This window comes from Enterobacter sp. FUJ80071 (assembly GCF_038739915.1).
Taxonomy (GTDB): domain Bacteria; phylum Pseudomonadota; class Gammaproteobacteria; order Enterobacterales; family Enterobacteriaceae; genus Enterobacter; species Enterobacter kobei.
On sequence record NZ_JBBXKH010000001.1, the window covers coordinates 2,746,332 to 2,804,002 of the forward strand.

54 protein-coding genes and 1 pseudogene (2 of these 55 cut by a window edge) are annotated in these 57,671 nt (G+C 55.7%); 15 read left to right on the forward strand and 40 right to left on the reverse strand.

Features of this window, described 5'->3' with window-relative positions:
* From tssF to AAER43_RS13495, 22 genes and pseudogenes are all read right to left on the reverse strand, one after another.
* Positions 1 to 319, reverse strand: partial view of a type VI secretion system baseplate subunit TssF gene (gene tssF / locus AAER43_RS13390; RefSeq protein ID WP_014884222.1) — the beginning only. The gene continues 1,553 nt to the left of window position 1, outside the view; 319 of the gene's 1,872 nt are visible here — the first part of the coding sequence; the start codon lies at positions 317 to 319; its stop codon lies off the left edge, out of view.
* A gap of 2 nt (positions 320 to 321) precedes the next feature.
* Positions 322 to 885, reverse strand: a complete 564-nt coding sequence (tssE, locus tag AAER43_RS13395; protein ID WP_342701962.1) for a type VI secretion system baseplate subunit TssE — start codon at positions 883 to 885, stop codon at positions 322 to 324.
* Complete coding sequence (locus AAER43_RS13400) at positions 878 to 1,642, reverse strand: type VI secretion system accessory protein TagJ (RefSeq protein WP_342702031.1); 765 nt, start codon at positions 1,640 to 1,642, stop codon at positions 878 to 880. The genes tssE and AAER43_RS13400 overlap by 8 nt, the downstream gene beginning before the upstream one ends.
* Before the next feature lie 5 nt (positions 1,643 to 1,647).
* Positions 1,648 to 1,878 (reverse strand): annotated as a pseudogene (locus AAER43_RS13405) (hypothetical protein); the annotation flags it as partial.
* Between the two features lie 16 nt (positions 1,879 to 1,894).
* The gene (locus AAER43_RS13410) at positions 1,895 to 2,692 is read right to left on the reverse strand and encodes a protein phosphatase 2C domain-containing protein (RefSeq protein WP_014884226.1); all 798 of its coding nucleotides are present in this window, start codon (positions 2,690 to 2,692) and stop codon (positions 1,895 to 1,897) included.
* The gene (gene tagH / locus AAER43_RS13415) at positions 2,689 to 4,443 is read right to left on the reverse strand and encodes a type VI secretion system-associated FHA domain protein TagH (protein ID WP_057057963.1); all 1,755 of its coding nucleotides are present in this window, start codon (positions 4,441 to 4,443) and stop codon (positions 2,689 to 2,691) included. Before tagH ends, AAER43_RS13410 begins: the two co-directional genes overlap by 4 nt.
* Positions 4,444 to 4,552: 109 nt before the next feature.
* Positions 4,553 to 4,906, reverse strand: a complete 354-nt coding sequence (locus AAER43_RS13420; protein WP_069683647.1) for a hypothetical protein — start codon at positions 4,904 to 4,906, stop codon at positions 4,553 to 4,555.
* Positions 4,907 to 5,028: 122 nt separating this feature from the next.
* Positions 5,029 to 5,436: a hypothetical protein gene (locus AAER43_RS13425; protein WP_081343548.1), complete on the reverse strand. Its 408-nt coding sequence runs from the start codon at positions 5,434 to 5,436 to the stop codon at positions 5,029 to 5,031.
* 86 nt (positions 5,437 to 5,522) lie between these two features.
* Complete coding sequence (locus AAER43_RS13430; protein WP_057057605.1) at positions 5,523 to 5,732, reverse strand: hypothetical protein; 210 nt, start codon at positions 5,730 to 5,732, stop codon at positions 5,523 to 5,525.
* Positions 5,733 to 6,135: 403 nt separating this feature from the next.
* On the reverse strand, positions 6,136 to 6,618 hold the full coding sequence (locus AAER43_RS13435) for a type VI secretion system tube protein Hcp (protein WP_014884229.1): 483 nt from the start codon (positions 6,616 to 6,618) through the stop codon (positions 6,136 to 6,138).
* Between the two features lie 179 nt (positions 6,619 to 6,797).
* Positions 6,798 to 7,247 carry a T6SS amidase immunity protein Tai4 family protein gene (locus AAER43_RS13440; RefSeq protein ID WP_080335823.1) on the reverse strand — a complete coding sequence of 150 codons (450 nt, stop codon included), beginning with the start codon at positions 7,245 to 7,247 and terminating at the stop codon, positions 6,798 to 6,800.
* Positions 7,232 to 7,726: a T6SS effector amidase Tae4 family protein gene (locus tag AAER43_RS13445; RefSeq protein ID WP_045134166.1), complete on the reverse strand. Its 495-nt coding sequence runs from the start codon at positions 7,724 to 7,726 to the stop codon at positions 7,232 to 7,234. The genes AAER43_RS13440 and AAER43_RS13445 overlap by 16 nt, the downstream gene beginning before the upstream one ends.
* A 3-nt stretch (positions 7,727 to 7,729) precedes the next feature.
* Entirely contained in the window at positions 7,730 to 8,155 is a 426-nt protein-coding gene (locus AAER43_RS13450; protein WP_045134167.1) for a Rap1a/Tai family immunity protein, read from the reverse strand.
* Between the two features lie 80 nt (positions 8,156 to 8,235).
* A complete protein-coding gene (gene tssC / locus AAER43_RS13455; RefSeq protein ID WP_014884232.1) occupies positions 8,236 to 9,735 on the reverse strand; it encodes a type VI secretion system contractile sheath large subunit in 1,500 nt (499 codons plus the stop codon).
* Positions 9,736 to 9,738: 3 nt separating this feature from the next.
* A complete protein-coding gene (gene tssB, locus AAER43_RS13460; RefSeq protein WP_014884233.1) occupies positions 9,739 to 10,263 on the reverse strand; it encodes a type VI secretion system contractile sheath small subunit in 525 nt (174 codons plus the stop codon).
* A gap of 75 nt (positions 10,264 to 10,338) precedes the next feature.
* Entirely contained in the window at positions 10,339 to 11,355 is a 1,017-nt protein-coding gene (gene tssA, locus AAER43_RS13465; RefSeq protein ID WP_023330612.1) for a type VI secretion system protein TssA, read from the reverse strand.
* Between the two features lie 11 nt (positions 11,356 to 11,366).
* A complete protein-coding gene (tagF, locus tag AAER43_RS13470; protein WP_014884235.1) occupies positions 11,367 to 12,083 on the reverse strand; it encodes a type VI secretion system-associated protein TagF in 717 nt (238 codons plus the stop codon).
* A 16-nt stretch (positions 12,084 to 12,099) separates the two neighbouring features.
* Positions 12,100 to 15,720, reverse strand: coding sequence for a type VI secretion system membrane subunit TssM (gene tssM, locus AAER43_RS13475; RefSeq protein ID WP_057057607.1), 3,621 nt, complete (start codon positions 15,718 to 15,720; stop codon positions 12,100 to 12,102).
* A 2-nt stretch (positions 15,721 to 15,722) separates the two neighbouring features.
* Positions 15,723 to 16,961: a DotU family type VI secretion system protein gene (locus AAER43_RS13480; RefSeq protein WP_045134169.1), complete on the reverse strand. Its 1,239-nt coding sequence runs from the start codon at positions 16,959 to 16,961 to the stop codon at positions 15,723 to 15,725.
* Between the two features lie 17 nt (positions 16,962 to 16,978).
* Entirely contained in the window at positions 16,979 to 18,322 is a 1,344-nt protein-coding gene (gene tssK / locus AAER43_RS13485; RefSeq protein ID WP_057057608.1) for a type VI secretion system baseplate subunit TssK, read from the reverse strand.
* A 28-nt stretch (positions 18,323 to 18,350) separates the two neighbouring features.
* Positions 18,351 to 18,854 carry a type VI secretion system lipoprotein TssJ gene (gene tssJ, locus AAER43_RS13490; RefSeq protein ID WP_032636238.1) on the reverse strand — a complete coding sequence of 168 codons (504 nt, stop codon included), beginning with the start codon at positions 18,852 to 18,854 and terminating at the stop codon, positions 18,351 to 18,353.
* Between the two features lie 23 nt (positions 18,855 to 18,877).
* Positions 18,878 to 19,372, reverse strand: a complete 495-nt coding sequence (locus AAER43_RS13495) for a hypothetical protein (RefSeq protein WP_014884240.1) — start codon at positions 19,370 to 19,372, stop codon at positions 18,878 to 18,880.
* Positions 19,373 to 20,371: 999 nt separating this feature from the next.
* Between AAER43_RS13495 and AAER43_RS13500 the strand changes: the two genes are divergently transcribed.
* Positions 20,372 to 22,660 (forward strand): FdhF/YdeP family oxidoreductase, encoded by a 2,289-nt coding sequence (locus AAER43_RS13500; RefSeq protein WP_045134171.1) that lies wholly within the window; start codon positions 20,372 to 20,374, stop codon positions 22,658 to 22,660.
* A gap of 22 nt (positions 22,661 to 22,682) precedes the next feature.
* Entirely contained in the window at positions 22,683 to 23,579 is an 897-nt protein-coding gene (locus AAER43_RS13505; RefSeq protein WP_045269557.1) for a LysR family transcriptional regulator, read from the forward strand.
* Here AAER43_RS13505 and AAER43_RS13510 read toward each other — a convergent pair.
* Positions 23,558 to 24,316 (reverse strand): PhnD/SsuA/transferrin family substrate-binding protein, encoded by a 759-nt coding sequence (locus tag AAER43_RS13510; RefSeq protein ID WP_057057609.1) that lies wholly within the window; start codon positions 24,314 to 24,316, stop codon positions 23,558 to 23,560. The genes AAER43_RS13505 and AAER43_RS13510 overlap by 22 nt on opposite strands.
* On the reverse strand, positions 24,309 to 25,277 hold the full coding sequence (locus AAER43_RS13515) for a fatty acid desaturase (RefSeq protein WP_047344663.1): 969 nt from the start codon (positions 25,275 to 25,277) through the stop codon (positions 24,309 to 24,311). Before AAER43_RS13515 ends, AAER43_RS13510 begins: the two co-directional genes overlap by 8 nt.
* 148 nt (positions 25,278 to 25,425) lie before the next feature.
* Here AAER43_RS13515 and AAER43_RS13520 point away from each other — a divergent pair, with 148 nt between their 5' ends.
* Complete coding sequence (locus tag AAER43_RS13520; RefSeq protein WP_057057610.1) at positions 25,426 to 26,406, forward strand: helix-turn-helix domain-containing protein; 981 nt, start codon at positions 25,426 to 25,428, stop codon at positions 26,404 to 26,406.
* Positions 26,407 to 26,484: 78 nt separating this feature from the next.
* A complete protein-coding gene (gap, locus tag AAER43_RS13525; RefSeq protein ID WP_023330621.1) occupies positions 26,485 to 27,495 on the forward strand; it encodes a type I glyceraldehyde-3-phosphate dehydrogenase in 1,011 nt (336 codons plus the stop codon).
* Positions 27,496 to 27,535: 40 nt separating this feature from the next.
* On the opposite strand, the gene AAER43_RS13530 is transcribed toward gap, so the two are convergent.
* Positions 27,536 to 28,723, reverse strand: coding sequence for an MFS transporter (locus AAER43_RS13530; protein WP_014884246.1), 1,188 nt, complete (start codon positions 28,721 to 28,723; stop codon positions 27,536 to 27,538).
* 115 nt (positions 28,724 to 28,838) lie between these two features.
* On the opposite strand from AAER43_RS13530, the gene AAER43_RS13535 reads away from it, so the two are divergent.
* Positions 28,839 to 29,795, forward strand: coding sequence for an AraC family transcriptional regulator (locus AAER43_RS13535; RefSeq protein WP_023330622.1), 957 nt, complete (start codon positions 28,839 to 28,841; stop codon positions 29,793 to 29,795).
* Positions 29,796 to 29,810: 15 nt separating this feature from the next.
* Here the strand turns inward: AAER43_RS13535 and AAER43_RS13540 are convergent, their stop codons facing one another.
* Entirely contained in the window at positions 29,811 to 31,151 is a 1,341-nt protein-coding gene (locus AAER43_RS13540) for a carbohydrate porin (RefSeq protein WP_057057611.1), read from the reverse strand.
* Positions 31,152 to 31,571: 420 nt separating this feature from the next.
* Between AAER43_RS13540 and AAER43_RS13545 the strand changes: the two genes are divergently transcribed.
* Entirely contained in the window at positions 31,572 to 33,257 is a 1,686-nt protein-coding gene (locus AAER43_RS13545) for an alpha,alpha-trehalase (protein WP_014884249.1), read from the forward strand.
* Between the two features lie 82 nt (positions 33,258 to 33,339).
* Here the strand turns inward: AAER43_RS13545 and AAER43_RS13550 are convergent, their stop codons facing one another.
* Together AAER43_RS13550 and AAER43_RS13555 are read right to left on the reverse strand one after the other, a co-directional pair.
* Positions 33,340 to 35,442: a TonB-dependent siderophore receptor gene (locus AAER43_RS13550; RefSeq protein WP_057057612.1), complete on the reverse strand. Its 2,103-nt coding sequence runs from the start codon at positions 35,440 to 35,442 to the stop codon at positions 33,340 to 33,342.
* Between the two features lie 112 nt (positions 35,443 to 35,554).
* Complete coding sequence (locus AAER43_RS13555) at positions 35,555 to 35,809, reverse strand: GlsB/YeaQ/YmgE family stress response membrane protein (protein WP_014884251.1); 255 nt, start codon at positions 35,807 to 35,809, stop codon at positions 35,555 to 35,557.
* A 207-nt stretch (positions 35,810 to 36,016) separates the two neighbouring features.
* On the opposite strand from AAER43_RS13555, the gene AAER43_RS13560 reads away from it, so the two are divergent.
* On the forward strand, positions 36,017 to 36,748 hold the full coding sequence (locus AAER43_RS13560; RefSeq protein WP_014884252.1) for a flagellar brake protein: 732 nt from the start codon (positions 36,017 to 36,019) through the stop codon (positions 36,746 to 36,748).
* Between the two features lie 37 nt (positions 36,749 to 36,785).
* Here the strand turns inward: AAER43_RS13560 and emtA are convergent, their stop codons facing one another.
* Positions 36,786 to 37,397, reverse strand: coding sequence for a membrane-bound lytic murein transglycosylase EmtA (gene emtA / locus AAER43_RS13565; RefSeq protein ID WP_014884253.1), 612 nt, complete (start codon positions 37,395 to 37,397; stop codon positions 36,786 to 36,788).
* Between the two features lie 106 nt (positions 37,398 to 37,503).
* Here emtA and ldcA point away from each other — a divergent pair, with 106 nt between their 5' ends.
* Both ldcA and AAER43_RS13575 read left to right on the forward strand, forming a co-directional pair.
* Entirely contained in the window at positions 37,504 to 38,418 is a 915-nt protein-coding gene (ldcA, locus tag AAER43_RS13570; protein WP_050861735.1) for a muramoyltetrapeptide carboxypeptidase, read from the forward strand.
* 97 nt (positions 38,419 to 38,515) lie between these two features.
* Positions 38,516 to 40,249, forward strand: coding sequence for a potassium/proton antiporter (locus tag AAER43_RS13575; protein WP_014884255.1), 1,734 nt, complete (start codon positions 38,516 to 38,518; stop codon positions 40,247 to 40,249).
* Between the two features lie 48 nt (positions 40,250 to 40,297).
* Here AAER43_RS13575 and dadX read toward each other — a convergent pair whose 3' ends face one another.
* Both dadX and AAER43_RS13585 read right to left on the reverse strand, forming a co-directional pair.
* Positions 40,298 to 41,368 carry a catabolic alanine racemase DadX gene (gene dadX, locus AAER43_RS13580; protein WP_014884256.1) on the reverse strand — a complete coding sequence of 357 codons (1,071 nt, stop codon included), beginning with the start codon at positions 41,366 to 41,368 and terminating at the stop codon, positions 40,298 to 40,300.
* 9 nt (positions 41,369 to 41,377) lie between these two features.
* Positions 41,378 to 42,676 (reverse strand): D-amino acid dehydrogenase, encoded by a 1,299-nt coding sequence (locus AAER43_RS13585; RefSeq protein ID WP_050861734.1) that lies wholly within the window; start codon positions 42,674 to 42,676, stop codon positions 41,378 to 41,380.
* Between the two features lie 321 nt (positions 42,677 to 42,997).
* On the opposite strand from AAER43_RS13585, the gene AAER43_RS13590 reads away from it, so the two are divergent.
* Positions 42,998 to 44,530 (forward strand): SpoVR family protein, encoded by a 1,533-nt coding sequence (locus tag AAER43_RS13590; RefSeq protein WP_014884258.1) that lies wholly within the window; start codon positions 42,998 to 43,000, stop codon positions 44,528 to 44,530.
* A gap of 69 nt (positions 44,531 to 44,599) precedes the next feature.
* Here the strand turns inward: AAER43_RS13590 and fadR are convergent, their stop codons facing one another.
* Positions 44,600 to 45,319: a fatty acid metabolism transcriptional regulator FadR gene (gene fadR, locus AAER43_RS13595; protein ID WP_014884259.1), complete on the reverse strand. Its 720-nt coding sequence runs from the start codon at positions 45,317 to 45,319 to the stop codon at positions 44,600 to 44,602.
* 200 nt (positions 45,320 to 45,519) lie between these two features.
* Between fadR and nhaB the strand changes: the two genes are divergently transcribed.
* Both nhaB and dsbB read left to right on the forward strand, forming a co-directional pair.
* A complete protein-coding gene (nhaB, locus tag AAER43_RS13600) occupies positions 45,520 to 47,058 on the forward strand; it encodes a Na(+)/H(+) antiporter NhaB (RefSeq protein ID WP_023330627.1) in 1,539 nt (512 codons plus the stop codon).
* A 143-nt stretch (positions 47,059 to 47,201) separates the two neighbouring features.
* A complete protein-coding gene (gene dsbB, locus AAER43_RS13605; RefSeq protein ID WP_014884261.1) occupies positions 47,202 to 47,732 on the forward strand; it encodes a disulfide bond formation protein DsbB in 531 nt (176 codons plus the stop codon).
* A 99-nt stretch (positions 47,733 to 47,831) separates the two neighbouring features.
* Here the strand turns inward: dsbB and AAER43_RS13610 are convergent, their stop codons facing one another.
* The 3 genes from AAER43_RS13610 to AAER43_RS13620 form a co-directional block, all read right to left on the reverse strand.
* A complete protein-coding gene (locus tag AAER43_RS13610; RefSeq protein ID WP_014884262.1) occupies positions 47,832 to 48,272 on the reverse strand; it encodes a YcgN family cysteine cluster protein in 441 nt (146 codons plus the stop codon).
* 93 nt (positions 48,273 to 48,365) lie between these two features.
* Complete coding sequence (locus tag AAER43_RS13615; RefSeq protein ID WP_045134178.1) at positions 48,366 to 49,025, reverse strand: fumarylacetoacetate hydrolase family protein; 660 nt, start codon at positions 49,023 to 49,025, stop codon at positions 48,366 to 48,368.
* A gap of 46 nt (positions 49,026 to 49,071) precedes the next feature.
* Positions 49,072 to 49,347, reverse strand: a complete 276-nt coding sequence (locus tag AAER43_RS13620) for a YcgL domain-containing protein (protein ID WP_014884264.1) — start codon at positions 49,345 to 49,347, stop codon at positions 49,072 to 49,074.
* A gap of 123 nt (positions 49,348 to 49,470) precedes the next feature.
* Here AAER43_RS13620 and minC point away from each other — a divergent pair, with 123 nt between their 5' ends.
* From minC to minE, 3 genes are read left to right on the forward strand one after another with little or no spacing between them, the layout of a single operon-like run.
* Positions 49,471 to 50,178 (forward strand): septum site-determining protein MinC, encoded by a 708-nt coding sequence (minC, locus tag AAER43_RS13625; protein ID WP_023330629.1) that lies wholly within the window; start codon positions 49,471 to 49,473, stop codon positions 50,176 to 50,178.
* Between the two features lie 23 nt (positions 50,179 to 50,201).
* Positions 50,202 to 51,014 (forward strand): septum site-determining protein MinD, encoded by an 813-nt coding sequence (gene minD, locus AAER43_RS13630; RefSeq protein WP_014884266.1) that lies wholly within the window; start codon positions 50,202 to 50,204, stop codon positions 51,012 to 51,014.
* A 3-nt stretch (positions 51,015 to 51,017) separates the two neighbouring features.
* Entirely contained in the window at positions 51,018 to 51,287 is a 270-nt protein-coding gene (minE, locus tag AAER43_RS13635) for a cell division topological specificity factor MinE (protein ID WP_008500504.1), read from the forward strand.
* 74 nt (positions 51,288 to 51,361) lie between these two features.
* Here minE and rnd read toward each other — a convergent pair whose 3' ends face one another.
* From rnd to AAER43_RS13660, 5 genes are all read right to left on the reverse strand, one after another.
* Positions 51,362 to 52,477, reverse strand: a complete 1,116-nt coding sequence (rnd, locus tag AAER43_RS13640; RefSeq protein WP_162184518.1) for a ribonuclease D — start codon at positions 52,475 to 52,477, stop codon at positions 51,362 to 51,364.
* An 83-nt stretch (positions 52,478 to 52,560) separates the two neighbouring features.
* Positions 52,561 to 54,246, reverse strand: a complete 1,686-nt coding sequence (fadD, locus tag AAER43_RS13645; RefSeq protein WP_014884268.1) for a long-chain-fatty-acid--CoA ligase FadD — start codon at positions 54,244 to 54,246, stop codon at positions 52,561 to 52,563.
* Between the two features lie 203 nt (positions 54,247 to 54,449).
* The gene (locus AAER43_RS13650) at positions 54,450 to 55,031 is read right to left on the reverse strand and encodes a Slp family lipoprotein (RefSeq protein ID WP_014884269.1); all 582 of its coding nucleotides are present in this window, start codon (positions 55,029 to 55,031) and stop codon (positions 54,450 to 54,452) included.
* Positions 55,032 to 55,068: 37 nt separating this feature from the next.
* A complete protein-coding gene (gene tsaB / locus AAER43_RS13655; RefSeq protein ID WP_014884270.1) occupies positions 55,069 to 55,764 on the reverse strand; it encodes a tRNA (adenosine(37)-N6)-threonylcarbamoyltransferase complex dimerization subunit type 1 TsaB in 696 nt (231 codons plus the stop codon).
* A 66-nt stretch (positions 55,765 to 55,830) separates the two neighbouring features.
* A protein-coding gene (locus AAER43_RS13660; protein WP_050861733.1) for an ATP-dependent DNA helicase crosses the window boundary here: on the reverse strand, positions 55,831 to 57,671 show its 3' portion. It continues 70 nt past the right edge of the window; 1,841 of the gene's 1,911 nt are visible here — the last part of the coding sequence; the start codon falls outside the window, past its right edge; its stop codon occupies positions 55,831 to 55,833.

Below are 57,671 nucleotides of genomic sequence, written 5' to 3' on the forward strand. Positions count from 1 at the left end.
CATTGCTCAGGTCGCCCCGGCTGCTGTCGGGCTCGATTTGCGCAATCGCCATTGATGGGGTTGGCGCGAGGTAATTCGGGGCGATCATCTCCAGCAGACGCTGGGAGAAACGCGGAAACTCGGCATCCATTTTCATCTGCACGCGGGAGGTCAGAAAAGCGAAACCTTCCATCAGGCGTTCCGTGTACGGGTCCGCCACTTCAATGCCGCGCATGCCCAGTCGTCCGGCGACTTTTGGGTAGCGCTCGGCAAACTCGGCCCCCATTTCACGCAGGTAGGCCAGCTCACGGTTGTAGTATTCGAGCAGTTTACTTTCCATGATTACCCCGCATCTTTCAGTTCAAAATGGCCGTTTTCCAGATCGACATCGGTGCGAAACAGAAACTCCAGCGGGTACGGCACACACCATAAACGCCCTTTTATCTCAATGGAGAGCACGTTGTGCAGATCCAGCGAGGAGGTATCCGACACGCAGCGCACCTGCAATCCCTGCGGCAAAATGCGCGGTTCAAAATTGATGATGGCCTCGGTGAGCATGCGCTGAATATCGTGCCATTCGATATCTGACATTCGCTTACCTGCGAGCGGCGCGACGCCGAAGTTGATCACCGAGCGGCTCACCTGCGGCAAGGCGCTCAGATCGCCGGAGGCATCATGGTTGATGGTATTAAACAGCCACTGCAGATCCCGCAGGACATTGCGACGCAGCGCAGCGTGGGTGATCAGATTACTGTTGGCTGGCTCGCGCTTTTTTTCCGGGTCGTTATCCGTAAGGCGATCCAGCAGCGAGGGCTGCATTTTGTCGCGCGCCCCCACCTTATCCTGCTTGCTGCGGGCCTGCCAGCCGCTGCGCAGCAGATCGCCTTCGCCAGCGGGATTACTCATCGGCTCCGTCCGTCGCAAACGTCACGAGGCTTAACGACAGCAGCGGGCTTTCGCTTTGCTCGCTCAGCCAGGCTTTTTGACCCAGCCCTTCATACAGCGTGCCGCTCTCATCAAGCGGATGCCACTCGGTAGTGCGCCCCAGTTTGACCGCATCCGGGGCATCAGCCGCAAAAGGATAGCGCGCCGGGATCTGGCACACCTGCTCGGTACCGTCGGTAAGACGGACCAGCGCATGACGCCAGACCAGATCGGTCACGCTGGCGGGCGCCTGGAAACGGATCTCCGCAATAGCGTTAAACGGCAGCCAGAAATAGCGTCCGTTAACAAGGGTTTCGCACACCGGACCAAGACGGGCATCACCGTCCATCAGCCAGTCAAACGCCTGCGTCTCCTCGTTTTCAAGGATGATGTGTCCCGCCGTTGCCTGCGCCTGTTCAAGGGCTTCCAGGCGCAACGCCTGGGCGCGCTCGCCCTCTTCGTTAAGCGCGGCGGCAAGCGTGGTCAGCCACGGCCACTGAGATTCAGGCATGGCCGGACGCGCCTGGCCCGCCATCACCTGCGCACGCTGCAGCTCACCCTGAATGGCCTGCTCCAGCAGTGTGACAGTCGGCTTCGCCTGAGGCTTCAGCGCCAGCCAGCTTTTCAGCTGGGTCAGCGCCCGGGTCCAGTTGCCGCTGAGGGTTAAAAACTGCACGAACGCGGCGCGAAGGTCGGCATCTGCCGGACGGGCTTTGATCCCGGCTTCCAGACGCGCCAGCGCGTCATTGAGCCAAGACGTGGCACGAAGTTTTCCAGCACAGAGACATCCTTCTTGCCGTTCGCCACGATGCGCAGTGCCACCTCCGGCTTACACCAGCTTTGCGGGGTGTTGTCTTTGATGTTGTCGATCCAGATATCCAGCTTCTGCGCAGGAGACTGCACGATGCGGAAATTCTCAGCCTGCGCGGTGGAGGTCACCGCCAGAAGTGCCAAACCCGATAGCCAAAGTTTCATATCGTTCCTTGTGTGTCTAATCAGTTCCGCAGGGAAGAAATTGTGCTGCATCAGAGAGGGTATGCAGCAAAGTGGTGTCCTGAGGGTTGCCCATCCATACCGCCAGGGCGGTGTAGTTATCCTGCGCATTCCCCTCCTGCTCGCCATTCTTTTGAATGATTTGGTTCATTAAGGTCAGCCATTCCTGAGGCGTATTAACCATATGCAGCGATTGCTTCATTTGCTCTTCGCTGACGCCGTGCCAGAACCCGTCGGTGCAGAGCAGGAATGCATCGCCGTCTTCGACCTGCACGACATCGCTGTAGCTCGCTTCCGGCCCACCGTTTTCAATCCCCAGCGCCAGATAGAGCAGATTACTGTTCAGGTTGTCGGTCTGGTGCCCGGCATCTTTCATCTGCTGCACCAGGCTGTGGTCGGTGGTGACATGCCACAGCCATCCCCGGCGAAACAGATACAGACGGCTGTCTCCGGCATGCGCCCAGTAGGCCAGGCCATAATCACGGTCAATAAACAGGCTGACCAGCGTCGTGCCCATCCGGCGATAATCCTGAACGGCCTGCTGTTCGCTGAGAATGGTGCGATTCGCGGTCTGCACATAATCACGGATATGCTGCGCGTTAAGGTGTTTGTCGCCATCGAAGCGGGAAATAATGCTGTTGCGGGCCAGTTCAGCGGCCACCTCACCGCCCGGCAGGCCAGCGATGCCGTCACAGACGACAAAGCAGGCTGAACGTTCCCCTATGGTTTCTCCCGTCTGATCCTGGTTGCTGGCGCGCGTCCCCTGGCGGGAGAGAGAAGCCGTTGCGATATTCATTTGTCTTCCGATCCGCTCTGTGAGTCTTTGTACTGATTCACCTCCATGTCATACGCATGAAGGAAGGCTTCGCCGAACAGGGTGTGGAAGTCATCCTCAATCTCGCCCGCCGTCTCGCCATAGCTGCGAACAAAATAGTCCCACAGGGCGGCTTTACGGCTGCCCGGCAGCGCCAGACGCGAGGTCATGCCGTTTTGCTTCGCCTGCTCTTCCAGCTGTTCCGGATTAAAGGATTGCAGCATCGCAGCAATAATGGCGCGGATGCCGGAGATCATGCCCAGCTGGTGCGCCTGCAGATCGATCAGCGCATCGCGCACGGATTTCGTTGGCGGCATAAAGCCCGGCATCGGGGTGCCAAACATCTGGATCAGAACCGTTTTCCCGGTCGGCAACAGCTTGAACGGGTTGTTGGCATCGTCCAGCACCATGGTCATATCGGCTTTTACGCCGCGTTTAAGAATAGAGCGTGAGGAGAGCAGCGCCACGGTGCCCTGAGAGAACATGCCAAGGATCTGCCCCAGCTGACGCATATTTTCCCGGTCAAACTGCGGGACAGGCTGCATTTCGCTCAGCCCCATCCCTTCCAGCAGTGCCTGCAGCAGTTCCCCCTGCAACACATCGCCCTTCTCTCCAGTGTTCGCGGTAGCAGATGGGGAGGCAGCGTTATTTACCGGATCGATACGCAGTCGGCCCTTAGGGGTCTGAGCGCTGCTGCGCGCAACGGCCTGCGGCGTAGGCATCGTGAAACCTGCGTAATCTGGTCTCACCGGCTCCTCTTCTGCACGCGGCGTTTCCTGCGGCTCAGGGGCAAAAAGCGGGGAACCGGCAAGGACGTCTTCCTCATGCTCAGGCTCAGGCGCTGGCTTTTCGTCAGTGATGTCATCAGGATGGGTTAACGGCGCCCCGCCCATCAGCCCGAGCGGGTCATCATTGCGTGCAGCCGGCGCGCTGGCCTTGCCACCAAATAGCGCCAGCGGATCGAGTTCATCTACCGCCTCTTCTTTAGGGGCGGGTTGAGTCTCAACAGGTGGCACCAGCGTGGAAGGCGTCACGTCGTCGAAAATGCTCTCTTTTTTGAACAGCGTTTCTTCGCCGAATAGCGTGTCCGGGTCGACATTCTTACGCTCAAGCGTGGGATCGCTGTCGTTGAACATCGCCAGCGGATCTTCAGCATTACGCTCCGGCGCCGCAGGCTGAGAGAACGGATCCTGCGAAGCCGCTGACTGCGGTTTTGCACGGTTGCTGGAGATGCTGTCGGAGATGGAAAACTCCTGCATCAGGCTATCCCAGATTTCCGACGGCACGGCAGTTGGTTCCGCTTTACCGCGTGGCGCAGGGTTAGCAGGCTTCGGTTGCGATGCTGGCGCTGGCGCGGCTGTCGGATGCGCCTGCTGCTGCATGCTGGCGGCCATGCGGCTCACCGGCTGCGTGTCGTGGATAAGCTCGGCCACTTCGATACGGTAGTCATCAATACCGAGAATGTCGCCATCCTGCAGTTCAACCTGACGCCCCCGCTCCAGCGGAATATCATTTAATACCACGCGGGTGACGCTGCCACGGTTAGTGACGCGACATTCACCATTCGCGTCAACGTGAACAATGGCCTGCAGGCGCGAGATGGTGCGGTCATTGTCCGGCAACACCAGATTGTTATCCGTACCGCGCCCAATGGTGCCGCCCGGGGCATAAAAATCACAGCTGCTCTGCGGCGGCTGATGACCGGGTTTCGTAGAAATAATCGTGAATCGCATGGCGTATTCCTGCTGGTATGATTAGCGCTCAAACGCTGCCGCTCTCGGGGGTGAGAACGGCGGCGTTTGGGGGTAAGTCAAAATTATTATTTGAATTTTCAGAATAGAATTAAATATCTTTAACACTTGCAAGAATTAAAAGCAGTAAAAACAAAATCGTGGCAATTTTAACCTTTCCGTTATATGCATTAATCCATGACACGTCGAACTTTGACAGAATATCTTTGCATGATTGTGGTTCAAGCCAGCGCGACCCTGTAATTTTTATACGTTTACCCCGCAAAAGCTTTGATAAAATCATGGCACGAAAACCAAATCCCCAAAACCCAAGATTTTGCCAGGCCTGATAATCCTCGATCTTAAGCAATTTACTCTTATTTAAAAGATTATATATTTGTTCAACCTGGTCGGAATGTTTTCGATAGTCAATATAGAAAGTTACCACAATGATAAGAAAAGCCACAAAAATACATAAAATAAAAGCAGGGTAAATATTTATAATGCCACCCTTCTTAAATGAAGTTCAAAATATCACTACCACTCGTGGACCGGGGGTGTATCAGTCGAAAGAGAGCAGCGACCAACTCATTTAACAACCACAATAAAAAGCAAACCAACAATAAGCCACAGAGTAAAAATCAATCCTTGTAATTTATAACGATGATGTAACTCTAGCATCCAGCTAATTCTTTCTGGCGGTAAGGACTGTACGTACTTATAGGCTTCTTCCTGCACAAACCTTTCATGAGTAAACTTCATTCTGACACCTTTATAAAGGCGAACAAACCAGATTATTTTTTGATAATTTGTCAGCGAACCAAAAAAAGAAGCGTAGTCTGTCACAAGATCCAGGTCATACCCTTTGCGTCGGTATTCAGCAAGCAACTGATTATAATCATCCTCATGTTTTTTGAAATAACGAGAGCTGAACAGGTCCATAATTATAACAATCAGAAATAAAGCCACAACAACAAATAATAACAAGTTGTCCATATTCACCAAAAATTTTCACCTCGCTTAATGAGGAGGCATTCTACAGAGGCTTAAAATCATAACTGCTTTACAATGGTTTATGGCCCTTAAAATACGCGATGTGCAAAGCCAGGTAATCCAAGCTGTTCATAAAAAAGATAATTGTTTATATCTAAGTACTGCTTACTGCTCAGCAGGTGCAATACCTTTGCAAGCTCCTGAGAGTGCTTCCGATAAAAATAAACATAAAGAACCAAAGAAATAAACAAACCTGAAAATACAAAAGAAAGCAGTATCAGGCGCATTGATTCATACATTTACTAATATCCTGAAAAAATTAAGTTGCTAATCCCTTCACCCAATTCAACACCTGCTTTTGTACCAAGTCAGGCTCCAGCAGATGTCGTGCTAACTCCGACAACAATTCCACATACTAAGGCTCCGGTACCCAACGTAGGTATGCCCATCCCACCACACTGAATCGCCACGGATAAAATGAGCCATTCCTACACCATCAAAAATTGATGACAAACGGTACAATCAACAACTTAGACATCTTTTCCGCCGGGTGACGCTACGCTTACCCGGCCTACATTCCGCAACGATATCAATAAATTGCATAATCTATTGTAGGCCCGTGCAAGCGAAGCGCCGCCGGGCGGCACTAACAAAATGCACGTTATCATCAGTATTAAGTGAGCCCTTTCGGGCCCACTATTATTACGCTTCTTTGTTTTCTTTGATGTTCCAGCCAGCGCTGCTTTCAGCACCTTTACCACCGGCAGTGGTCTGCTCCCAGTACTGCTGTTTCACTTTCGCAGCCTGGAACGCGTAGGTCACACCAACGGTATCGCCGTTGTCTGCACCGGTGTACTGAACAGAAGTCACGAGCACATCTTCCAGCGTGATGCGGGTATATTCCACCTGCTGACCACCGGCTTTACAGACGGACAGTTCAACTTTGGTCAGGTGTTTACCGCTGGCGCAGTGTTTCAGGATTGCAGTGGTGGATTTGTCGATCAGAGCATTAACGTGCAGATCGTTAAAGTTTACTTTACCGGCACCGCCGCCACCGCCAACGCTCATATTACCTGGCTGGGAAGCGCCCCAGGAGAAGGAGGTAATATCAGTCCAGCCGGTGTGGTTAGAATCTTTAGATTCGCCCGTAACACCCTCGACCTTCAGAAACATATCAATAGCCATAATATCTACTCTTCGTGGATGAACAATATTGCTTTCGAAAAAGCACTTATATGGCAAACAGGAAAGCATGGGGCTGAATAAAACCGTCCATATTTTACCTCTGCCTCATATCAAATGACCCGTGTCATTTGACAGTCTTACATTCCCCCTGAATAAATGGAAAGAATGTGAAGTCTTTACTACTGCGGGTTATCCTGAAGCCAGGTGCGGTCAGGATTGCCGATAATTAATTGAGGTACAAGTTTATTAAGTTCGTCGCTATGATAAAGACGTAGACAGTTTAACGTTACGCCTTTGACATCGGGTTTTCGCTCCGAGTGAAAGCCGTTAATTTTATTTTTATATTTCCCAATAATGGCATTCACTTTGTCAATACCGTTTTCAGCATCAAACGGCACCCACTCAATAAATGCACTCGCACTGCGGGCCGCATCGATAGAAAACTGGCTGTTCTTATCTGCCACCTGTGCAAGACAGCGCGCCAGGACCAAATCTTTTACCACCTGTCGGTATGTTTGCTGCTGATAAAAATCAACGTATGGGTTATCACTGCGAGCAGGAAAACAGAAGGCAGCGAACAAAAGAAATACTGCTTTTAGATATCTGAAAACGATTATTTTAATTCCCAAAACCAGATTTCCTGACAGTAAGGAAAACAATCTGAGTTACATATAAACGAATTATTGCTCAGAGGCTCAATGAGGTCGATATGGCCACCGCCATAACCATCAATTCTATTGAAAAACACGACACCTTTTCTGCCCAACATTGAGCGGGCACCTGCCTCACGGTCAGTAAAAATTTCAGCCTTCCCAAAAACATGTGATTTATATAGTTGATCGGCAAGTAATTTTGCGCCAGGTTCAATTGTCTTTCCCTTATAGGGTCCCGCCTTTATGGGTAAACGCCCTGTAAATTCAACATTACATTTTAATAAGGCCAGACTCATTCGTACTGCACAGGTATTCTCGTAAGCAGGCTGCTGCTTGATAATCGTCGGATAGTCGTAGCCAATTTCAGAGAAGACCTGTTCACCCGAGGCAAACCCCGCGCGTGTGTGATTAGAAGAGTAATGCTGACGTTTCAGTTGTTCGTATAATGGTCTCATTTATTACTCTCCTTTCGTACACGGACGTAATTCTTTCATGCCGTCAATGATGATTTTTGAAGCGCGCTCCGCGCCTTGCTGTTTCGATAAGTTTGCAAAACGCGAATAAAGAAATTCATGGAGAGTATTTGGCAAAAAAGGTTTGCCCTTGCACCATGCAGTGCCCTCAGACGCGTCGACTACGCCGAGAAGATACATATTAGCCTTTATGCGTTCACGTTCATTTGTTTTCGATAACCAGGCTTTAGCGAAGCGATCGGCGCTTAAATTTAAATCGTATCCCGTTAACAAGGACGGATCGCGTTGAAAGTTTGAAGTATCATCCTGAGGTAATGCTTCGGCCTGAGGATATTTATAATTTCCTGTTTCCGCGCTTGCCAGAGTAGAAGCTGCCAGCAAACTGGTTACGATTAATAAAGTTTTTATCATCGGATATCCTTATTCATTGACAGCAATTAACTGAAATGAGGCTTTTAGCTAGCCGGCCCCTTCGGGCCGGATAGTCATCATCACGCGTCTTTCGTCTTCAGCGACGGCAGTTTAGAAACCAGACGCAGGGAAACGGTCAGGCCTTCCAGCTGGTAGTGTGGACGCAGGAAGAACTTCGCGGCGTAATAACCCGGGTTGTCTTCAATCTCCTGCACCTGCACTTCTGCAGCCGCCAGCGGTTTACGGGACTTGGTTTCCTGAGAGGAGTTCGCCGGGTCACCGTCCACGTAGTTCATTACCCAGTCGTTCAGCCAGCGTTCCATCTCTTCGCGCTCGCGGAAGGAGCCGATTTTGTCGCGCACGATGCACTTCAGATAGTGGGCAAAGCGGCAGCAGGCGAACAGGTACGGCAGACGAGAGGCCAAACGCGCATTCGCGGTGGCATCCGGATCGTGGTACTCGGCCGGTTTTTGCAGAGATTGCGCGCCAATGAAGGCGGCAAAATCAGAGTTTTTACGGTGAACCAGCGGCATGAAGCCGTTTTTCGCCAGCTCGGCTTCGCGGCGGTCGCTGATGGCGATCTCGGTCGGGCATTTCATGTCCACGCCGCCGTCATCGCTTGGGAAAGTGTGGCACGGCAGGTTTTCGACTGCCCCACCGGACTCCACGCCGCGAATCGAGGTGCACCAGCCGTACTCTTTGAAGGAGCGGTTAATGTTGGCCGCCATCGCATAGGCGGCGTTCGCCCACGAATAGCTGTTGTGGTTTGCGCCGTCGGTCTGCTCTTCAAAATCAAAGCTGTCGACCGGGTTAGTGCGGATGCCATACGGCAGGCGCGACAGGAAGCGCGGCATCACCAGCCCCAGATAGCGGGCATCTTCAGATTCACGCAGTGAACGCCAGGCCGCGTATTCGGTATTCTGGAAGATTTTGGTCAGGTCGCGCGGGTTAGCCAGCTCCTGCCAGGACTCCATCTGCATCACGCCCGGTGCGGTACCGGTGATGAACGGACAGTGTGCCGCAGAGCCGATGCGCGCCATTTCGCCCAGCAGCTCAACGTCCTGCGGGCTGTGGTCGAAGTAGTAGTCGCCCACGATGCAGCCAAACGGCTCGCCGCCAAACTGACCATACTCCTGCTCGTAGATTTTCTTGAAGATCGGGCTCTGGTCCCAGCCCACGCCCTTGAAGCGCTTCAGGGTACGGCCCAGCTCCTGCTTGGAGATGCTCATAAAGCGGATCTTCAGCATCTCGTCAGTTTCGGTGTTGTTCACCAGGTAGCTCAGACCGCGCCAGGCGCTCTCCAGCTTCTGAAACTCTTCGTGGTGAATGATCTGGTTCACCTGCTGAGAGAGCTGTTCGTCGATACCGGCAATCAGGTTCTGAATGGTGCGATAGGTATCGTTAGAGAAGGTAACAGTATTCTCCAGCGCCTGCTGTGCCAGGGTCTTGACCGCGCTTTCCACGGCAGAACGCGCCTGATCAGTTTTCGGGCGGAACTCTTTGTTCAGCAGCGCGCTGAATTCATCCTGGCTGAAGGCCTGACCCGCCTGCTGCTCATGTTGTTGAGTCTGGTTGCTCATCGATTATTCCTCGCTACCTTTCGCACTGTCGTCATTTTTCGGCAACTGGCTCAGAGATTTGAGCAGCGTCGGATCCTGCAGAATTTTTGCGATCAGCTCTTCCGCGCCGTTTTTGCCGTCCATGTAGGTCAGCAGGTTGGAGAGCTGAGTACGTGCTTCCAGCAGCTTGTTCAGCGGCTCCACCTTGCGGGCCACCGCGTCCGGCAGGAAGTCATCCATGCTGTCGAAGGTCAGATCGACGTTGAGCTTACCTTCGCCGGTCAGGGTATTATCCACCTGGAACGCCACGCGCGGCTTCAGCGCCTTCATGCGTTCGTCAAAGTTGTCGATGTCGATTTCAAGGAATTTGCGATCGTCGACCGCCGGCAGGTTTTCCACCGGTTTACCGACCAGATCGGCCATGACGCCCATCACAAACGGCAGCTGAATCTTACGTTCTGCACCGTAGATCTCTACGTCGTACTCGATCTGCACGCGGGGGGCACGGTTACGTGCGATGAATTTCTGCCCACTGTTACTCATTGCCATGATGTTCTCCATCAAAGATGCGCGGTGAAGGTGAAACGGCAGGCTCCATGCCTGTCGTCATAATGCCTGGACGCGTTATTCGCGGCGTCCAAAGATATTTTCCAGTTGGTTAACGCCGTCTGGCGCCAGGTCGCGAATAATGTCCATAAAGTTAAGTTCTGACAGCCGCTGCACCCGTTCAATCATTAGCGGTGCGGGGTGGCTCGGTTCGTACTGCGCAAAATACTGTTTTGCTTTTTCCAGCATCAGCTGCGCATCGGCACGGCTGGTGACCTGCACGCTGCGCCAGTCGGTAACCGGCTGAACGGGTTGCGTTGCCGCAGGTTGATGATCGGCTTGCGGTTCAGCCTGTGCCTCGCGGCCCGGCAACAGCTTGCTGATGTCGGTCACCTGACAGGCACTGGCGACCAGTCCTGTGGTCTTCAGCAGTTGTTCCATCTCGGGTACACCGCTTTCACCGAGATACCCGGTAAGCAGCGCGCGGATGGCCAGCAACCGCTCGTTAATCACGATTACCGCGGCAGTCCCTGGCTGGTCGCCGCGGGCCAGTTCGTCAATCAATCTTGGACGGCCCCCCGGATAGTCCGGGCATTCAGTTTTACTGCCGTCCAGCAGTGCCTGGGCGTCCCGCAGCGAAATTTCATCGCCGTTTGAACGCAGCAGCGAGGCGTTGCGTACCGCAATGGTGAGTTCAGATTTATCGCTCAGCCCCGCCAGGGCATTAATCCGATAGAACGGGTCGGTTTCGCCATACTCCTCCAGAAGCGGATAGAGCGGCTCCCAGTAGCGCGCGAGCGCCTCCTGCACCAGCAGCAGCCCGTCTGCGTAGCCTGCCAGCCCGCGGCGGCGTGTCCACGCATGGGTTAGCGCCAGCATCACGCGCAAATCTTTCGTGCGCGCCAGCAGGCTGGTGGCATATTTTTCTACCGTGTTCCAGTCAGCAGGCTCTGCCGGGATAATGGTGTCGCCAAACTGCTGTTCCGCTTTCCCCTGGCTTGCCTGGTTCATCACCTGGAAGTCAGCGTCGTATTCCAGATTGTCGCCACAGGGTTTATCCGGGCTTATGGGCGCGAGAAATTCTTCGATATTCATGAGATCCCTGCTTATTCAAACATGGGCGGATAAAGACCGTGACGTCCCGGGCGGGCGCCCCCTGCCGGGTCGAACAGCAGGGTGAAAAGCTGCCCGGTAAAGTTGCCGCTGTGGACATGGGTGTACAGCGGGTAACCGTCGCAGCGGTTGGTCCACCAGTAGCTGGTCTGACGCAGCGGGTCAAAACACTCTGCCGCCTGCGGCCAGCCCAGCGTGCTCTGACCGTCCTCGTCATAGCCAATCACGTCAAGGATGTCGGAACGCTTTTGCGGCTCGACGGGCTGCGGAGCCGGAATGGACATCAGCATCTCATCCAGCTGCGAGGCGGAAAAACTGTTGCGCACCGCGTGCAGTCCCAGACGACCAATCTGCTGATACCAGCTTTCCGCCTGGCTGAGCAGGCTGGTCGACCACTCTGACGGGGCGAAGCTCAGCTGGATGCACACCGGGTATTGTCGGCCAACGCTGTCCCGACCGGGCAGCAGGCAGCCCATCTGGATCATCTGGCTGCCCAGCATTGGGGGGACAACAAAATTCCACACCGGCGCTTTGGTGAACGGGCGTTCTCCGCTACGCTGCTCTTCCTGCTGCCAGGCAAGCAGGCCAACCTGAAACCAGTGCGACCACTGGCGCTGTAAGGTGTCAGGAAAGCGGCGCTGCAGGAAATCTCCGGCGCTGGGTAATTTGCCATACCAGCTGTAGCGGTTCATCGCAGGGGTATTCGTCATACGGCTGTCCTTGCGGTTATGGGCATGAGAAACGGGGTAGCTGGAACGGATTGCGAATGCTGTTTGGCGCAAACTCCAGCGTGACCTGATGTCCGTCGACGTTGAAGGTGGCCTGACGGCTCAGGCTACCTGCGCCCGGGCTGGTGCTCGCTTTGTCGAAAAAGCGGTTGAGTGCCCAGGCGCCGTTGGTCACCAGCGTCGCTGTGCTGCCGTTAGCCAGCCCCAACTGCATGCGGACCTGGTTGGTGCCGCCCGGCCCCGGCCAGTTCATGATTTGAACGGCTTGCGGACCGTGGCTGTAGCGCAGCAGCTGGCCGTCAACGTCCAGCGTCAGGTTCAGGATGGTGTTATCCATTCGCACGGTGCGTACCGTGACCTTGAAAGACGGCGTGGTGGCACCATTCGCAAAGAAAGCGTCGCGAATCGACTGGGCCTGCTGGAACGGTCTCAGCAGCCCTTCACTTCCCGGCAGCGTTTTACCGTCGATGCCCGGCATAAAGCGCCAGTTTGCCTGGGTGGTATCGACTTTATTGGTCAGGTTGTCGCGAAAGAAGGTGTCCATCAGCCCGGTACCAGGCGCAAACATGCGGGCGAGGTCGTCTGGGGTGACTTCCGTGCTGGCGCTACGCACCAGCGGATAACGCCCGGCAATGGCCTGGCGGCAGAACCCGCCCACTTCGACGTTAATCCGCTTACGCACGTTCTCCAGATCGCGGCGCTGGGTATCGCTGCTGGCACCCACCGCCATATTGCTGAACATGGTTTGCAGCCCACCCGGCAGACGACCGGCGCTGGCCTGCAGACGGCTGATCGCCTCGCCGCCCGGCGCTGGCATGCCGCTGTTGGCGGCATCCTGTACGGCGGTCAGGTAACGATAAAGCTCATCCACCTGCTTAAGAAAATCATCAAAGACGATGGTCTTGCCCCCCTTCTCCAGCGGCTGGGCCAGCTCAATCATCGGGGCGTAGTGGTCCGTCACCAGCTGTTCCGGGGCCTGGGTAACGGCAGCGGCCTGCGTCGGGGCAGTGTCATTATTGCTGAACAGCGCTTCCAGCGTGCGGGTGGCACGGTTGCTCTGCGCCTGCGCTTTACCGGCGTCTTCCGGGGCTGGCGTATCGCGCGACAGCGTCAGCACCTGGCTCAGGTTCTGCACCAGACGGCGCAGGGGTGAGTTTGCGCCTGAGAGCAGACGCGCAGTGTTGATGCGCTGGGAAAGATCGGCGCTGTTGTTAAGCTGAATGTCGGCGAGAAAGCGATCCCAGGTAGCGATAAAGTCGCGCATGTAGAGCTGACGCACGGCGTTGTCGATCTGCTGTTTATCCTCCTGCGCCGTCGCGGCGCCCAACACCCAGGCGTCGTCTTCATGCAGTGCGGTGGTCACGCTGTCGATCTGGCTGTTAAAGCTTTTCCAGTAACCGTCTGGCGTATAAAGACCCGGCACGCCGTCGCTTACCGACTTGCCGCTTTTGCGTGAAAACACCAGCTCGCTCTGCGGTCCGCCCAGGTCGGAAAGGGAGACCGGCTTAAGGTTTTCATCATGCTCCAGCAGACGCTTAAGACGACCATACACGCGAGTGGATAACGGCTGCTGATTGATCAGCGCGCGTTCACGCGCCACCAGGGACGCGTCCTGCGCGTACGGCGAAGCCTGAATTTTCGGCTCCAGCAACTGCGTCAGGTGCCATTCAAGCTGTTGCAGCTGCGCTTTCGTCACGTTCTGCGGCAGGTTACGCTGCAGATTGAGCATCACCCATGAATGCAGGAATTTGCCGTCGTAGTGCTTCGGCTGGTAAAGCATCTGATAGGCTTTCAGCGCTTCATAGCTGTACTCCACGTCGCTGCCATTATCGTTGCGAAGCCAGGTGGTGATGTGCATGGCGACCGCTGGCAACAGCAGCTGATCCAGCGCTTTCTGGTACAGAGACTGAGAGGCATCGCTGACGTCATCTCCGCGGTAGAGCCCCATGCGACGGGAAACCGGCGGATTGTTTACATCAAACGCATCGCTTTTTGGCAGATCAACCAGACCATTCATCAGCGGCAGCAGATCGAACAGATCGCGCTGCGGCTGGTTCTGCAAGGCTTTGCTCTGCTGATCCAGCAGCGGCACCTTCGCATCCACCTCTTCCAGATAGGCCTTATTTTTGGCATAGCTGGTCAGCCACAGTCCGCCGAGTATCACCAGCAGGGCCAGCAGCGCCGCATAGCCGGACCAGATCACTGCCCGGTTACGCAGTTCCCACCAGCGGTTTTCTCCGGCAATGCCAGCTTCCTGGAAAATGACGTTTTGCAGCAGGTTTTTAATAAAGAAGCTTTGGCCTTTCGCCCCAGGGATCGGCGCGTCTTTACTTACCGAATCCCAGTTATCACTCTCTCCCCCTTCCGGCAGAGAGAGCGCACGGTTCAGTTCGCCCATTACGCGGTCAAACGGCATCCCTTCCTGGGTGCCGCTGGCAAAGTAGATCCCACGCGGAGAGAACTCGGTTTCAAAGTTGGAGCGGGCGAAGACCGTGCTCAGGTAATCCGCCAGCAGGGGACGCAATGCGGCGAACTCCTGCGGGAAGAGATACGCTTCAGCACGGGTTTTCGCGTCATGCTCTTTCAGCATGGTTTCCGGCAGCCCGGCATCGAGGCGCTGCTGCAAGAGCGAGAACTCTTGCTGGAAGTTGCCCATCAGGTCGTAATCGGCGTGTTTAGTCTGCTCCCACGGCAGCGTAAAGCCCCAAATCTGGTCCCGCTGCGCTTTGTCGTAGTCGGCAAACCACGCACGGAAGCCTTTGAGCAGGTCAGCTTTGGTGACCATCACGTAAACCGGGAAGCGGATACCCAGCTGCTCATGCAGCTCAGAAAGACGCTGGCGCAGATTCACCGCCTGCTGGCGTGACGCCTCCGCAGACTGGGTGAGCAGATCAGAGATGCTGATGGTGACAATGACGCCGTTGATCGGCTGACGACGACGGTACTTACGCAGTAACCCCATGAACTGCAGCCATTCACCGGCGTCCTGCACCTGCTCGCTTTCTTGCGTGGTATATCGGCCCGCCGTGTCGAGCAGCACAGCCTCGTTGGTGAACCACCAGTCGCAGTTGCGCGTACCGCCAATACCCCGCAGCGCGGTCTTACCGAAACGGTCAGCCAGCGGGAATTGCAGTCCGGAGTTAACCAGCGCCGTTGTTTTACCGGAGCCCGGTGCGCCAATAATCACGTACCACGGCAGTTGATACAGGTATTGCGTGCTGAAGCGTTGCGTCCACTGGGCGCTCTGTCCTGCTTTGCTGAAGTGCGCTTTTTTGAGCATCTGCGCGGCTTCATCGAAACGGCTGGCAAGGATTTGCTCCTCGCTGTTCAGGCGTTTCTGCGGATCCGCCGCTTCCGGGCTGGTGGTGTTCTCGTTGAGCTTGTCCATCAGCTTGCGGTTCAGCCAGGCGTTATAAAGACGCGGCAGAATGTGTCCCTGCGCCCAGAGCAGATAGACCACAGCAATACTGATAATGCGGTTCTGTTCAGATTCCAGGGGTCGGGTATCCACAATGGACAACAGCGGACCAATCATCCAGATCACCGCCGCAAGCGCGGTTACGCCCAGGAAGCTCCACAGAATGCGGTTGGTCAGAATGGAAAGAAGTGTAGTCAGCATCCTTAGTTTCCTTGCGGCAATCCGTTCAGCTCAGCCTGAGTGTTTTCAGGCGACACCAGCAGAGTAATTTCCACACGGCGGTTACGGGCGCGGTTTTCCGGCGTCGTGTTCGGTGCTACCGGGTTAATCTCACCCCGCCCTTCCGCTTTCACGCGGTCTGGCTGAGAGAGGCTTCCTTGCAGCATTTTCTGTACCGAGCGGGCGCGTTCCAGAGAAAGCTCATAGTTGGAAGCGAAGCGCGCGCTGCGGATTGGAACGTTGTCGCTGTATCCCACCACCAGAATTTTGCCGCTGACGTTGTTCATCGCCTGCGCTATGCGGTTAATAACCGGTTCATAACGGTCACGCACCACCGTCGAGGCGGAGGCAAACAGCCCGTCTCCTTTCAGGATAACGACGCTGCGATCCGCTTCATCTTTTACCGCGACCAGACCTGCCTCGATTTCAGGCTTCAGGAAGCCGCGCAGGTTTAGCACTGCGGGCAACTGACGGGCCGGTTGCTGAATGGTGGTTTCCGGCAGCTGGGACTGATAAATCTTCGCCAGGACCGGACTGGTGTTATCGCCAAGACGCCAGTTAAGGACGATATAAAACAGGCAGGCGATAAACCCGGCCAGCGCCACGCAGGCCCACAGGGGAACCATCGGCCGCCACAGCTTACGCAGCACCGGGCGATCTTCCGGGTGGGGAGACAGCGGTGGCGGATAGCTGCCCCGCACGCCGCGAATCATCTGCCACAGCCGCTGCTTGATGGTCTCAAGCTGGGTGCGACCATTGTCCAGCACACGGTAACGCCCTTCGAAACCGAGCAGCAGGCAGTAGTTGATCATCTCCAGCAGGAGGATATGTTCGCGCGGGTTCTGCGACAGACGCGCCAGCAGCTGGAAAAACTTCTCGCCGCCCCAGGTTTCGTTATGGAACGTCACCAGCAGGCCATTGCTTGACCAGACGCCGCTGCTGCCCCAGGGGGTAAGCGCAGCGGCCTCATCCAGCGCCGTGCAAAGGCAGTAACGCGCCCCGACGATCACTTCGTAGGGTAGCCCCGCCTGCTGACAGCGGACTTCAAAACGGCGAATCTCATCGATCAGGCGCTGGCGTAACGCCACCTGATCGTCATGTGAAACCGAATGACGGATCTGCGGAATCGCATTGAGCAGCGGATTAGCGGCCGCCACCAGCTGATTGTTGCTACTGGCTCCGGTAAACGCGGCATCACTGCCGGTATCCTGTCGTTCCTGCATATTAAGCGCTCGCTTTATTATTCTGTCGGGCTACGGATGGCCCAAAACTCCATATCCAGCCCCGGGAACTCCCCTGCCAGGTGCAGGGCGAAGGCGCCGGACTTATCCATCTCGTGCCACAGCTCGCTGCCCTTCTCCAGCTCGAAATAGCTGTAGCCTGCATGCCACGGGATCTGCGGCGGCGCGACCGGCATGGCGCGCAGCATAATGCCCGGCAGCTGAAGCTGGACCAGATCGCGGATTTTCGACACCGGCGCGATTTTCATCTGCGCAGGGAAATGGGTTTGCAGGTGTTCGCCGGGCACATTCGCTTTGACGGCCAGCACGAAGCCAAACTCGCGTACCATGCTGGTTTCAGGAACGGTGGCAATGTTAAGACCATGCGAGCGCTCGTTAAGCGGCAGCTGAATAGCGTGGTCTTCCATCACCAGCGACAGCCCCTGACGCAGCATCAGCATCAGCTTACTGAAGCAGTTCGCCAGATCGTCGTGATCGTAGACCGGCAGCACGCTCTCCGTGGTCCGTTGCGGGGTCCAGGTGGCGAGCTCGGACGCAAACGGCAGCCAGCTGCGCCAGAGGGTTTCCGGGTGCAGCAGCGGCAGCGTTTTTAAATGCGAAACCTCGCCAAGATGACGGTTCACCAGCGACAGTAACGTAAATTCAATCAGTTCCGAGGTGTTAAAACGGCCAGGCTGGCGCAGACGGCCGCCGATCTGCTGGCTGCGCTGCACCAGTAAGCCGTGCAGATCGTTAATCATGCTGTAGATCTGCGGACTGTTATTGGCGTTCAGCATCGGCGGGATGTAGCTGTTATCGAGCCGGACGTGGTTGTCGTGGCGTTTTTCAGTGACAAACGCCACGCCGATAGCGGTCCATTCTGCCGTGAGATCTTTTTCCAGCATCAGCGTCAGGCGCAGGCGGCCAAACTGTACGGTGGCATCCCCCACCGACATGGCGTTATCGTCTTCGACCTCTTGCTCGAACGCGATGAAGCGCGCCAGCGAGGCCGGCTCTTCGCTAAAGATCACCTTTTCCCGCTCGCCACGACGTACCGGCAGCGCGAGCACCACCTTTTCGTTGGTGAGATTGTCAGGGATTTTAAGCGGCACAGGACCATTGCGTCCGTTGCGCACCTGGAAGAAGGTCCCGTCTGGCAGAAGCCCACTGCAGTAGCTCAGGGCAATGCATCCCTGACGAAGCATCGCTTCGTCGAGTTCAACATCAAGAAAGCCCCAAAGATAGGAACGCTGCAACGCACCCCATTCACGAACGTGGTTGAGCAGATAACTTTCAGTCCGCTGAAAATGGTGTGGACGCAGGAACATGCCTTCGGTCCAGACGACCTTTTCTGCTTTCGTCATGATGATGTGTTTCCTGTTGTGAAGCGCGTTACTGGCTGATGACCCGAATGCCATTTACGTCGAGAAAAACGTTGGCCTGGAGTTCATCCGCGGACCATTTCCAGAACTGGTAGATATGATTGTCGCCTGGCACAGGCAGAGGGAGAGACACGCGCCATTTTTTACCATCCAGCTTCTGATATTCCGCCATCACGCCGATGTAGCGCGCCTCGGGATCGCTCTGACCGCTGAGGGTTTTCGACAGCTGTCCCGGCATCAGGAAGAACACATCGCTGTTCAGCAGATTCGCGCCAAGGGTTGCTGACGCGTTGTTCTGCAGGGAATAGAAGTCGCTGGACATGAAATCCGCATCGGATTTCAACAACAGCACACGGACTTTAAGCGGCGCAGAATCATTGATTTGTGGATGAGCCTGAAACTGCAGATTGTAGCGGGAGGGGTCGCTGTGTGAAGACGACGTACAACCACTCACAAGGGCGAAAACCGCCGCGTAAAAGACCAACCACAGCTTATGAAAATTTTTATTATTCATAAAAATACGCCCACGAAAGCCGTTTAGTTCAGGATCCAGGTACCGTTAGCGCTGTCTTTGCAGGCTTTGCTGTTGCCATCGACATCAACGCAGGTCGCTTTTTTACGCGCCTTAGGACGAATGGCCTGTTTACGGACGGTCGCTTCATACTGGTCGGCTTTGATAACTGCACGCATCGGGACGTAACCAATCAGTTGGTCATTACCCTCATCGGCAAGCGCCATCCAGTAGTGTTCAACCTGACCCAGCACCACGTAGGTTTTTCCGGTTTCCAGCGTACGGATAACCTTTCCGCCAAAGTCAGGACGGCTCATCAGGGAAGCCGGATACATGGCACGATAAGGCTCGTTGAGCGGAGTGAATTCCGTCGGCGGCAACACGGCGTGACGGTGCGTTAAGGTGACACCGTTGACCTGACTGGTCACGATCGTGTCGTCGTTGATTGCAGGTTTCTGTGGCGCTTTACAGCCCGCCACCGCCATGACAAACAGAAGTGAAAACAGTACGCGCATTTTCATATGCTTTTCCGTAGCGATATTTCGATAATGGAGATAAGGGGATGAAATTTGACTTAGGTGCTATTGTTAAAATAGTCAGGATAATTTCGGGGTGTTACTATTTTGAGGGCATAGCTACCGCACGAACCTTTCAGAATAAGGCCCAGCGTCTTCCTGACATATTTTGACAAACGGTAAACAAGTTTACATGAGCTTCGCATCAATTCAATATTTACCGCTACGTAAGTGGCGGTTAATGAAGCAGTCGAAACATTATAGGATTTATCTGATAAAAAAACCCGACATGGCCTACTTTCACTTATTTTCACTCCACACACAGACTTAAGTTATTGTTTTAAAAATAAAAAACACAAAAGAGAACGACTTTCATTAACGCAATAAAGCTATTATCGCCACTACCATAATTAGTAGAATTCTCCTATTGGTGATGTCAAAACAATATATCGCCGATGAATTATTTGTTGCACTAACAGGGTATCTTTAATATTAACCGTACTGCCCGCTCGCAGGACGCCTATTTCACTTATGACGCGGGCGTTAATTTTACTACTCAAAATAACTTTATATTTCACGCTGTGATAATTACCGCATAAGACTTCAAAACAGTCATTAATCATTAAGCGAGAATAAACATTCAGGTCCCTATTTTAATCCTGAAGGTGCTATACCCCCTGCCAGCCGTGGCATTTCTGTTTCTGATCGACCTGAGCCTTCATTCGAAATTTTATCGGTGCTACATCCTTCCTCGCCCACCGCTATCTACCCCACCTACTGGATGATAGATATAATTTATTATTAAAATGATAAAAAAACGTTATAATTTCATTAAATATTTAAGCCGCCTGTCAAGTAAGCCGCTGTAATAAATAGCATTTAAGATAAGCAATTATGTTGCGTCGCGTGCACTTCCCCACCCAACCCTCATTGCTTTAACTTATTGCCCTTTGCAGTGGATTGACGGGCGCAGGCGCGGTATGACCGAACAAGTCAGGAGTAGGTATGAACAAGAAAAGACGCTCAGTTCCCGGTATCAGACACTATGATGGCCCTGCCGGCGGCTGGGGTGCGCTAAAAGCGACAGCCATTGCGGTACGAACCCAGATGGATACCTTTGATGCCCCCGCCACGCTGCTGCGCACCAACCAGCCTGATGGTTTTGACTGCCCGGGCTGCGCGTGGCCCGATAAAGAACACAAATCGACCTTCCAGTTTTGTGAGAACGGCGCCAAAGCGGTAACCTGGGAAGCCACCAGCAAACGCGTTACCCCCGCGTTCCTGGCGGAAAACACCGTCTCTTCTCTGCTGGCTAAATCTGACTTTGAGCTGGAAGGGTATGGTCGTCTGACGCATCCTCTGCGCTATGACCGGGCAAGCGACACGTTCAAGCCGGTTGAGTGGGACGAGGCGTTTCAACGTATCGGCGAGGTGTTGCGCGAGCTTGAACCGGACCAGGTCGAGTTCTATACCTCCGGGCGAGCCTCTAATGAAGCGGCGTATCTTTTCCAGCTGTTTGCACGCGAATACGGCACCAATAACTTCCCCGACTGCTCGAATATGTGTCACGAGGCCACCAGCGTCGGTCTACCCCGCTCCATCGGGATCGGGAAAGGCACCGTCTCACTGGACGACTTCGATAACACCGAACTGGTGATCTCCATCGGCCATAACCCCGGCACGAACCATCCGCGGATGATGGGTACGCTTCATGAGCTGGCGCGACGCAACGTGCCGATTATCGTCTTTAACCCGTTACGCGAGCGCGCCCTGGAACGTTTTGCTGACCCGCAGAGCGTCATTGAAATGGCAACCTATAGCTCAACGGACATCGCCTCGACCTACTTCCAGGTGAAGGCCGGAGGCGATGCCGCCGCGCTGAAAGGTATGGCCAAACACCTGCTGGAAATGGAGGCCGAACGCGGTAACGTGCTCGACCACACGTTTATCGCAGAACACACCCAGGGCTTTGATGACTTTGCCGCCGATATCGCGCAGACGCGCTGGGATGACATTGAGCGCGAGTCCGGGCTCAGCCAGGCTGCGCTCAAAAAGGTGGCCGAGGCCTATGCGAAATCCAACGCCACCATCATTACCTACGGGATGGGGATTACCCAGCATAATAAAGGCACGGCAAACGTCCGGCTGATCGCTGATGTGCTGCTTCTGCGCGGAAATATCGGCAAGCCCGGTGCGGGAATATGCCCTCTTCGCGGCCACTCTAACGTTCAGGGGAACCGTACCGTCGGGATTAGCGAGAAGCCCACCCCGGCCTTCCTGAACCGTCTGAAAGAGGTGTTTGGCTTTGAGCCCCCTTCTCACCATGGGCATGATGCGGTGCAGGCGACCCAGGCCATGATCGACGGTCGGGCAAAAGCGCTTATCTGCCTCGGCGGTAACTTTGCCGTCGCGATGCCCGACCACGAGAACGGCTTCCCGGCAATGGGTAACCTTGATTTGAGTGTCCACGTTGGCACTAAGCTGAACCGTACCCATCTGCTGGTGGGTAAAGAGACGTTTATTTTCCCGTGCCTTGGCCGTACCGAGCTGGATGTTCAGGCCACCGGTCGTCAGTCCATCACCGTCGAAGACTCCATGTCGATGGTGCACGCCTCCTCCGGCAAGCTCAAACCCGCCTCACCGTTACTCCGTTCAGAACCCGCCATCGTCGCCGGCATGGCGAAAGCCACCCTGCAGGAGACCCGCGTGGACTGGATGACGCTGGTTGAAGATTACGACCGTATCCGCGATCTGATCGAGCAGACCATCCCGGGCTTTGAGGACTACAATGCGCGGATCCGTATTCCGGGCGGCTTCCGAATGCCGCTTCCCCCAACGAAACGCGTCTGGCCAACGGCGACGGGAAAAGCGATGTTCTCCGTATTCGACGGCGTACACGAGAACGCCAGCGGCGAAGGCGAGCATGTTCTGCGTCTGATTACGCTGCGCAGCCACGATCAGTACAACACCACCATTTATGCTCTGGACGACCGCTACCGTGGCGTGTTTGGCCGCCGCGACGTGCTGTTTATGAACGAAGAGGATATGGCCCTGTCAGGGCTGGAACACGGCGACCGCGTGGATATCGAAACCGCCCTGCCCGGCAGCGTTCAGCGTCTGGAAGACATTACCGTAGTGGCATACCACATCGCGCGGGGTTCAGTCGGGGCTTATTACCCGGAGGCCAACGTGCTGGTGCCGCTCGATTATCTGGATAAGGACAGCGGTACACCGTCTTACAAATCCGTTCCGGTTCGCATCATCCTGCGCTCGAAAGAGATCCGAATGCTGTAAGGCTGTTCGCGAAGAGTCATCCATGGATATTAAACAGTTAAAATACTTAATTGCGCTCGACGAGACCCGCCATTTTGGTAAAGCGGCCTCGCAGTGCAACATCACCCAGCCGACCCTCTCCATGCGCATCCGCAACCTGGAAGAGGAGCTCGGTCTGGTGCTGATTGCACGCGGGCAGCGCTTTGAGGGTTTTACGCCAGAGGGCGAACGGATCCTGGCGTGGGCGCGTGCTCTGCTTGCCGCTCACGACGGACTACAGGCGGAAGCCGCGCTGTGCAAAGGCCAGGTGGTGGGTGAATTACGCCTGGGGATGGTTCCGCTGGCGAGCGTCGATCCGATGATCTTTATCCGCCAGTTGACGCAAAAATACCCGGAGCTGACCTACAGCCTCTATTCCATGTCCTCTGCACACATTGCCGATGGCGTCAGCCGCAACCAGCTGGAGCTGGGTATTTGCTATCTCAACAGCATCGATACCAGTCTGTTTGACATTATTCAGTTGCCTGAGACGAAGATGGGCCTGCTGCATGATATTCGTCATTTCCAGCTGGACCCGACGCCGCTGACCTGGCAGGACCTGACGGATTTTCCGCTGGGGTTCCTGACAAAAGGGATGCATTACCGGGCGCATATGGAGGCCAGCTTTGCCGCCGCCGGAATCGAACCCAGATCCGTTTTCGAGAGCGACTCTACGTTCCAGATCATTCAGGCGGTTCAGAGCGGCGTTTGCTGCGCCGTGATGCCGCTGAACAACGGGCTTGAGGCGCTAAACAACCATTTCAGGATTGTCCCCATCGCCGACGCGAACATTGAGGCACCCATCGGCCTGATAATGCGCAGGCAAAAACCCCTCTCCTCCCTGGCGCTGCGCTGTTTTACCGACGCGCAGGAGATTTATCATGCGGACAATGACGCATAAGCCTGGCGCGTGACCACGCTAAACCCGCCGATCAGCACCGCATCACAGACCGCCCGGTGCTCCGGGACGGTTACCAGCGCGTGAAGCGCATCGCGGATGGCGTTAAGCGTGTCAGGAGGTGTATGAGGCGACGTGATTAAGGGCAGGCCCGGCGTTAGCGGAGTTTGGTCAATCACCGTCAGACCCGCCAACGCTTCCGGCTCATGACGCTGCAGGAGTGCCCAGGTGACACAGTCGATAGCGGCGATATCACCCTTCCCACGTTTGACGTCAATCAGCGACTGACGGTGGCTGCCGCTGAATGACGTTTGCGAAAAGAAAGGGGCGCGGGTCACCCACGGTGCCACTTTTTTTCGCAGCGCGTGATAGCCGGACTGCGAGTCAGGAGAATTACAGACCGCCCGGCGTCCGCGAAAATCCGCCAGCGTAAGAGGCCGATCCTCCGAGCGCGTCACCAGAAAGCTGCGGTAGTGGCTCCCTTCGCATCCTGCTGCCGTGTAGTGAAAACAGCCCACCACCTGCACCTCCGGGAGCTGCGTGACCAGCGGGTAGCCGCAGGTCTGGCTGAGAATCAGCGCCGGCTGCTGCCAGTGGTTCAGCAGGTCCGATTCGGGCCAGCGGGGGACACGCTCAACGTACACGCCCCGGTCGGCCAGACGTTGTTGTACCGCCAGCCAGAGCGCGCGAGTGTCGGCGCGATCCACGGCATACATGGGAAACGCCAGCAGGTTACTCATATCTTTCCTCTTGTGTTCCGGGGTGAACGGTGACCGCCACTGGCCGGGTCAAGAACTGGCGTAGCCATTCGCCATAGCCCCTGACCACAAAACCGTGGTTACGCTGCCGGTACGCCTCGCGGTTTTGGTGGTAGATCGTCTGTAACCCATACCAGGGAACGCCCGGTAAATCGTGGTGAATGGAATGGTAGTTGAGATTTAAAAACAGTACCCGCCAGAATAGCCCAGCCTCGTTAATGACGGAACGCGCCAGCGGATCGTCCGCCGCGCGATGTTCGTAAAAGGAACGGACCTTGGTCAGCGCCAGCGCCGGATAGCTTACCGCCAGCACAAACCAGACGGGTGAAAAGCCGTTATGCGCCATCCAGGTGAAAAGCGCCGCCAGAAGCACAGCGTGAACCAGCCACATCGCCATCGCCCGCCGTTGACGCTGACGAAAGGCCGCCACGGCGATCCCCAGCGTCTGCAAAATATCCAGCAGCGGTGCCAGCACTATCCGCCCGCAGAAGGTATTGCGGGCCTGGATCATGCGCTTCTGCCAGGGAGAAAAGCGCGCCCAGCTCGCCTCTGTAAAATAGTACGACTCCGGGTCATCCACCGGGATGGTCAGACTGTCGTGACGATGATGCGCCAGATGGGAATCCCGGTACAGGCCATAGGGATACCAGACCGCCAGCGGGAGCGTGCCAAACAGCTGGTTAAGCCAGGCAAAACGCGTGGGATGCCCGTGGATCAACTCATGCTGCAGGGACATGTACCAGGCGGTAAACCAGATAAGCAGCAGCGTGGCGGGCAGCAGGCCGAGCGTTTGCCAGAACGTCAGCGTGGTAAACCAGCCAGCGTAAATCGTCAGGATCAGCAGCCATGTGGGCAATTCGCTTCGCCACAGAAATCCTGAGGCAAGATGGTGGATGCGATCGCGCTGTTGCGGATGCAAATAGAGAGATCTTCGTTTACCCATTCCTTCAGACGCCGTTTCGCCAGAGACACTACCCTGACGATCGGGGATAACGCCTGAAATGACAAAGAACTTAAATCGCTTTGCTTTGCCAGAAACAGAGGCCCACGCGCGGCTTGACTTATTCTGTGATAAAGGTACTTTTCAGGACATGAAGAAGATCTTAATTATCGTCCCTGACGGCGGCATGCTGTTTGAAGCCGCCGGTATCGCCGACATTCTGATGCAGGCTAACCGGCTGCACCCGGAAGGGCTTGCGCACCCCCGCTACCGCATTATTATCGCCACCACGCAGCCGCACCAGGTGATCCACGGTCAGTCCGGCCTGAATCTGCTGGCGGATTATCGTCTGCCTGAACTGGATCCGCGTGAACCGCTGGACACCATTATCATCACCGGACGCGGGATGAACGAGCAGGAGAGCACGGCGGTGGTGGACTGGCTGCACCTTGCTGCGCCGCATGCCCGGCGGATAGCCTCCATTTGCGGTGGCGCAATGCTGCTGGCCCAGAGCGGCCTGCTGGATGGTCGTCGCGCAACCACCCACTGGCGGTTGCTGGAGACCATGCAAACCCAGTATCCGGCTATCCGCGTCGAAGGCGGTCCACTGTATATTCAGGATGGTCCCGTCTGGACCTCCGGCGGCGTGAGCTCGGGGTTTGATCTCACTCTTGCGCTGGTGGAGGATGACTATGGTTTCACCCTCGCCCGCGACGTGGCGCAGGATATGGTGATGTACCTGCGCCGGCCCGGCGGTCAGCTGCAGTTTAGCCGCTATAGCCTTCAGCCGTCCGGCGCGTCTGGGCCAATAAGCGACCTGCAGGGCTGGATACTACAGAACCTCACTGCCGACCTGTGCGTAGAAAATCTGGCCGAGAAAGCGGCGATGAGCCCGCGCAATTTCACCCGGGTATTTACCCGGGACGCAGGCGTTCCACCTGCCCGCTTCGTGACCGAAGCGCGCCTGGCCGCCGCCAGACAGCTGCTTGAGCAAACCCGTGATTCCCTTGAGCGCATTGCTGAGCAAAGCGGGTTTGGCACCAGCATTAACCTGCACCGCGTGTTTGAGAAACAGCTCCACCTTACCCCGGGCGAGTACCGCCAGCGCTTCCACTGCCGCAGGATGGCGTAATCTGATCCTTTTTTGTCGTTTACGCCAATCGGCCTGACGCCTACAGTGACTCCAGACAACAGAGATAAGGAGTGCACCATGGTTAAGGTCGGTATTAACGGTTTCGGCCGTATCGGACGTAATTTCCTGCGCGCAGCGCTGGGTAACCCGGATCTTCAGATTGTGGCCATTAACGATCTGACGGACAGCAAAACCCTCGCCCACCTGCTGAAACACGATTCCCTTCTGGGTAAATTGCCCGCACCGGTTGAAGCGGCTGACGGCGCATTGCAGGTTGATGGCCAGCGGATCGTGGTGTTTAGCGAACGCGATCCGGCAAATATTCCGTGGCGTGAAGCTGGCGTGGATGTGGTAATTGAAGCCACCGGCTTCTTTACCGAGCGGGAAAAAGCTGCGGTGCACGTCACGCACGGTGGTGCAAAGCGCGTCATCATCTCCGCGCCCGGCAAGAACGACGATCTGACCGTCGTCATGGGCGTGAACCACGATCGCTATGATCCGGCTCAGCACGTTGTCGTGAGTAACGGGAGTTGTACCACGAACGGTCTGGCTCCGGCCGCGCAGGTACTGCATCAGCAGTTCGGGATTGAGCATGGCCTGATGAATACCACGCATGCCTATACCAACAGCCAGGCACTGCACGATCAGCCGGAAAAAGATCTGCGCGGTGCACGCGCGGCGGCGCTGTCGATTGTGCCCTACTCCAGCGGCGCTGCAAAAGCGCTCGGCAAAGTCATCCCCTCTCTGGACGGTAAGCTGACCGGGTATTCTCTGCGCGTGCCGGTTCCGGTGGTATCGATCGTCGATTTGACGGTCACCCTGAGCCGTAACGTGACTGCCGAAGAGGTGAATGACGCATTCCGCAGTGCGGCAGCCAGTGGGCCACTGAAAGACATTCTGGGGTATAGCGATGAACCGCTGGTTTCCAGCGATTATCAGGGCGATCCGCGCTCCTCCATTATCGACGGGCTTTCCACGCTGGTGATTGGCGGGAACATGGTGAAGATCCTGGCGTGGTATGACAACGAGTGGGGATTCTCCAACCGCCTGGTGGACCTGGCGGTGCTGATGGATAAAAAAGGGCTGTAAGCCTCAAGCCGGGTGGGATAAGCACCCACCCGGCATAAAATCACGCCGCTTTGACCTTCACGCCCATAAATACAATGACCATCGCCGTCACCAGCAGGAAACCACTTCCGGCAAACACGCCGCTGGCCCCGTTGAGGTCAAACACCACCCCGCCCCCGGCCGCGCCAGCGCTAATCGCCAGCTGAATGGACGCCACCAGCAGCCCTCCGGCACTTTCCGCTTCATCCGGAACGGTGGTGGCAAGCCAGGTTGACCAGCCCACCGGCACCAGACCGAACGCAAAGCCCCACAGCGCCACCAGTAATCCGTCCAGCATCGCCAGATGACCAAACGCCACCATCATCAGCGCAAGTATGCCCATGCCGAACGGCACGAGGGCCAGCGTCAGGCGCAGATTACGGGCCAGCAGATGCCCGGCAATGGAGGTGCCGACAAAGTTGGCAAGCCCGAAGCCCAGCAGGATCAGCGAAATGGTTTCAACATTTGCCTGTCCGACGGTTTCAAGGAACGGGCGCAGGTAGGTAAAGAAGGCGAAATGGCCGCTAAAGATCAGAATGGTCGCCAGCATGCCGCCAATCATGCCAGGACGGCGCAGCACGCGGAACAATGTGCCGAGGCTACCGCTACTCTCTGGCTTCATGGACGGCAGCACCCAGATCTGCCACAGCAGCGCCAGCATGCTCGGCAGAATGCAGAGAATAAAGACGTTGCGCCAGCCGATCAGGCTTCCCAGATAGCTCCCCAGCGGGGCCGCGACCACGGTGGCGATCGACACGCTGGAGAAGATCACCGCCAGCGCTTTCGGCACTTTGTCCGCCGGAACCAGACGCATTGTTGTGGCCGTCGACATCGCCCAGAACCCACCGATGGCAACCCCTAACAGCAGACGCCCCATCAGCAGAACGTGCAGAGTGGGCGCAAAGGCTACCAGCAGGCTGGAGATAATTTGCAGCACGGAAAAAAACATCAATACCCAGCGACGATCGATTTTCCGGGTCGCCGGGGTGATCAGCAGTCCGGTGACTAACGCCACCAGCGCCGTGGCGGTCACGGCCTGCCCGGCCATCCCCTCACTGACGCCCAGGCTCGCGGCCATCGGCGTCAGCAAACTGGCGGGCAGGAACTCCGCCGTTATCAAACCAAAAACCCCCAGCCCCAGTGAATAGACGGCTCGCCAGGCGGGTTTGGCAGGCGCGACGGCCTCTCTCGCCTCGACACATGCATTCATCTGTTGATCTCCCGTTATAAAAGTGTGACAACTGTCGCAAAAGCATAGAGGGTTCACCCTGGACGATCTATGACATATAATCTCCACTTATTGATTATTCGTCCGGAGTTACGCCATGACCGCACAGTCACCCGATTTGATCAGCGAACTTTTACGCGGCATGCGTCTGTCGGGGGTGAAATACCGCCGGATTGAAGCCAGTGCACCGTTTGGCGTCGCGTTCCATCAGGCACCGGGCAAGGCGCAGTTCCATTTTGTGAGCCACGGCAACGCCCTGCTGCGAATGGACAGCGGTGCAACCTTCGAACTGAGCAGCGGCGATGCGCTGTTTATTCCTGGCGGTAATGCCCATGCCCTGCTCTCTGACGACAAGGCAACCATCACTCCAGTCAACGCTTTCCCCAGCGAGCCCATCTGTAGTTCGGTCTGTGCCATTACCTGTGAGCCCTGCCCGGAGAGCGAAAACACCATCATCTTTAGCGGGTGTATGGATTTTGAGCTGGGCGGCATGCAGCCGCTGATCAAAGCGATGCCGGAAGTGATGATGGTCAGCCGGTTGATGTCCACCTGGCCGGAAATTCATCCGCTGCTGGCCGCGATGGAGCGCGAGTCAATGACGCGTCAGGTCGGGTTTGCCGGGATCCTCGCCCGTCTGGCTGACGTGGTGGCGGCATTGATTGTTCGGGGCTGGGTTGAAGCAGGCTGTGGTAAAGCGACGGGCTGGGTGCAGGTCTTACGCGATCCGCGTCTGAGCCGGGCCATCTACGCCATGCACCAGCAGCCGGGCCTGAACTGGAGCGTGGCGGATCTGGCGAAAGAAGCGGGCACCTCCCGCTCCGTGTTCGCTGAACGGTTTCTGGCGGCGACGGGGACGACGCCGGCAAAATATCTCAGCGAGCTCAGAATGCGACTGGCTATTCAGTATATTCGCCATGAAAATCAACCGATTGAAACCGTCGCGCTGCGGCTCGGTTACGGGTCTCTGGCGGCGTTTAGCCGGGCATTTAAGCGCATCATCGGCCATGCGCCGGGCACGCTTCGGGAAGTCAGCCAGACCCCGGAAGAGGTCTGACCGACTGACAGGACATCAGAAATAGTATTTAAAGCGCACGCGACCACCGTAGCGATCGTCATTTTTATTGTCACCCTCTTTCGGGGATGCATTGACCCATGACGCATACGCGCCCAGATAGATGTTGAAGTTTTTCATCTTCATGACGTTCGGGATCAGGTACGAGGTATGGATGGTATGGATGTCATACTCGCCCGGGTCGGTTATCCAGCAGTCGTTTTCACACTCTGCGTCAAACGTTGAGGTATTAAACTCGTCGATTTCGTTATGGGCATAGATGTAACCCAACTCAAAATTACGCCAGAGGGCATTAATAGCTGAGGTAAAGTCGGTTTCGCCCGTCGCGTCCAGATAAGCCGTGTTGAGATTCATGACCACTCCGTTTTCCGGATCGGTTTTGAGCCCGTCCCAGGTCATCGTGAACCCGTAGCCCGTTCTCTCTGACTGGTCTACCCAGCGCCCGGCATCGTCGCGATAGCCATAAGCGTTGTTGACCAGGTTGGTCTCCATGGCAACCGCGCTGGAAAACGGCCCATTCTGCCACGAGATGACCGGGCGCACGTAGGCCACATTTTTGTCGTTCTCAAGTTCTGCACCGTGATAACGCTGGTCGACATACAAATCGCTGCCGTCTTTAAACAGGGTATTCAGCTCAAAATACCAGTTATCCAGCGTCTTGTTCATCAGGAAGTTGCCCCCGCTGTCGGTTCGCCCACGCCCCTCCTTCAGCATATAGATATAGCCGTAGCCGTCGCTGTAGAGATCGTCTGCGGTATTCCCGGAGTATTCCACAAACGTATCCTGGTTGAGCGGGAACATGTCATAGGCCTCAAAGCGTCCGACTTTTATTTCCCAGTCATTCTCAGTGCCAAAGAAGAATACCGCATCATCCAGGTACATTTGCCCGGCGAGGTCGCCGAGCGGCTGGACGGAGAACCCGGCAAAATTGCCGTTATCCATTTTACGATAACCATCAAAGCCTAATAAAATACGTCCGTTAATATCCCAGCGTTCTTTATCGCCCGGCGCCCAGTCACTATTAGCACTTTGCTTAACAGACGTGAGGCTACCCGTTTTAATGGCGGCATCCATATTAAATTCCACATCACCGTAAAATTTAATATCACCAAACCCTGAGAGCGTCAGTTTTGGCGGAGCGGTTTTGCTCACCGGCTCTTCCGACTGCACCACAACGGCTGGCGCAGCCTGCGTCGCGGCGGCCTGCTGCTGTTTAAGCTCCTGAATTTGCGCTTCCAGTTGCGCCAGCTTTTCTTCCACGTTCATTGAGGGTTGTGCCGCCAAAAGTGCGCCGGAATAGAATGCGCTTATCAGAATTACCGTTTTCTTTAATTGCATAGAATCCATCCTGATTATAAAAGTGAATACCCAAATATCGAGCACAGCCATTTCCACCAAATACCCTCAACGGTGCTATTATGTTTTTTCACAACGTAATTATGATTTTTAACTTGTGTGATCGGCACAGAGAAAACTTGCGGTAATGAAGAGAAGAAAGACCACCCGCTTCACACTCTTATTTCATTAGGTTTATGTATATTTTAACGTGCAATATATATGATTATTTAAAGACATAATTCTTTTAATTTCATTTGCACAACTAATTCCTCCCGGCCGGACCGGACGGGCGAAGCGGTAAATTGTCTGGTTCTGCGCAAAATGGGATATTGAACACGCGAAGCGGTCGATATTCGTCTAAGGTTTTCAGGTGATTGATAACAGCGGTCACGCTGCTGAGCGAATACAGGAGACGAACAGATGATAAGACCTCGCACTTTACGCCCTGCTCTTTTGCACCTCGCGCTGGGAGGCGCACTGCTCGGTGCGACGACATTGAGTTATGCTGATGAACAGCCTGCGTTCCAGAAAAATTCCCCCGATATTTTACTTGGCCCTCTCTTTAATGATGTGCAAAGTGCCAAACTGTTTCCCGATCAGAAAACCTTCGCTGATGCCGTCCCCAAAAGCGATCCGCTGATGATCCTGGCGGATTACCGGATGCAGCACACCCAGTCCAGCTTTGATCTGCGCCACTTTGTAGAGATGAACTTCACGCTGCCTGCGGAAGGCGAAAAGTATGTTCCGCCCGCAGGACAAAGTTTACGCGAGCATATTGACGACCTCTGGCCCGTACTGACTCGTACCACCGATAAAGCCAGTAATAAATGGGATTCCTTGCTGCCGTTACCGAAGCCTTACGTTGTGCCCGGCGGACGCTTCCGCGAGGTCTACTACTGGGACAGCTATTTCACCATGCTGGGTCTCGCGGAAAGCGGCCACTGGGACAAAATCAGCGATATGGTGGATAACTTCGCCTGGGAGATTGATACCTTTGGACATATCCCCAACGGCAACCGCAGCTACTACCTGAGCCGCTCCCAGCCGCCGTTCTTCTCCATGATGGTGGAACTGCTGGCGACGCACGACAGCGATGCGCTAAAGAAATATCGCCCGCAGATGGAAAAAGAGTACGCCTACTGGATGGAGGGCGTGGATTCTCTTCAGCCAGGGCAAGCTAACCAGCGCGTGGTGAAGCTGGATGACGGTTCGGTGCTCAACCGCTACTGGGATGACCGCGATACTCCGCGCCCCGAGTCCTGGCTTGACGACGTCAATACCGCCAAAAACAACCCTAACCGACCCGCGACTGAGATCTACCGTGATTTGCGCTCCGCAGCGGCTTCGGGCTGGGACTTTAGCTCCCGCTGGATGGACGATCCGCAAAAACTCGGCACGATCCGCACCACCAGCATCGTGCCCGTCGATCTGAACGCACTGATGTTTAAAATGGAAAAACTGCTCGCGCGGGCAAGCCAGGATTCAGGCGACAGCGCCGCGGCGAGTCAATACGAGGCGCTGGCAACCGCGCGTCAGAAAGCCATCGAGAATCACCTGTGGAATGATAAAGAGGGCTGGTATGCCGATTACGACCTCAAGAGTAAGAAGGTGCGTAATCAGCTTACCGCGGCCGCTCTCTTCCCGCTCTACGTGAAGGCGGCGTCGCAGGAGCGTGCCGATAAAGTTGCCGCGGCGACCTCCGCGCGCCTGTTGAAACCGGGCGGCATTACCACCACCACTATCAACAGCGGACAGCAGTGGGATGCGCCAAACGGCTGGGCTCCGCTGCAGTGGGTGGCGACGGAAGGGTTGCAGAATTACGGGCAGAATAAGGTGGCGATGGATGTCACCTGGCGCTTCCTGAAGAACGTGCAGCACACTTACGACCGCGAGAAGAAACTGGTGGAGAAATATGACGTATCAACAACCGGTACGGGCGGCGGCGGTGGCGAGTACCCGCTGCAAGATGGGTTCGGCTGGAGTAATGGCGTGACGCTGAAAATGCTGGATCTGGTCTGTCCGAAAGAGAAACCGTGTGACAGCGTGCCGGAAAATCAGCCTGCGGCGAATGACGAGGCGGCGCCGGTGAAAGCTGCGGCGCAGTAAAGGTGTATTGCCGGGTGGCGGCTACGCCTTACCCGGCCTACGTTGGGTTTGCAGGCCCGGTAAGCGCAGCGCCACCGGGCAGTCAGAAGCTGTAGCTCGCTCCTAGCTGATACGTCCTGTCACGCCCAATCCAGCAGTTGGTTGCGTCGTAGCAGGTCAGCGTCTCTTTATTGGTGATGTTCTGCATACTCGCCTTAAGCGTCAGTCCCGCCAGCGAAGGCATGATTTCGCCCATCCGGTACGAGGCCGCCAGATCGTACTGCGTGGTGCCGCCCAGTTTACCTGCATCGTTAGCCGGTGAAATTTCCATCGGACCGGTGTAGCGTGCCCCAGCCCCCAGCATCAGCCCTTTCAGCGGCGTACTCTCGAAAGTGTAGTCCCCCCACAGATTGAAAGCGTTCTCCGGCACCTGAGTTGGACGTTTACCCTGGTATTTTTCATCTTCGGTATTGATCGCATGGGTGTAGGCATAGTTGGCAATCAGCGTCAGGTTGTCCGTCGGCCGGCTGATGGCGGAGAGCTCTGCCCCTTTGGATTCCACTTCCCCGGTCTGACGATAATTCAGGAAGCCCGGATCGGAGGTGACAACGTTTTTCTGCCGGATGTTAAACACCGAGGCGGTAAAGGTGGTGGCGTATTCAGCCAGCAGATATTTTACCCCGCCTTCCACCTGCTTGCTGGTGGTCGGTTTGACGTCTTTTGCCGTGAGCGTTCCCTGCGGTGACACCGGTGCAAAACCTTCGGAATAACTGATAAACGGTGAAATACCGTTATCGAAGGCGTAAAGCGCGCCCAGACGTTTGGTGACGCGGTCCTGCGACACCCAGGCTTTATCCCCGTTTTTCAGGTAATCGGTGGTGACGGAGCGGTAATCGTCGTAGCGCAGGCTACCCAACAGATTTAAGCCACCGAATTCCACCTGATCCTGCAGGTAGTAACCGTTCTGCTGATAGCTGAGGCGATTCTTCTGGGCGGTGTAGAGCCCCAGTGCGCCTTCGCTGATTTGCGTATAGTCAGGATCGCGCATATCCATGCCTGGCGTGGCCGACGCGTAACGGTAGTGGAAATGCGAGTTCATCTTCTGATAGTCAAACCCGGCCAGCAGATGGTGCTGCCATTCACCCAGCGCAACGGTTTTCGTCACCTGGTTGTCGATGTTGAAGCTCTTAAGATCTTCATCGGTGGTGTAAGCAAAGCGGTTGAGCTGATAAACCTCACTCCCCGTGCCTGTCGCATAGACGCTGCGCTGGTGGGTATCGACGTCAAAATAGCGCGCTTTCTGGTTAAAGCCCCAGCCGCTGTCAAACTCGTGTTCAAAGCTATAGCCCAGCATCCACTGGCGCTGCTTAAACCCACTCCATTCATCTCCGGCGTAATCACGGCGATCGGCATATTTCGAGCGCAGATAAGACAGCGGGAGCGGATTTGACGGCGTCAGGCTCGGGGAGTTTTGCGCCAGCGCATCCAGCGTGAGACGGGTTTTGCTGTCGGGCTGCCAGGTGACGGACGGGGCGACCAGGTAATTTTCATACCGGGTGGTGTGCGGCTGATCGTCATTCTCCGTCGCCTTGCCCAGCAGACGGTAATTCCAGTCGCTGTCGGCTATCTGCCCGGTTGAGTCGAGATAGCCCTCTTTCAGGTTGCGGTTACCGGTATTAAAACCGACCTCCGTTCGCGCTTCCCGCTGCGGTTTTTTACTTTGAATATTCACCAGCCCGCCCGGCGAACCACCGCCGTAAAGCACCGATGAAGGCCCTTTCAGGATATCGACGCTGTCAATCAACAGCGGATCGATACGAGCCTTGGTATTGCCGGTGACGTTATAGGGCAACTGCAATCCGTTATAGAACTCCTGATCGACGGTAAAGCCACGAATTTTGTATTCGCTCATGTAGGAGGTATTACCGCGCACTTCGGTTGAGACGCCCGGGGCATAGCGCAGGATTTCATTCACGGAGTTCGCATGACGCTTTTCAATTTCCTGGGCAGAAAGCGTATTGATGACCTGGGGCGTTTTACTTTCGGCAACGGCCGATTTCGTAGCGCTGTTCGTCCAGGCCGGCAGCGCGCTGCCCTGCTCTGAGCCCGTGACGACGATGGTAGATTCTTCGGCGAAAGCCTGGACCTGCAATGCCAGCGTGACGGCACCGGCCAGAGCGCATAACGTAAAACGTGAGGAGTTCATAATGTCGTCTTATTGTTAGATGCAATACGGAACGACAATTATTATCATTTCGATTAACAAATCAAGATTCAGGCAAAAAAAACGGCCCTCCGCAGAAAGCCGCTATGTCATTTTAGGCTCGTCGCAGTAACCTGAATATTCCCAGCACAACAATGGCACCGACGACAGCAACGAGGAAACTGTGCATGTCAAAACCACTGATGTTGCCTCCAAAGCCAAACATCGTCGCCAGCCAGCCGCCCACAACCGCACCAACAACCCCGAGAACACAGGTCAAAATGAAGCCGCCGCCATCGTTTCCCGGCATGATGAGTTTAGCGATAGCGCCAGCGATAAGACCAAAGATAATCCAGGCGATGATACCCATAGCGATGCCCTCTTTCAGGTTTAACGCATGTGCAGAAAACCTTCTGCGCAGCTAAGGTAAGTATAGGTCATCAGCATAAAATCATTTTCCTCTCACCGACTTATCTTGCGTGCAGCAATAAAAAAAACTCACCGGTTTGTATTAAGTTTGAGTGTGGATTGCCGATAACGCTCAGACAGTCTGTCATTAATCAAGGAGCCATCCGGCGTGAGTCATTACAGTGAGCAGTTCCTCAAGCAAAATCCGCTGGCTGTATTAGGGGTATTACGCGACCTGCAAAAAGGCGAAGTGCCGTTGCGCATCAGCTGGTCAAATAATCAGTTTATCAGCAAGATCCTTGACGTTTCGCAGGAGCGACTGATTGTAGACTTGGGCAGCCAGGAGTATGAAAACCGCGCTGCGCTCAGAGCGGAACATATTGCGGTGATGGCCGAAACCCATGGAGCCAAAGTGGAGTTTGTCCTGCCGCGACTGGAACTGAGCGAATATCAGGGACTTCCCGCTTTTGTGACCCCTCTTCCGGGCAACCTCTGGTTTGTCCAGCGTCGTGAATACTTCCGCATCAGCGCCCCGCTTCACCCTGCCTATTTTTGTAAGGCCAAAATGCCGGACAAAAAAGAGCTTCGTTTCCGTCTCTTTGACCTGTCGCTGGGCGGAATGGGCGCGTTGCTGGATTCAGCGAAACCGGACGGACTGGTAGAAGGCATGCGTTTTACCCAAATTGAGCTCGATATGGGCGGCTGGGGTCGCTTTTATTTCGATGCACAGCTGATTGCCATCAGCGAGCGCACGGTGGTGGACAGCAAAAACGAAACGATTACCACGCCGCGTCTGAGCTTCCGTTTCCTGAACGTCGGGCCAGGCGCTGAACGCGAGCTGCAGCGTATTATCTACTCGCTGGAGCGTGAAGCACGGGAACGTGCAAATAAAGTCCTGTGAAAAAATCGGGCAGCGCAACCGCCGCCCGTTTGCGGCATTACATGGCATCCATCGCTTTCTGTACTTTCCAGATATAACGAGGCGCCTGTGGTGCCGGATGATTCTTCGCTACATGCTCGACGAACTCATCTTTGTCCATGCCGTTGATCTCGTCTATCGCCTCTTTGCGGTCAGAGGAGAAGGTTCTGAGCAGCGCGCCCGCACCGTTCACGTAGGAGACCACCAGCGCGTATTGCATCACTTCCGGATCTTCGATGCCCTTCAGCACGCCATGTTCCAGAATGCTCAGATACGCGGTACCCATGGAAATGTTGCGTTCCGGGTTCTTCAGCTCGCTGGTCGACGGCTGTCCGCTCCAGCCCATATAGCGGTAGACCTCTCTCCCCGCCGTTGAAGCCTTAAGCTGCATCAGTCCCACCGCGTTGGATTTGCTGACGAGCGTAGGATTACCGCCGGACTCCACCGCAATAATGGCGGTGATCAGACGCGGGCTCACGCCCCAGGCCTTCCCGGCTTGTTCACTGATTGGCATCCACTGCATAGCCCGTTTCACCGGCACTTCCGGGTTCCAGGGCGGGTTTTGATAATCATGTTTTGAACTACAGCCAGCCAGCAGCACAATCAAAAAAGCAAACCATCTCAATTTCACGTCATCTATCCTTATAGCCGGTCATCGCGGTGCGCCGCCCTTGAAGCAGGCAGCGTATACGCGGCATGATATAGACAATTAGTTTCTCATTCAGCAAGGAATTGCCATGTCTCAGTTTCATCTCATCGCGCCGTCGGGCTACTGCATTAACCAGGACGCGGCACAGCGGGGCGTTCAGCGCTTACTGGAATCTGGCCATCAGGTAGAAAATCAGACAATTATCCCCCGCCGCCAGCAGCGTTTTGCCGGAACGGAAGCGCAGAGGCTGAATGATATCAATAGCCTGGTGAGTCTGAAGGGTAAGGATCGCATCGTCCTTGCCGTGCGCGGCGGCTACGGGGCGAGCAGGCTGCTGGAGAGCATTGACTGGCAGGGTCTGGCGCAGCGCCAGCAGCAGGATCCGCTGCTGATTTGCGGCCACAGCGATTTCACCGTCATCCAGCTAGGTCTTCTGGCCCTGCACAATGTCATCACGTTTAGCGGCCCAATGCTGGCCGGTAACTTCGGCGCGCCAGAGCTGGATGCGTTTACCATGGAACACTTCTGGCGCGCGCTGCGTAATCCTGCCTACAGCGTGGAGTGGCAAGGCAACGGACCGCACTGGGAGTGTGAAGGTCAGCTCTGGGGCGGAAACCTGGCGATGCTGGTCTCGCTCATCGGCACGCCGTGGATGCCGGACATCGAAGACGGCATTCTGGTGCTGGAAGATATCAACGAACATCCGTTCCGCGTCGAGCGCATGCTCTTGCAGCTTTATCATGCCGGTATCCTTGCGCGTCAGTCCGCGATTGTGCTGGGCAGCTTTAGCGGCGCTACCCCCAATGACTATGACGCGGGCTACTCGCTGGAAACGATGGTCGATTTCATCCGCTCCCGGCTGGACATTCCCGTCATCACCGGGCTGGATTTCGGCCATGAGCAGCAAACCGTCACTCTTGCGCTGGGGGCGCACGCCAGGCTGAAGCATGATGATGGCGGAAGCCTGCTCACCATCAGCGGCCATCCGGTCATAAAGGGGTAAAAAATCCGTTAAACCGCCTTAATAAAACGCTGTTACCGACGTTAATATGTTAGGGTTTTAGTAACAGCGTTAACATTGAGGTGGGAGTAAGAGAACATTGGATGCCGCAGCGATAATCAGCCTTTTCATTTTGGGTTCTGTCCTTGTAACCAGCAGTATTTTATTAAGTTCATTTTCATCGCGTCTCGGCATACCTATTCTTGTTATTTTCCTTGCTATCGGCATGCTGGCTGGCATTGATGGCATCGGCGGTATCCCATTCGATAACTACCCTTTTGCCTACATGGTGAGTAACCTCGCCCTGGCGGTGATCCTGCTTGACGGCGGCATGCGTACGCAGGCGAGCTCCTTCCGCGTGGCCCTGGGGCCTGCGCTTTCACTTGCCACGGTCGGCGTGTTAATTACCTCTGGCCTCACCGGGATGATGGCTGCGTGGCTTTTCCATCTGAATATCATGGAGGGTTTGCTGATTGGCGCGATTGTCGGCTCAACCGACGCGGCAGCCGTGTTTTCCCTGCTCGGTGGAAAAGGGCTTAACGAACGTGTCGGCTCAACGCTTGAGATTGAATCCGGCAGTAACGACCCGATGGCGGTGTTCCTGACCATCACGCTGATCGAGATGATTCAGCAGCACGAGACCGGGCTGAGCTGGATGTTCGCGTGGCATATCCTGCAGCAGTTCGGCCTGGGGATACTGATAGGTCTGGCGGGGGGATACCTGTTACAGCAGATGATTAACCGCATCTCGCTCCCCTCGGGGCTGTATCCACTGCTGGCGCTGAGCGGCGGGATCCTGATTTTTGCCGTCACCACCGCTCTGGACGGCAGCGGTATTCTCGCGGTCTACCTCTGCGGATTCCTGATGGGTAACCGCCCTATCCGCAACCGTCACGCTATTTTGCAAAACTTCGACGGTCTTGCCTGGCTGGCACAAATCGGCATGTTCCTGGTGCTGGGCCTGCTGGTCACGCCCTCGGATCTGCTGCCGATTGCCATTCCGGCGCTGCTGCTGTCTGCGTGGATGATCTTCTTCGCCCGTCCGCTGTCGGTGTTTGCCGGTCTGCTGCCGTTTCGCGGCTTCAACCTGCGCGAGCGTGTCTTTATCAGCTGGGTGGGCCTGCGTGGCGCGGTGCCGATCATCCTTGCCGTCTTCCCGATGATGGCCGGGCTGGATAACGCACGACTGTTCTTTAACGTGGCGTTCTTCGTGGTGCTGATTTCACTGCTGTTCCAGGGGACGTCGCTCGGATGGGCGGCGAAAAAAGCCAAAGTGGTGGTCCCGCCCGTGGGCTGGCCGGTGTCCCGCGTGGGGCTCGATATTCATCCGGAGAACCCGTGGGAACAGTTCGTCTATCAACTGAGCGCCGACAAGTGGTGCGTAGGGGCATCGCTACGCGATTTGCACATGCCGGCCGAAACACGGATTGCCGCGCTGTTTCGCGATAATGTCCTGCAACACCCTACCGGCAGCACCCGGCTTCGCGAAGGGGATATTTTGTGCGTGATTGGCCGCGAGCGCGATCTGCCCGCGCTGGGCAAGTTGTTCAGCCAGTCGCCTCCGGTGGCGCTGGACCAGCGTTTCTTCGGCGATTTTATTCTGGAAGCCAGCGCCAAATTTGCGGATGTGGCGCTGATTTACGGTCTGGATGAAGGTGCTGAAGACGGTGATAACCAGCAAACGCTGGGCGAAATCATCCAGCAACGACTTGGCGCTGCGCCGGTCGTCGGCGATCAGGTGGAATTTGCCGGGATGATCTGGACCGTTGCCGAAAAAGAAGATAACGCGGTGCGGAAAGTCGGTTTGCGGCCGATGGAAGAGGACGCAGAGTAGCGGGTTTATGCCGGGTGGCGGCTGCGCCTTACCCGGCATAAGAACACGTTACACCGTCACAACTGGCACTCTCGGCGCCAGGGCGCACATCAATTCATACCCCACCGTTCCCGCCGCCGCGGCCACGTCATCAATTTTGACTTCATTGCCCCACAGCTCAACCGGTGAACCGATGCCCGCCTGCGGACACGGCGTGAGGTCAACCGCCAGCATATCCATTGACACGGTCCCCACCGTGCCCGTACGGACGCCGTCCACCCAGACAGGCGTACCGGTTGGCGCAATGCGCGGATAGCCGTCGGCATACCCGCCTGCCACAATACCAATTCGCTGTTCGCCCTGCGCCCGGTAGCGGCTGCCATAGCCCACCGTGTCGCCCGCCTTCAGCGTCTGCACGCCGATAATCTCACTGCGCAGGGACATCACCGGCTTCAGGCCGCTGTTGGCGATATCCTGCCATTGACCGGACGGGGATGCACCATACAGAACGATCCCCGGACGCACCCAGTTATAATGCGCTTCGGGATGCCAAAGCGTCGCCGCAGAGTTCGACAGCGAGCGCGGACAGTCCAGCCCTTCTGCCGCCTGCTCAATGCGGACCATGGCATCGGCAATGCCGTCCGGTTTTTCCGCATCGGCAAAGTGCGCCATCAGCGTCATTTCGCCCACATTTTTCAGGGCGCGCAGCTGTTGCCAGACCGTATGCACCCGCTCAGGCTGAAAGCCCAGACGGTTCATGCCGCTGTTTACCTTGAGATAGATATCCAGCGGCGCGTGGAGTTTTGCATCCTGAATCGCTTTAATCTGCCAGTTGCTGTGAACGCTGGTGGTCAGACGATACTTATCCAGCAAGGGCAGATCCTCGGGGTGGAAGAACCCTTCCAGCAGCAAAATCGGCCCTTTCCAGCCGCGTTCGCGCAGCAGGATAGCCTCTTCCAGATTGAGCAACGCAAAACCGTCGGTGGCGCTGAGCGCGCTCCAGATACGGTCAATACCGTGGCCGTAGGCATTCGCTTTGACTACCGACCAGACGCGCGAACCAGGTGCTGCCCGGCGAACAATTTGCAGGTTTTCCTTCAGGGCCTGCAGATCCAGCTGAGCCAGAACAGGACGGGACATGACAACTCCTTAGTTATGCGCGCCGTGCAGATGCTGTGGACGCGATGGCGTGAACTCTGATTGATAGCGCGCCGCACTTAAATCGTCAAATGGAATGGCTGGCGTGCGCCCGGAAATCAGGTCGCTCAGCAGCTGGCCGGATCCGCAGGCCATCGTCCAGCCCAGCGTGCCGTGTCCGGTATTGGTCCACAGATTTTTAAACGGCGTACGGCCAACAATCGGCGTACCGTCCGGGGTCATCGGACGCAGACCGGTCCAGAATGTCGCCTGCTCAACAAAGCCCCCGCGCGGGAACAGGTCCCCCACCACCATCTCCAGCGTTTCACGACGCGGCTGCAGGAGGTCGGTGTTGAAGCCGACAATTTCCGCCATGCCGCCCACGCGGATGCGGTTATCGAAGCGGGTAATGGCGATTTTGTAGGTTTCATCCAGGATGGTTGATACCGGGGCGCCGCTCTCTTCTTTCACCGGAATGGTCAGCGAGTAGCCCTTCAGCGGATAAACAGGAATATCGAGAATGCCTTTCAGCATGGCGGTGGAATACGAGCCAAACGCCATCACGTAGGCATCCGCTTTGATCACCTCGTCGCCACACTTCACGCCGTAAATTTTTTCCCCTTCCGACAGCAGCTTGTCGACAGCGGTGTTAAAGCGGAATTTCACCCCCGCCTGCTCGCACATGTGCGCCAGACGCTGGGTAAAGAGCTGACAGTCGCCGGTTTCGTCATTAGGAAGACGCAGGCCGCCCGTCAGTTTATGCGCCACTTCCGCCAGGGCAGGCTCCACCTGCCCCAGCTGGCTGGCCTCCAGCAGCTGGTAAGGTACGCCGGCATCTTCCAGCACGGCGATATCGCGGGTGGCGTTTTCATACTGTTGCGCGGTGCGGAACAGCTGCAGCGTGCCGCCCTGACGGCCTTCGTACTCAATGCCGGTCGACGCGCGCAGGGTCTTAAGACAGTCACGGCTGTATTCCGCCAGGCGCACCATGCGCCCTTTGTTTTCCATGTAGTGGCGGGTATCGCAGTTGCGCAGCATCTGCCACATCCACTTCAGCTGGAACGGCGTGCCGTCAAGGCTGATGGCCAGCGGCGCATGGCGCTGGAACATCCATTTGATCGCCTTCAGCGGTACGCCAGGGGCTGCCCACGGCGCCGCATACCCCGGAGAGATTTGCCCGGCATTCGCCGCACTGGTTTCAAGCGCCGGGCCGGATTCACGATCGATAACGGTAACCTCATGTCCTGCCTGACTTAAATACCAGGCGCTGGTTACGCCAACGACACCACTTCCCAGTATGACAACACGCATAGCCACTCCATAATGTGCAAAAGAACAATCTTCTAATTACAGATTGATAACCTAGTTGAAAATATTATTCAACATACGACTTTTTTATGGTGACTTGCCTCACACATCCCCCAGTATCAGGGGATGGTGCTAATTTGGGATCTCATGCTGAGCTTTATTTTTAACCAGCATAAAATGCTGAAGGAGTCGCTTATTTTGCCGTATCAAAAACGGGAAATCGCAAAGAAAAAATTTCTTGTCGGGCACGCTTTTTAACACGTTGATCTATGCTTGAAAGGAGGCTCTCCAGACAGAGAGAGCACCCACAACGAGGGCGCGCTAATGGCTACTATTGATTCCCTGAACAAGGACAACACACGTCTGAGCGATGGACCCGACTGGACCTTCGAGCTGCTGGATGTCTACCTCGCCGAAATCGACCGGGTGGCAAAACTGTATCGCCTGGATACTTATCCCCATCAAATTGAGGTGATTACCTCTGAACAGATGATGGACGCTTACTCCAGCGTCGGGATGCCGATCAACTATCCGCACTGGTCGTTTGGTAAAAAATTCATTGAAACGGAGCGCCTGTATAAACACGGTCAGCAGGGGCTGGCGTATGAGATTGTGATTAACTCCAATCCGTGTATTGCGTATTTAATGGAAGAGAACACCATTACCATGCAGGCGCTGGTGATGGCCCACGCCTGTTACGGCCATAACTCGTTTTTCAAAAATAACTATCTCTTCCGCAGCTGGACGGATGCCAGCTCCATCGTTGATTACCTGATCTTCGCGCGTAAATACATCACCGACTGCGAAGAGCGTTATGGCGTGGATGAGGTGGAGAAACTGCTCGACTCCTGCCACGCCCTGATGAACTACGGCGTGGACCGCTACAAACGGCCGCAGAAAATCTCCCTGCAGGAGGAGAAAGCCCGACAGAAAAGCCGCGAAGAGTATCTGCAAAGCCAGGTGAACATGCTGTGGCGCACCCTGCCGAAGCGTGAGGAAGAGAAAGCCGTCGCCGAGACGCGTCGTTATCCCTCCGAGCCACAGGAAAACCTGCTCTACTTTATGGAGAAAAACGCCCCGCTGCTGGAGCCGTGGCAGCGTGAGATCCTGCGCATCGTGCGCAAGGTCAGCCAGTATTTCTATCCGCAGAAACAGACGCAGGTGATGAACGAAGGCTGGGCGACATTCTGGCACTACACCATCCTCAACCATCTGTATGACGAGGGGAAAGTGACCGAGCGGTTCATGATGGAGTTTCTCCACAGCCATACCAACGTCGTGTTTCAGCCGCCTTATAACAGCCCGTGGTACAGCGGGATTAACCCGTATGCGCTTGGCTTTGCGATGTTCCAGGATATTAAGCGTATCTGTCAGTCGCCAACGGAAGAAGACAAGTACTGGTTCCCGGATATCGCCGGTTCAGACTGGCTTGAAACGCTGCATTTTGCGATGCGCGATTTTAAGGACGAGAGCTTTATCAGCCAGTTTATGTCGCCGAAGATCATGCGTGATTTCCGCTTCTTCACCGTGCTGGACGATGATCGTAACAACTACCTGGAGATTTCTGCGATTCATAACGAAGAGGGGTACCGCGAGATCCGCTCACGGCTCTCTTCTCAGTACAACCTGAGCAATCTTGAGCCCAATATTCAGGTCTGGAACGTCGATTTACGCGGTGACCGTTCTCTGACGCTGCGTTATATCCCGCACAACCGCGCGCCGCTGGATAAAGGACGTAAAGAGGTGCTGAAGCATGTTCACCGCCTGTGGGGCTTTGACGTGCAGCTGGAACAGCAGAATGAGGACGGCAGCGTAGAACTGCTGGAACGTTGCCCGGCGCGGTTGAATACGTTGTAATGTTTTTTGCCGGGTGGCGGCTACGCCTTACCGGGCGAAAAAAAACCTCTCACTTGAGAGGTTTTTCTTTCAGCGACTCTGAATCGCTAAATCGCCCGGCAGCGTTTTTTGCATGCGATGCCAGATTTCACCGGAATCATGACCGTAGCGACGCACGGTTTCATAAACCTGATCGTGCAGCCCTTCAGTGCAGAGCTTGCTGAGCTTATGGTAGAAACCCAGTGCCAGACTGCGCGCTTCGGGATTGGCAAAGTAGTGACGACCAATGCGGGTATAGAGCCCTTTCATCCCGTTGAGGATAAGACCGTAAATCGGGTTGCCGGAGGCAAACGCCAGACCGCGGAAGACGTTGTAATCGAGGGTGGCAAAGGCATCGGCATGATCTTCGACCTCGTTTGCGCTGGCCAGCACTGCAAGCGCATCTTCCGGGTGCTGACGGAAAGCGGTACGAATAAAGATCGTCGCGATGTTGGTACGCACGGAGAGCAGATTATCAATGAGCTGCGGTACGCTTTCGTGGTCGAGGCGCGCCAGCGTTTCAAGAATGTTCAGCCCCGAGGTTTCCCAGAAGTTGTTTACTTTTGTTGGCTTGCCGTGCTGGATCGTCAACCATCCATCACGCGCCAGTCGCTGAAGCACTTCACGCAGCGTGGTGCGAGTGACGCCAATCAGTTCAGAGAGTTCGCGTTCAGCCGGAAGAATGGACCCTGCAGGGAAGCGATTATTCCAGATGCTTTCAATGATGTACTCTTCCGCGAAACCCGCCGGGCTCTGCGCCTTAATGACCATAGTGAGATTTCCATTACACAGCTTTAGCAAATTGCACTCATCATACCAGAGGCATGCAGCGGCAGGTAGCGCGGTAAAGAGAGAAAAGAGGGATCGCCGTTTCATTTTTATGAAATTTACAATGCTCGCTTATCCGCCGCCGGGCCGCAATTTTGCGTATACTGATGTTTTGTTTTACGTGACGGGGAAGGACGTCTGTTGTGGAAATTTCTTTTGGGCGCGCGCTGTGGCGCAATTTTTTAGGTCAGTCTCCTGACTGGTACAAACTGATACTGCTGGTTTTCCTGGTCGTTAACCCCCTTATTTTTAGCGTGAACCCGTTTATCGCCGGATGGCTGCTGGTGGCGGAGTTTATCTTCACCCTGGCAATGGCGCTGAAATGTTACCCTCTGCTGCCTGGCGGTCTGCTGGCTTTTGAAGCAGTGGTCATCGGGATGACGTCTGCTGAGCATGTCAAAGCAGAGCTGGCGTCAAATCTGGAAGTGCTCCTGCTGCTGATATTTATGGTGGCCGGGATCTACTTTATGAAACAGCTGCTGCTGTTTATCTTCACTCGCCTGTTGCTCAGCATTCCGTCTAAAACGGTATTGTCGCTGGCGTTTTGCCTTGCTGCTGCCTTTCTTTCGGCCTTCCTGGATGCCTTGACCGTTGTTGCGGTGGTGATCAGCGTCGCCGTCGGGTTTTACGGGATTTATCACCGCGTGGCCTCGTCCCGCCCGGGCGAAGACTTGCAGGATGACAGCCACGTTGAGGCGCATAACCGTGAGGTGCTGGAGCAGTTCCGCGCGTTTCTGCGCAGTCTGATGATGCATGCTGGCGTAGGGACTGCGTTGGGCGGCGTGATGACCATGGTGGGTGAGCCGCAAAACCTGATCATCGCCAAAGCGGCTGAATGGCATTTTGGCGAGTTTTTCCTGCGCATGGCCCCCGTGAGCGTGCCTGTCCTTATCTGCGGGTTAGCAACCTGCATTCTGGTCGAAAAGTTCAGGGTATTCGGCTACGGCGCGCAACTGCCTGAGCCGGTCCGCAGTGAGCTGCATAAATTTGACGAGCAGAGCCGCAAACAGCGCACGCGGCAAGAGACGCTGCGTCTGATTGCGCAGGGTATCATTGGCGTCTGGCTTATCGTCGCGCTGGCGTTGCATCTTGCAGAGGTGGGGTTGATTGGCCTCTCCGTTATTATTCTTGCGACCACCTTTAGCGGCGTAACGGATGAGCATGCTATTGGCAAAGCGTTTACGGAAGCCTTGCCATTTACCGCGCTGCTGGCGGTCTTCTTTGCGGTTGTGGCGGTGATTATCGACCAGCATCTGTTTGCCCCCATAATTACCTTTGTGCTGCAGGCTGCACCAGACGCGCAGCTTACGCTCTTCTATCTGTTCAACGGCCTCCTGTCGTCCATCTCCGATAACGTCTTTGTCGGGACGGTCTACATCAACGAAGCCAAATCCGCGATGGAAGAAGGCATTATTAACGCAGGACAGTTTGAGCTGCTGGCCGTGGCCATCAATACCGGCACTAACCTGCCGTCGGTAGCGACGCCAAATGGACAAGCCGCCTTCCTGTTCCTGCTGACCTCTGCCCTTGCGCCACTCATACGTCTTTCTTATGGAAGAATGGTCTGGATGGCGCTGCCCTATACGCTGGTACTCACAATTGTGGGATTGCTTTGCGTCAAAATTACCCTCATTCCCTGTACGCAATGGCTGATACAAGCGGGTATACTTGCGGCGCACTAAATGAGGCCTCTCGGGCAGTTCGCTGCCCGTTTGCCTTTTCGCACGATAAACATCCGATTACGTTTTATTTCGTCAGGTACAGGTGGCGCGAAAAACGAATTCGTTTACACTGCGCTTTCTAAGCATGTTCCAGGGAAATGATTATGTTGAGATTTTTAAACCAGTGCTCTCGCGGTCGCGGAGCGTGGTTGTTGATGGCCCTGACCGCCTTTGCGCTGGAAATGGTCGCGCTGTGGTTCCAGCACGTGATGGGGCTGAAACCCTGCGTGCTCTGTATCTACGAGCGCTGCGCCCTGTTTGGCATTATGGGTGCGGGCCTGGTAGGCGCCATCGCCCCGAAATCGCCGTTGCGCTACGCGGGTATTGCAATCTGGCTGTACAGCGCCTGGAAGGGAATTGAACTCTCCTGGCAGCACACCATGATGCAGCTGCATCCGTCACCGTTTATGACCTGTGATTTTGCCGCCCGCTTCCCGAGCTGGCTGCCGCTGGATAAATGGCTGCCGCAGGTGTTTGTCGCATCCGGTGACTGCTCTGTCCGTCAGTGGGAATTCCTGACGCTGGAGATGCCACAGTGGCTGGTGGGGATTTTTGTCGCCTACTTCATCGTGGCGTTGCTGGTGCTGATTGCCCAGCCGTTCAAGCCGAAGAAACGTGATTTGTTCGGAAGGTAAAAGCAAAACGGCAACGTCAGTTTTGTAGGTCGGGTAAGCGCAGCGCCACCCGACACAACAGCGCATAATAAAAAACCCGCCGAGGCGGGTTTTTTATTATCACCGATTAGGGTGATTCATAATATGGTCTTCCCAGTCCCGCACCTCGGACTCTTTCACGGCGATGTGGCGCACCGAAATGCGCTCGCCGTGCATCGCCGCTTTCGAACCGGTCAGCAACGGATGCCAGTCTGGTAACCCTTTCCCTTCCGCCAGCAGGCGATACGCGCAGGTATGGGGCAGCCATTCAAAGGTGGGCAGATTATCACGGGTTAACTTGATGCAGTCCGGCTCAAATTCGAACCGACGTTCATAGTTGCGGCACTGGCAGGTTTTGATGTTCAACTGCTTGCAGGCCACGTTGGTGAAGTAGATTTCGTCCGTATCTTCATCCATCAGCTTATGCAGGCAGCACTGCCCGCAGCCGTCGCACAATGATTCCCATTCCGCGTCAGTCATGTCGTCAAGAGTTTTGCTTTGCCAGAAAGGGATGTCGTTCATCAGGATGTCCACACGTCAAAAGAAAGCGCACCTTATAACGAGTCTGGCACGTTGTTGCAAGTTTTGCCGCCCTCTTCAGGCGGCAAGATGTGGTTACAGCACGCGGGTTTTCAGCGACAGGCCGTTAAAACCGACCTCCAGTTCATCGCCGCTCAAGAGCGGACCAACACCTTCTGGGGTTCCGGTCAGGATCACATCGCCCGGTTTCAGGGTGAAGAAGCGGCTCATGTAGGCGATCAGCGGCACAATCTTATGGATCATGTCTGCCGTGCTGCCCTGCTGGCGGATGTCACCGTTCACCTTCAGGCTGAGCGGCGTGTCCTGTGGATCGGTGGTAAATTCACTGACCGGAATGAATCCCGAAATCGGACACGCGTTGTCAAAGCCTTTGGCTTTTTCCCACGGCTGCCCGGCCTTCTTCATTTTTCCCTGCACATCACGCAGCGTCAGATCCAGCGCGACGCCGTAGCCAGCAATCGCTTTCTGAACATGCTCTTCGGAGGCCTGGCGCAGCGTGGCGCCGATCAGCACCGCGAGCTCAACTTCGTGATGCACTGACCCCAGCCCCTGCGGCAACGCCAGCGGCTGGCGGATATCGCAAAGCGCCGTCTCTGGCTTAATAAACAGAACCGGCTCTTCTGGTGTTGCGCTGCCCATCTCCTGAATATGCTTTGCGTAGTTACTGCCCACGCAGACCACTTTGCTGACGGGATAATCCAGTAACGCACCTTGCCAGTTATGATGTTGATACATGCTCGACCCCTAATCGGTTGATGTGATGCGCCCGAAACAGCTGAGACTATTTTTTCCCGTTCGCCTCAAGGTGCTGTTTTAATAAATTCTCAGGCGGTGGTGGAAGCTGTAAATAATAGCCTTGCTCGGCTAATGCCGTTTTCACTTTATCCAGATCGGCATTGACCAGTTTCTTACGACCATCCAGCGGCAGCAGCATCGCCAGCTGTGGTCGGCCAAAGCTCTTCATTAATTCTTCAGGCACGCGTGAAAAATCGTCTTTCTTTTCGACATAAAGATAGGTCTGGTCACGGCTTGTACTTCTGTAGATCACACAAAACATGTTTTTACTCTGAATTAATGGGTGGTTGCTTGCCTCAATATACTCCTGACTATAACATGCCTGATACTCTTCGGAATATCGCAGCGAATGGTTGCGGTTAATAGCAAATTGAGTAAGGCCAGGATGTCAAACACGCCCATCGAGCTTAAAGGCAGTAGCTTCACCTTATCAGTGGTACATTTGCATGATGCAAAACCCGAGGTTATTCGTCAGGCGTTAGAAGACAAAATCGCGCAGGCTCCCGCTTTTCTGAAACACGCCCCTGTTGTTATCAACGTGAGTGGTCTTGAGGCTCCGGTTAACTGGAAACTTCTCCAGCAGGCCGTCTCCTCTACTGGCCTGCGAATTGTCGGCATCAGTGGCTGTAAAGATAGCGAGCTGAAAGCGGAAATCGACCGTGCCGGGCTGCCCCTTCTTAATGAAGGTAAAGAAAAAGCCCCGCGTGCAGCACCTGCTGCCGTGCAGGCGCCCCCTCCTGTGGTGCAAAACGTTACTCCTGTCACAAAAACGCGAATGATTGACGTACCGGTTCGTTCCGGTCAGCGCATTTATGCACCAAACTGTGATCTGATTGTTACAAGCCACGTCAGTGCTGGCGCAGAGCTTATTGCAGATGGCAATATTCACGTTTACGGTATGATGCGTGGACGTGCGCTCGCAGGCGCAAGTGGCGATCGGGACGCGCAAATATTTTGTACTCACCTGACGGCGGAACTGGTGTCCATCGCAGGTGAATATTGGCTGAGCGACAAGATCCCAGCCGAATTTTATGGCAAAGCGGCTCGTCTGCGACTGGCAGACGACGCGTTGACCGTTCAACCGTTGAATTGATCCCTTTTTAACAAGGAATTTCTATGGCACGCATTATTGTTGTTACTTCGGGTAAAGGAGGCGTTGGCAAGACCACCTCCAGCGCGGCCATCGCTACTGGTTTGGCCCAGAAGGGAAAGAAAACCGTCGTTATCGACTTCGATATCGGCCTGCGTAACCTCGACCTGATTATGGGATGTGAGCGTCGCGTCGTGTATGACTTCGTCAACGTCATTCAGGGCGATGCCACGCTGAACCAGGCGCTGATTAAAGACAAGCGCACCGAGAACCTCTACATCCTCCCGGCCTCTCAGACGCGTGACAAAGACGCCCTGACCCGTGAAGGTGTCGAAAAGGTACTCGAGGAGCTGAGAAAAATGGAGTTCGACTTCGTTGTCTGTGACTCCCCTGCCGGCATCGAAACTGGTGCCCTGATGGCACTCTACTTTGCTGATGAAGCGATCATCACCACCAACCCTGAAGTCTCATCCGTGCGTGACTCCGACCGTATTCTCGGCATCCTCGCCTCCAAATCCCGTCGTGCGGAAAATGGCGAAGAGCCGATCAAAGAGCACCTGCTGCTGACCCGTTATAACCCGGGTCGCGTCAACAAAGGTGACATGCTGAGCATGGAAGACGTACTGGAGATCCTGCGCATTAAACTGGTGGGCGTCATCCCGGAAGACCAGTCCGTGCTGCGCGCCTCTAACCAGGGCGAGCCCGTGATCCTTGATACGACGGCAGATGCAGGTAAAGCGTATGCTGATACTGTTGACCGTCTGCTGGGAGAAGAACGTCCTTTCCGCTTCATTGAAGAAGAGAAGAAAGGTTTCCTCAAACGCCTGTTCGGAGGATAAGTTATGGCATTACTGGACTTTTTTCTCTCGCGGAAAAAGAACACCGCCAACATCGCAAAAGAACGTCTGCAAATCATCGTTGCGGAGCGTCGTCGTAGCGACGCCGAGCCTCATTACCTGCCGCAGCTGCGTAAGGACATCCTGGAAGTGATCTGTAAGTACGTACAGATTGACCCGGAGATGGTCACGGTGCAACTGGAGCAAAAAGACGGGGATATTTCGATTCTGGAGCTGAACGTGACGCTTCCGGAAGCGGAAGAGTCGCGCCCGTAGGGTTCTGATTTTGTAGCCCCGGTAAGCGCAGCGCCACCGGGGGAATATGCCGGGTATATCGCCCGGCATATTTTTTACCGCGGATACCCTTCCAGCAGGGTATTCAGACGATCGGCCATCAATTCCCCACGCCAGCCCGCCATCAGTTCCGGCAGGCCATTCTGCGGTTTCAGCTTCCAGTGCCAGTTCAGCAGCTGGTTAATCTGACGACGCGATGCCAGCAGCTCAGCACTCAGCTTGCTTTCGGTGGCGACGTTCTGCACCAGCGCTTTGATATCTTTAAACGCTTTGCGGTAACCCGGCATATCCATCAGATTCAACAGCGGTTCCGGCAGCGCATCTTCCGGCAACGCCTGCGCTTTTGCGACCAGCGCCAGCAGGGTTTTACCGTGGAATCGGATCTCACTGCCCGAAAGCCCAATGCTGTCCAGCTCCCCCAGGCTGCCCGGCATATAGCGCGCAACTGCCCAGAGATGTTCCTCGCGCACCACAAAGTTAACCGCCAGATCGCGCTCGCGCGCTTTGCGTAAACGCCAGTCAGCTAACAGCTGCAGGCACGCCAGCTGACGCGTACGCAGCTGCCAGGCGTTGCTGATATCACGCCAGGCGTCTTTCGGATCAACCACTTCCTGGCGACGCAGCTGCGTCATACGACACTCGTCCAGCGCGGCAGAGAGCCATCCGGAGGCCTCCGCCTCTTTCATCAGTTGTCCGGCAATCGGCAGAAGGTAAAACACGTCTGCCGCCGCATATTCCAGCTGACGTTCGGTAAGCGGGCGCGCCAGCCAGTCAGTACGGGATTCACTTTTGTCCAGCGTCAGGCCCGTATACTCCTCCACCATGGCGGCAAAGCCCCAGGAGAGCGGACGACCGCTAAAAGCCGCAAGGATCTGCGTATCGATCAGCGGCTGAGGCATGATGCCAAAGGTATTCAGAAAAACTTCCAGATCTTCACTGCCTGCGTGCAGGTATTTCGTTACTGCCGTATCCAGCAGCAGGTCACGCATCGGCGTCCAGTCGGTGATGCCGAGCGGGTCGATCAGCGAGACGTGCTTGCCGTCATACATCTGAATCAAACCCAGCTGCGGATAGTACGTCCGGGTACGGACAAACTCGGTATCCAGAGCGATGGCAGGAAAGTCGCGCGTCACTTCGCACAGCGAAGCCAGCTCGTCGTTGGTCGTGATCATCTGGTAATTCAAATCGGATTCTCTTTTGTTTGCGCCCATAAAAAACGCCGGCTTAACCGGCGTCAGGGCGATTAACGTGAAGCTCAGGCCTTATTGTCTACTTTGGCACGGGCTTCGTCACGTAATTCTCGTCGTAATATCTTCCCGACGTTGGATTTCGGCAGCTCATCGCGGAATTCCACCAGCTTCGGCACTTTATAGCCCGTCAGCTGACGACGACAGAACGTTATCAGCGCTTCCTCGGTGAGTGAAGGATCTTTTTTGACCACAAATATCTTCACCGCTTCCCCGCTGCTGCCGGAAGGCACGCCCACCGCCGCAACTTCCAGCACGCCGCTGTGCTGCATGACCACGTCTTCGATTTCGTTCGGATAGACGTTGAAACCGGAGACCAGAATCATATCTTTTTTGCGATCGACGATGCGCAGGAAGCCTTCGTCATCCATCACCGCAATATCGCCGGTATGCAGCCAGCCGTCTTTAATGATTTCGTCTGTTGCATCCGGGCGTTGCCAGTAGCCCAGCATCACCTGCGGCCCTTTCACGCACAGCTCGCCCGGTTCGCCCGGCGCGACTTCGTTATCGTTGTCATCGACCAGTTTGGCCTCCGTGGAGGGAACCGGCAGGCCAATGCTTCCGCTGTGGTAGTCAATGTCATGCGGGTTGACGCTGACCAGCGGTGCGCATTCCGTCAGGCCATAACCTTCCAGCAGATACTGCCCGGTGAGTTTCACCCAGCGCTCGGCGACCGCCTGCTGAACCGGCATACCGCCTCCCGCAGAGAGGTGCAACGTTGAGAAATCCAGCTGCTGGAATTCTTTATTGTTGAGCAACGCGTTGAACAAGGTATTTACCCCGGTCATGGCGGTGAAGGGGTATTTTGCCAGCTCTTTCACCAGCCCCGGAATGTCTCGCGGGTTAGTGATCAGGACGTTTTGACCGCCCAGCTCGATAAACAGCAGGCAGTTCATGGTCAGCGCGAAAATGTGATACAGCGGTAGCGCCGTGATCACCAGTTCTTTGCCCGGATGCAGCAGCGGCCCGTAGGTGGCATTGACCTGTTCAAGGTTTGCCAGCATGTTGCGGTGGGTTAGCATCGCCCCTTTGGCCACGCCGGTTGTGCCACCGGTGTATTGCAGAAAAGCGAGGTCCTCAGAGACCACTTCCGGTTTGACGTATTGCATGCGATAGCCCGCATGCAGCGCGCGGCGGAAGGAGATGGCATCCGGCAGATGGTATTTTGGCACCAGGCGCTTGACGTATTTAACCACAAAGTTAACCAGCGTCCCTTTGGCGGTGGACAGCTGATCCCCCATGCGCGTCAGGATGACGTGTTTAACCTGGGTTTTGTCGACCACTTTTTCCAGGGTATGGGCAAAGTTAGAAACAATAACTATCGCCACCGCACCGCTGTCGTTGAGCTGGTGTTCCAGCTCGCGCGGGGTGTAAAGCGGGTTGACGTTGACGACAATCATCCCGGCACGCAGGATGCCGAACAGCGCCACCGGGTATTGCAGCAGGTTCGGCATCATCAGCGCGACGCGGTCTCCTTTTTGCAGCCCAAGCCCTTCCTGCAGATAGGCCGCAAACGCCCGGCTACGCTCCTCAAGCTTACGGAACGTCATTACCTCGCCCATATTCACAAATGCGGGCTGGTCTGCGTAACGCCTTACCGAGTGTTCAAATAATTCAACCAGGGATTGATAACGGTCAGGATTGATCTCGGCAGGAACATCTGCGGGATAACGGTTAAGCCAAACCTTTTTCAATGCATCACCTCTGAAATGAGTGTTCGTCGTCATCACAACCCCGATAATAAACAGTTTGTTAACATTATATTAACTCAGCGTACCAGTTTATTAATTGTTCAGATTTAAGGTTGCGAAGCGCGTCACTCTTTTTTTTCGTATTATCCGTAAAAAAACAGAGACAGCGGCTAAGCCGCTGTCTCTTTCCTAGCAATAACAGTAAGTTACTCAGTTACGATCGTCTGGACCTGCGCAGGACCGGGGTTATACCAGCCCCAACCCGGGTAACCATAACGATAAGGATGCGGACCCCACATCCACGGGTCAATCGGCTGAGGCGGCATGATCACCTGCTGTGCCAGACGCCAGCGTTTATACCCATTGACCTGCATGGTCATGAATTTATAAGGCGTGTTGCCGATTTTACCCTGCACGGCGCCGGTTATCGGTCCGACGACGGTCACCAGTTGCCCACGGAAATCAACGGGATCGAGGAAACCACTGACATCCGCATAGATGCGTCCCCGGGAGGCCTCACCCAGTACAGGTCGCGCACCGCTGTCCAGCGGCACGGTAGCAATCTCCAGCCGGGTTTTCCCCTGCTGGTTCTGCACCTCGATCACTTTCCCGCCGAAGCGCGCTTCCTGGCCGACGTAAAGCTCAGGCGCATTCATCACCCGAACCAGATCCTGCTGGGGCGTCGGGCTACTGCCCTTGATCGCATCAGGGACGGATACGCATCCGCTCAGTGCTATGGCAACCGCGCCTGCCATAAAAAGGCGTACTACTTTAGTCTGAACCGCCATGATGCGACTCCTTTTTCTCAGTTCCTGTTACTGAGATTCACTCGCGGCCCGGAAGTTTCTTCCACGCGACGGTGTTTCGCAAATAAACCGGCTCCGCGTGTTCAACGGCAACGGTTTTTCCTGCTGCGAGCAGCTGAGTGGCAATCGGAAGCATGTCTTCCGCCGCTGGCAGCAGCATGTTGCCGTCCACCAGCGTCACGCCAGTGTCGTTCGCCATGTCTGGCCATGCCGGCCAGCCCGTCCCCACGGTCGCCCACTCGCCGGACAGTTGCTTAAGACGTTCAGTGACCGCGTCAGGTTTAAGTACCGCTTCCGTCTCTTCGCCGTGCCAGACGCCGTTCTCATCACGGGTATATTCCGCCCAGTAAACTTCCCCCATGCGGGCATCAATGGCAGCCAGCACGCGGGTGGCGCCCGTCATACGCCAGGCCCCCTGCGCCATCGTCGCAAGCGTAGAGACGCCGATCATCGGCAGGTCAGCGCCCAGCGCCAGTCCCTGAGCAATGCCAATACCAATACGGACGCCCGTAAAGCTGCCGGGCCCGCGGCCAAAGGCCAGGGCATCAAGGTCGGTTAAGGCGGTGTTGCCCTGAGTTAAAATGTCTTTTACCAGGGGCAGAATACGTTGGGTGTGTTCCCGTGGGCACTCTTCGAAATGAGCAGAAACAGCACCATCACTCAGCAGAGCAACAGAGCAAGCCTCTGTTGCGGTATCAATAGCCAGAATTCGCATCAGTCGTCGCGCTCTCGCAAGGGTCAGTCACAAAATGGCGCGCATCTTAGCACACTCCGGGGCAAATTACTCCGCCGTTGGGTTTGCCAGAAAACGCACCGCGCGTTTTATATCCCGCGTCCGTGGCGCTGGAGGGAGGCTCGCAAGGAAGGTTGCGCCGTATGGGCGCATGACCAGCCGGTTATCGCAGATAACCAGCACGCCGCGATCGGTCACGTCGCGGATTAAGCGCCCTACCCCTTGCTTGAGCGTGATGACCGCCTCAGGCAGCTGAACCTCGTCGAACGGATCGCCTCCGCGCAGGCGGCAGTCTTCCATCCGCGCTTTCAACAGCGGGTCATCCGGGGAGGTAAACGGCAGTTTGTCGATAATGACCAGCGAGAGCGTATCGCCACGCACATCCACCCCTTCCCAGAAGCTGCTGGTGGCAACCAGCAGGGCATTACCGGCGCTGACAAACTGCTGGAGCAGTTGTCCTTTGCTGGTTTCCCCCTGCAACAGCACCGGCAGAGTCATGGTGGCACGGAACTGCTCGGCGAGGTCACGCATCATGGCGTGCGACGTGCAAAGCATAAAGCAGCGGCCGTTGTTGGCCTCAATCATGGGCTTTAGCATCGCCGCCAGATGACGCGCCGCACCCGGCTGGTTTGGCAGCGGTAAATTGCGCGGGACGCAGAGCAGCGCCTGCTTTTCATAATCAAACGGGCTTGGCAGCAGCAGCGACTCCGCCTGCTCAATGCCGAGGCGCTCGGTAAAGTGGTGCAGATCGTCATTCACCGACAGGGTTGCCGAGGTAAAGATCCAGCTTCCCGGTTTCTGCGCCATCACCTCTTTAAATTTATCGGCCACGGTCAGCGGCGTAAGCGCCAGGGTGAAGTGGCGCGAGGTGCATTCATACCAGTAGCTGTACCCTGGCTGGTTGATTTCTTTCAGCCGTTTCAACCGTCCGCGGTACAACGTGGCGCGTTCGAAGGCGGCATCCAGCAGTGCGGAGCGGCCAAGCGACAGCTTCGCGACGTCATAACAGAGTTCAAGGGCATCATCGAGCAGCAGCAGCGCGCGCTGGATGTTTTTGTCCGCCAGCAGCTCGCGCAGGTTGCCGCGATAGCCGGGTTCACCAAGCTGTAAACGGAAATCCTGCGCGCTTTGCGCCAGGCGGTCGGCACACTTCTGCAGCTGCTGGGTATCTTTGAGTTCGGTCCGGTAGGCGATGGTGAAATCTTTTGCCAGGTCCTGCAGCTGGCGGCTGGAGAGCGACTGGCCAAAATACTGGCTGGCGATATCCGGAAGCTGGTGGGCTTCATCGAAGATCATGACATCCGCTTCAGGGATCAGCTCACCGAAGCCGCTGTCCTTAACCACCATATCTGCGAGGAACAGATGGTGGTTGACCACCACCACATCGGCATCCATCGCCGTTTTACGCGCTCTCACCACAAAGCAGTCTTTATACAGCGGACAGTCGCTGCCGAGGCAGTTGTCGTTGGTGCTGGTCACCAGCGGCCAGGCAGGAGAGTCTTCCGGCACGCTCGCACAGGTGCTGATATCCCCCTCTTCCGTCTGGTTGGCCCAGGCGCGAAGGATAATCACGTCGCTCAGGGTCTGAACCGGCAGATCGCCGCCCGCCAGCGCCTGCTGCTCAAGACGTTCCAGGCAGAGATAGTTGGAGCGCCCCTTCAGCAAGGCCAGACGCCCCTTGTATTTCAGCGCTTTCGCCACGGTGGGCAAATCGCGGCTGTAGAGCTGATCCTGCAGCGCTTTTGAACCGGTGGAGATAATGACCTTCTTTTTCGCCCGCAGCGCCGGAGCGAGATACGCGTAGGTTTTCCCCGTGCCGGTACCGGCCTCGACCACCAGCGGCTGCGCCTTGTCGATAGCGTGCGCTACGGCATGCGCCATCTGCCGCT

Coding starts and splice junctions, on each gene's coding strand:
- tssE (WP_342701962.1), bottom strand. CDS start 885: ATGAGTAATCCCGCTGGCGAAGGCGATCTGCTGCGCAGCGGCTGGCAG.
- AAER43_RS13410 (WP_014884226.1), bottom strand. CDS start 2,692: ATGAATATCGCAACGGCTTCTCTCTCCCGCCAGGGGACGCGCGCCAGC.
- tagH (WP_057057963.1), bottom strand. CDS start 4,443: ATGCGATTCACGATTATTTCTACGAAACCCGGTCATCAGCCGCCGCAG.
- AAER43_RS13425 (WP_081343548.1), bottom strand. CDS start 5,436: ATGGACAACTTGTTATTATTTGTTGTTGTGGCTTTATTTCTGATTGTT.
- AAER43_RS13430 (WP_057057605.1), bottom strand. CDS start 5,732: ATGTATGAATCAATGCGCCTGATACTGCTTTCTTTTGTATTTTCAGGT.
- AAER43_RS13435 (WP_014884229.1), bottom strand. CDS start 6,618: ATGGCTATTGATATGTTTCTGAAGGTCGAGGGTGTTACGGGCGAATCT.
- AAER43_RS13445 (WP_045134166.1), bottom strand. CDS start 7,726: ATGAGACCATTATACGAACAACTGAAACGTCAGCATTACTCTTCTAAT.
- AAER43_RS13450 (WP_045134167.1), bottom strand. CDS start 8,155: ATGATAAAAACTTTATTAATCGTAACCAGTTTGCTGGCAGCTTCTACT.
- tssC (WP_014884232.1), bottom strand. CDS start 9,735: ATGAGCAACCAGACTCAACAACATGAGCAGCAGGCGGGTCAGGCCTTC.
- tssB (WP_014884233.1), bottom strand. CDS start 10,263: ATGGCAATGAGTAACAGTGGGCAGAAATTCATCGCACGTAACCGTGCC.
- tssA (WP_023330612.1), bottom strand. CDS start 11,355: ATGAATATCGAAGAATTTCTCGCGCCCATAAGCCCGGATAAACCCTGT.
- tagF (WP_014884235.1), bottom strand. CDS start 12,083: ATGACGAATACCCCTGCGATGAACCGCTACAGCTGGTATGGCAAATTA.
- tssM (WP_057057607.1), bottom strand. CDS start 15,720: ATGCTGACTACACTTCTTTCCATTCTGACCAACCGCATTCTGTGGAGC.
- AAER43_RS13480 (WP_045134169.1), bottom strand. CDS start 16,961: ATGCAGGAACGACAGGATACCGGCAGTGATGCCGCGTTTACCGGAGCC.
- tssK (WP_057057608.1), bottom strand. CDS start 18,322: ATGACGAAAGCAGAAAAGGTCGTCTGGACCGAAGGCATGTTCCTGCGT.
- tssJ (WP_032636238.1), bottom strand. CDS start 18,854: ATGAATAATAAAAATTTTCATAAGCTGTGGTTGGTCTTTTACGCGGCG.
- AAER43_RS13495 (WP_014884240.1), bottom strand. CDS start 19,372: ATGAAAATGCGCGTACTGTTTTCACTTCTGTTTGTCATGGCGGTGGCG.
- AAER43_RS13500 (WP_045134171.1), top strand. CDS start 20,372: ATGAACAAGAAAAGACGCTCAGTTCCCGGTATCAGACACTATGATGGC.
- AAER43_RS13505 (WP_045269557.1), top strand. CDS start 22,683: ATGGATATTAAACAGTTAAAATACTTAATTGCGCTCGACGAGACCCGC.
- AAER43_RS13510 (WP_057057609.1), bottom strand. CDS start 24,316: ATGAGTAACCTGCTGGCGTTTCCCATGTATGCCGTGGATCGCGCCGAC.
- AAER43_RS13515 (WP_047344663.1), bottom strand. CDS start 25,277: ATGGGTAAACGAAGATCTCTCTATTTGCATCCGCAACAGCGCGATCGC.
- AAER43_RS13520 (WP_057057610.1), top strand. CDS start 25,426: ATGAAGAAGATCTTAATTATCGTCCCTGACGGCGGCATGCTGTTTGAA.
- gap (WP_023330621.1), top strand. CDS start 26,485: ATGGTTAAGGTCGGTATTAACGGTTTCGGCCGTATCGGACGTAATTTC.
- AAER43_RS13530 (WP_014884246.1), bottom strand. CDS start 28,723: ATGAATGCATGTGTCGAGGCGAGAGAGGCCGTCGCGCCTGCCAAACCC.
- AAER43_RS13535 (WP_023330622.1), top strand. CDS start 28,839: ATGACCGCACAGTCACCCGATTTGATCAGCGAACTTTTACGCGGCATG.
- AAER43_RS13540 (WP_057057611.1), bottom strand. CDS start 31,151: ATGCAATTAAAGAAAACGGTAATTCTGATAAGCGCATTCTATTCCGGC.
- AAER43_RS13545 (WP_014884249.1), top strand. CDS start 31,572: ATGATAAGACCTCGCACTTTACGCCCTGCTCTTTTGCACCTCGCGCTG.
- AAER43_RS13550 (WP_057057612.1), bottom strand. CDS start 35,442: ATGAACTCCTCACGTTTTACGTTATGCGCTCTGGCCGGTGCCGTCACG.
- AAER43_RS13555 (WP_014884251.1), bottom strand. CDS start 35,809: ATGGGTATCATCGCCTGGATTATCTTTGGTCTTATCGCTGGCGCTATC.
- ldcA (WP_050861735.1), top strand. CDS start 37,504: ATGTCTCAGTTTCATCTCATCGCGCCGTCGGGCTACTGCATTAACCAG.
- dadX (WP_014884256.1), bottom strand. CDS start 41,368: ATGTCCCGTCCTGTTCTGGCTCAGCTGGATCTGCAGGCCCTGAAGGAA.
- AAER43_RS13585 (WP_050861734.1), bottom strand. CDS start 42,676: ATGCGTGTTGTCATACTGGGAAGTGGTGTCGTTGGCGTAACCAGCGCC.
- AAER43_RS13590 (WP_014884258.1), top strand. CDS start 42,998: ATGGCTACTATTGATTCCCTGAACAAGGACAACACACGTCTGAGCGAT.
- fadR (WP_014884259.1), bottom strand. CDS start 45,319: ATGGTCATTAAGGCGCAGAGCCCGGCGGGTTTCGCGGAAGAGTACATC.
- dsbB (WP_014884261.1), top strand. CDS start 47,202: ATGTTGAGATTTTTAAACCAGTGCTCTCGCGGTCGCGGAGCGTGGTTG.
- AAER43_RS13610 (WP_014884262.1), bottom strand. CDS start 48,272: ATGAACGACATCCCTTTCTGGCAAAGCAAAACTCTTGACGACATGACT.
- AAER43_RS13615 (WP_045134178.1), bottom strand. CDS start 49,025: ATGTATCAACATCATAACTGGCAAGGTGCGTTACTGGATTATCCCGTC.
- AAER43_RS13620 (WP_014884264.1), bottom strand. CDS start 49,347: ATGTTTTGTGTGATCTACAGAAGTACAAGCCGTGACCAGACCTATCTT.
- minC (WP_023330629.1), top strand. CDS start 49,471: ATGTCAAACACGCCCATCGAGCTTAAAGGCAGTAGCTTCACCTTATCA.
- minD (WP_014884266.1), top strand. CDS start 50,202: ATGGCACGCATTATTGTTGTTACTTCGGGTAAAGGAGGCGTTGGCAAG.
- minE (WP_008500504.1), top strand. CDS start 51,018: ATGGCATTACTGGACTTTTTTCTCTCGCGGAAAAAGAACACCGCCAAC.
- rnd (WP_162184518.1), bottom strand. CDS start 52,477: ATGATCACGACCAACGACGAGCTGGCTTCGCTGTGCGAAGTGACGCGC.
- AAER43_RS13650 (WP_014884269.1), bottom strand. CDS start 55,031: ATGGCGGTTCAGACTAAAGTAGTACGCCTTTTTATGGCAGGCGCGGTT.
- tsaB (WP_014884270.1), bottom strand. CDS start 55,764: ATGCGAATTCTGGCTATTGATACCGCAACAGAGGCTTGCTCTGTTGCT.